General features: G+C 73.3%; 40 protein-coding genes. 25 read left to right on the forward strand and 15 right to left on the reverse strand.

Going from position 1 to position 49,117, the window contains the following annotated elements:
- Positions 1-1,047, forward strand: a 1,047-nt coding sequence (locus ACFOWE_RS32950) for a PH domain-containing protein (protein WP_377294838.1), incomplete at its 5' end; no start/stop codon positions are given.
- Positions 1,048-1,166: 119 nt separating this feature from the next.
- On the opposite strand, the gene sepH is transcribed toward ACFOWE_RS32950, so the two are convergent.
- From sepH to ACFOWE_RS32965, 3 genes are all read right to left on the reverse strand, one after another.
- A complete protein-coding gene (gene sepH, locus ACFOWE_RS32955) occupies positions 1,167-2,816 on the reverse strand; it encodes a septation protein SepH (protein WP_377294839.1) in 1,650 nt (549 codons plus the stop codon).
- 705 nt (positions 2,817-3,521) lie between these two features.
- Positions 3,522-4,823: a D-arabinono-1,4-lactone oxidase gene (locus ACFOWE_RS32960; protein WP_377294841.1), complete on the reverse strand. Its 1,302-nt coding sequence runs from the start codon at positions 4,821-4,823 to the stop codon at positions 3,522-3,524.
- A gap of 15 nt (positions 4,824-4,838) precedes the next feature.
- A complete protein-coding gene (locus ACFOWE_RS32965; protein ID WP_377294843.1) occupies positions 4,839-6,035 on the reverse strand; it encodes an MFS transporter in 1,197 nt (398 codons plus the stop codon).
- A 153-nt stretch (positions 6,036-6,188) separates the two neighbouring features.
- Between ACFOWE_RS32965 and ACFOWE_RS32970 the strand changes: the two genes are divergently transcribed.
- A complete protein-coding gene (locus tag ACFOWE_RS32970) occupies positions 6,189-7,466 on the forward strand; it encodes a lytic transglycosylase domain-containing protein (protein WP_377294845.1) in 1,278 nt (425 codons plus the stop codon).
- 198 nt (positions 7,467-7,664) lie between these two features.
- Here ACFOWE_RS32970 and ACFOWE_RS32975 read toward each other — a convergent pair whose 3' ends face one another.
- Positions 7,665-8,642: a ferrochelatase gene (locus tag ACFOWE_RS32975; RefSeq protein ID WP_377294847.1), complete on the reverse strand. Its 978-nt coding sequence runs from the start codon at positions 8,640-8,642 to the stop codon at positions 7,665-7,667.
- Between the two features lie 204 nt (positions 8,643-8,846).
- Here ACFOWE_RS32975 and ACFOWE_RS32980 point away from each other — a divergent pair, with 204 nt between their 5' ends.
- The gene (locus ACFOWE_RS32980) at positions 8,847-10,808 is read left to right on the forward strand and encodes a S9 family peptidase (RefSeq protein WP_377294849.1); all 1,962 of its coding nucleotides are present in this window, start codon (positions 8,847-8,849) and stop codon (positions 10,806-10,808) included.
- 173 nt (positions 10,809-10,981) lie between these two features.
- Entirely contained in the window at positions 10,982-11,782 is an 801-nt protein-coding gene (locus ACFOWE_RS32985) for an inositol monophosphatase family protein (RefSeq protein ID WP_377294851.1), read from the forward strand.
- 197 nt (positions 11,783-11,979) lie between these two features.
- Here ACFOWE_RS32985 and ACFOWE_RS32990 read toward each other — a convergent pair whose 3' ends face one another.
- Positions 11,980-12,144, reverse strand: coding sequence for a hypothetical protein (locus ACFOWE_RS32990; protein WP_377294853.1), 165 nt, complete (start codon positions 12,142-12,144; stop codon positions 11,980-11,982).
- A gap of 255 nt (positions 12,145-12,399) precedes the next feature.
- Between ACFOWE_RS32990 and ACFOWE_RS32995 the strand changes: the two genes are divergently transcribed.
- The 5 genes from ACFOWE_RS32995 (at position 12,400) to ACFOWE_RS33015 (ending at position 17,323) form a co-directional block, all read left to right on the forward strand.
- On the forward strand, positions 12,400-13,053 hold the full coding sequence (locus tag ACFOWE_RS32995) for a response regulator transcription factor (RefSeq protein ID WP_377294854.1): 654 nt from the start codon (positions 12,400-12,402) through the stop codon (positions 13,051-13,053).
- A gap of 71 nt (positions 13,054-13,124) precedes the next feature.
- Positions 13,125-14,429 carry a sensor histidine kinase gene (locus ACFOWE_RS33000; protein WP_377295140.1) on the forward strand — a complete coding sequence of 435 codons (1,305 nt, stop codon included), beginning with the start codon at positions 13,125-13,127 and terminating at the stop codon, positions 14,427-14,429.
- Positions 14,430-14,698: 269 nt separating this feature from the next.
- The gene (locus ACFOWE_RS33005) at positions 14,699-14,998 is read left to right on the forward strand and encodes a DUF4193 domain-containing protein (RefSeq protein WP_030914836.1); all 300 of its coding nucleotides are present in this window, start codon (positions 14,699-14,701) and stop codon (positions 14,996-14,998) included.
- Positions 14,999-15,087: 89 nt separating this feature from the next.
- Positions 15,088-15,894 carry a hypothetical protein gene (locus ACFOWE_RS33010; RefSeq protein WP_377294856.1) on the forward strand — a complete coding sequence of 269 codons (807 nt, stop codon included), beginning with the start codon at positions 15,088-15,090 and terminating at the stop codon, positions 15,892-15,894.
- Between the two features lie 52 nt (positions 15,895-15,946).
- The gene (locus tag ACFOWE_RS33015; protein ID WP_377294858.1) at positions 15,947-17,323 is read left to right on the forward strand and encodes an alpha,alpha-trehalose-phosphate synthase (UDP-forming); all 1,377 of its coding nucleotides are present in this window, start codon (positions 15,947-15,949) and stop codon (positions 17,321-17,323) included.
- A 59-nt stretch (positions 17,324-17,382) separates the two neighbouring features.
- Here ACFOWE_RS33015 and ACFOWE_RS33020 read toward each other — a convergent pair whose 3' ends face one another.
- Positions 17,383-17,679, reverse strand: a complete 297-nt coding sequence (locus tag ACFOWE_RS33020; protein WP_377294860.1) for a DUF4235 domain-containing protein — start codon at positions 17,677-17,679, stop codon at positions 17,383-17,385.
- 110 nt (positions 17,680-17,789) lie between these two features.
- On the opposite strand from ACFOWE_RS33020, the gene valS reads away from it, so the two are divergent.
- The 7 genes from valS (at position 17,790) to ACFOWE_RS33055 (ending at position 25,039) form a co-directional block, all read left to right on the forward strand.
- The gene (valS, locus tag ACFOWE_RS33025) at positions 17,790-20,327 is read left to right on the forward strand and encodes a valine--tRNA ligase (RefSeq protein WP_377294862.1); all 2,538 of its coding nucleotides are present in this window, start codon (positions 17,790-17,792) and stop codon (positions 20,325-20,327) included.
- Positions 20,328-20,711: 384 nt separating this feature from the next.
- Positions 20,712-22,037 carry an AI-2E family transporter gene (locus tag ACFOWE_RS33030; RefSeq protein WP_377294864.1) on the forward strand — a complete coding sequence of 442 codons (1,326 nt, stop codon included), beginning with the start codon at positions 20,712-20,714 and terminating at the stop codon, positions 22,035-22,037.
- Positions 22,038-22,073: 36 nt separating this feature from the next.
- Entirely contained in the window at positions 22,074-22,628 is a 555-nt protein-coding gene (locus tag ACFOWE_RS33035) for a PaaI family thioesterase (protein WP_377294866.1), read from the forward strand.
- Between the two features lie 106 nt (positions 22,629-22,734).
- Positions 22,735-23,178 (forward strand): dUTP diphosphatase, encoded by a 444-nt coding sequence (gene dut / locus ACFOWE_RS33040; RefSeq protein WP_377294868.1) that lies wholly within the window; start codon positions 22,735-22,737, stop codon positions 23,176-23,178.
- Between the two features lie 39 nt (positions 23,179-23,217).
- Entirely contained in the window at positions 23,218-23,883 is a 666-nt protein-coding gene (locus ACFOWE_RS33045; RefSeq protein WP_377294870.1) for a DUF3710 domain-containing protein, read from the forward strand.
- A 51-nt stretch (positions 23,884-23,934) separates the two neighbouring features.
- Positions 23,935-24,330 carry an OB-fold nucleic acid binding domain-containing protein gene (locus ACFOWE_RS33050; RefSeq protein WP_377294872.1) on the forward strand — a complete coding sequence of 132 codons (396 nt, stop codon included), beginning with the start codon at positions 23,935-23,937 and terminating at the stop codon, positions 24,328-24,330.
- Between the two features lie 49 nt (positions 24,331-24,379).
- On the forward strand, positions 24,380-25,039 hold the full coding sequence (locus ACFOWE_RS33055) for a DUF3159 domain-containing protein (RefSeq protein WP_377295142.1): 660 nt from the start codon (positions 24,380-24,382) through the stop codon (positions 25,037-25,039).
- Positions 25,040-25,087: 48 nt separating this feature from the next.
- On the opposite strand, the gene ACFOWE_RS33060 is transcribed toward ACFOWE_RS33055, so the two are convergent.
- The gene (locus ACFOWE_RS33060; RefSeq protein ID WP_377294874.1) at positions 25,088-25,771 is read right to left on the reverse strand and encodes a potassium channel family protein; all 684 of its coding nucleotides are present in this window, start codon (positions 25,769-25,771) and stop codon (positions 25,088-25,090) included.
- Positions 25,744-26,409, reverse strand: a complete 666-nt coding sequence (locus tag ACFOWE_RS33065; RefSeq protein ID WP_377294876.1) for a potassium channel family protein — start codon at positions 26,407-26,409, stop codon at positions 25,744-25,746. Before ACFOWE_RS33065 ends, ACFOWE_RS33060 begins: the two co-directional genes overlap by 28 nt.
- A gap of 118 nt (positions 26,410-26,527) precedes the next feature.
- On the opposite strand from ACFOWE_RS33065, the gene ACFOWE_RS33070 reads away from it, so the two are divergent.
- A complete protein-coding gene (locus ACFOWE_RS33070) occupies positions 26,528-28,570 on the forward strand; it encodes an APC family permease (protein ID WP_377294878.1) in 2,043 nt (680 codons plus the stop codon).
- A gap of 53 nt (positions 28,571-28,623) precedes the next feature.
- Positions 28,624-29,880 (forward strand): class I SAM-dependent RNA methyltransferase, encoded by a 1,257-nt coding sequence (locus ACFOWE_RS33075; protein ID WP_377294880.1) that lies wholly within the window; start codon positions 28,624-28,626, stop codon positions 29,878-29,880.
- Positions 29,881-29,899: 19 nt separating this feature from the next.
- Here the strand turns inward: ACFOWE_RS33075 and ACFOWE_RS33080 are convergent, their stop codons facing one another.
- Positions 29,900-30,976: a hypothetical protein gene (locus ACFOWE_RS33080; RefSeq protein WP_377294882.1), complete on the reverse strand. Its 1,077-nt coding sequence runs from the start codon at positions 30,974-30,976 to the stop codon at positions 29,900-29,902.
- Positions 30,977-31,124: 148 nt separating this feature from the next.
- Between ACFOWE_RS33080 and ACFOWE_RS33085 the strand changes: the two genes are divergently transcribed.
- From ACFOWE_RS33085 to ACFOWE_RS33095, 3 genes are all read left to right on the forward strand, one after another.
- Positions 31,125-32,048, forward strand: coding sequence for an LLM class F420-dependent oxidoreductase (locus tag ACFOWE_RS33085; protein ID WP_377294883.1), 924 nt, complete (start codon positions 31,125-31,127; stop codon positions 32,046-32,048).
- A gap of 127 nt (positions 32,049-32,175) precedes the next feature.
- Positions 32,176-33,720 carry a 3' terminal RNA ribose 2'-O-methyltransferase Hen1 gene (locus tag ACFOWE_RS33090; RefSeq protein WP_377294884.1) on the forward strand — a complete coding sequence of 515 codons (1,545 nt, stop codon included), beginning with the start codon at positions 32,176-32,178 and terminating at the stop codon, positions 33,718-33,720.
- The gene (locus ACFOWE_RS33095) at positions 33,717-36,422 is read left to right on the forward strand and encodes a polynucleotide kinase-phosphatase (protein WP_377294886.1); all 2,706 of its coding nucleotides are present in this window, start codon (positions 33,717-33,719) and stop codon (positions 36,420-36,422) included. The genes ACFOWE_RS33090 and ACFOWE_RS33095 overlap by 4 nt, the downstream gene beginning before the upstream one ends.
- 58 nt (positions 36,423-36,480) lie before the next feature.
- Here the strand turns inward: ACFOWE_RS33095 and ACFOWE_RS33100 are convergent, their stop codons facing one another.
- The 5 genes from ACFOWE_RS33100 to ACFOWE_RS33120 form a co-directional block, all read right to left on the reverse strand.
- Positions 36,481-36,888 (reverse strand): hypothetical protein, encoded by a 408-nt coding sequence (locus tag ACFOWE_RS33100; protein ID WP_377294888.1) that lies wholly within the window; start codon positions 36,886-36,888, stop codon positions 36,481-36,483.
- Complete coding sequence (locus tag ACFOWE_RS33105; protein ID WP_377294890.1) at positions 36,885-38,246, reverse strand: hypothetical protein; 1,362 nt, start codon at positions 38,244-38,246, stop codon at positions 36,885-36,887. The genes ACFOWE_RS33100 and ACFOWE_RS33105 overlap by 4 nt, the downstream gene beginning before the upstream one ends.
- Positions 38,246-39,304, reverse strand: a complete 1,059-nt coding sequence (locus ACFOWE_RS33110) for a hypothetical protein (protein WP_377294892.1) — start codon at positions 39,302-39,304, stop codon at positions 38,246-38,248. Before ACFOWE_RS33110 ends, ACFOWE_RS33105 begins: the two co-directional genes overlap by 1 nt.
- A gap of 93 nt (positions 39,305-39,397) precedes the next feature.
- Positions 39,398-40,045 (reverse strand): response regulator transcription factor, encoded by a 648-nt coding sequence (locus ACFOWE_RS33115; RefSeq protein WP_377294894.1) that lies wholly within the window; start codon positions 40,043-40,045, stop codon positions 39,398-39,400.
- Entirely contained in the window at positions 40,036-41,724 is a 1,689-nt protein-coding gene (locus ACFOWE_RS33120; protein ID WP_377294896.1) for a sensor histidine kinase, read from the reverse strand. The genes ACFOWE_RS33115 and ACFOWE_RS33120 overlap by 10 nt, the downstream gene beginning before the upstream one ends.
- Before the next feature lie 167 nt (positions 41,725-41,891).
- Between ACFOWE_RS33120 and ACFOWE_RS33125 the strand changes: the two genes are divergently transcribed.
- Positions 41,892-43,310 (forward strand): sugar porter family MFS transporter, encoded by a 1,419-nt coding sequence (locus tag ACFOWE_RS33125; RefSeq protein WP_377294898.1) that lies wholly within the window; start codon positions 41,892-41,894, stop codon positions 43,308-43,310.
- Positions 43,311-43,423: 113 nt separating this feature from the next.
- Positions 43,424-43,975: a G/U mismatch-specific DNA glycosylase gene (gene mug, locus ACFOWE_RS33130; RefSeq protein ID WP_377294900.1), complete on the forward strand. Its 552-nt coding sequence runs from the start codon at positions 43,424-43,426 to the stop codon at positions 43,973-43,975.
- 129 nt (positions 43,976-44,104) lie between these two features.
- On the opposite strand, the gene ACFOWE_RS33135 is transcribed toward mug, so the two are convergent.
- The gene (locus ACFOWE_RS33135) at positions 44,105-44,947 is read right to left on the reverse strand and encodes a PadR family transcriptional regulator (protein ID WP_377294902.1); all 843 of its coding nucleotides are present in this window, start codon (positions 44,945-44,947) and stop codon (positions 44,105-44,107) included.
- A gap of 426 nt (positions 44,948-45,373) precedes the next feature.
- Here ACFOWE_RS33135 and ACFOWE_RS33140 point away from each other — a divergent pair, with 426 nt between their 5' ends.
- Together ACFOWE_RS33140 and acnA are read left to right on the forward strand one after the other, a co-directional pair.
- On the forward strand, positions 45,374-46,102 hold the full coding sequence (locus ACFOWE_RS33140; RefSeq protein WP_377294904.1) for a metal-dependent hydrolase: 729 nt from the start codon (positions 45,374-45,376) through the stop codon (positions 46,100-46,102).
- Between the two features lie 193 nt (positions 46,103-46,295).
- Complete coding sequence (acnA, locus tag ACFOWE_RS33145; RefSeq protein WP_377294906.1) at positions 46,296-49,037, forward strand: aconitate hydratase AcnA; 2,742 nt, start codon at positions 46,296-46,298, stop codon at positions 49,035-49,037.
- The last annotated feature ends 80 nt before the right edge of the window (positions 49,038-49,117 follow it).

The raw sequence follows: 49,117 nt of genomic DNA on the forward strand, positions 1-49,117 counted from the left end.
GACGGCGCGGCCCCCGCCCCGGCCGGCCATGAGCCGGCCCGCCACGAGGTCGGCGAGGATACCCCCGAGCAGGTCTTCCTCGCGTTGCCGCGCAGGTGGCTCGTCTACGGTCCCCTGTCGGGGGCGTACCTGCTCAGTCCCTTCGCACTGCTGGCGGCCGGGGTGGGTGCCGCCTTCCAGTGGGGTGAGCAGCTCGGCATCGAACAGCGGGTCCTCTGGAACGCCGCGGAGTGGTTGTGGCAGCACTGGGGAGTGCTGATCGCGGCCCTCGTCCTGCTGCTGCTGATCACCCCGCCCGTCGACATGGCGGTGTACGCGCTGTTCAACTGGGACTTCACCCTGAAGGCCAGGGAGGGCTACCTGGTCGCGGAGCGCGGACTGCTCACCCGCAGGAGCGTGTCGCTGGAACGGCGCAGGGTGCGCGGGTTCGAACTGGTCGAGAGCCTGCTGGAACGGCAGGCGGGCATGGCCAGGGCCTGGGCGATCGTGACCGGCCTGGGCGACTCGCAGACCCGCGGCCAGCTTCTGCCCGTGGTGCCGCGCGGGGTCGCGCTCGACGTGACGGGGGAGGCGGTCGGGCCGATCACGGCGGAGCTGCGGGCGCATCCTCCGGCGGCGCGCAGGCGCAGGCTGTTCCGCGCCGTCTTCCCGTGGCTGCTGGCCGCCGCGTGCGCCCTGCCGCCCGCGGTGGCCTGGTCCGGCCCGTGGTGGGGGGTCGTGGCCGCCGCGCTGCTCCTCGCGCTGCTCGGCGTCCCGCTCGGCCTCGACCGCTACCGCTCGCTCGGGCACGCCTACGACGGGTCCCGCCTGTCGGTGCGCTCGGGGTCGCTGCGACGCTCCCAGGCCGTGGTGGAGCGGCGTGCCGTCGTCGGCTGGACGCTCGGCCAGACCTGGTTCCAGCGCAGGGCCGGGCTGCTGAGCGTGGTGGCCGGCGTGGGGGCGGGCAGCGGGGGCTACACGGCCCTGGACGTCGGTGAGGCGGAGGGTGTCGCCTTCGTCTCCGAGGTGACCCCCGACTGGTTCGCGCCGTTCGTCGTCTCCGACTGACAACCCTGGCCCCTCCCCGCACGGGGCGGCCTCCGGAACCCTCCGCGACCGCCCGGAGGCCCCGTTCCGCCGGACCCCGCAAGGGGCGGCACGGGAACGGGTCCTCCGCGGCCGTGCGGTCAGTCCGGGCGGCGGGCGCCGAACATGATCTCGTCCCAGGTCGGGACGGACGCGCGGCGTCCCCGGCCCCTCTTCGCCGGGCGGGCCGGCGCGGGAGCCGGGGCGGGCTTCGGCGGGTCGGCCGGCTTGTCGGCGGGCTTGTCGGCCGGGCCCTTGTCGGCGGGCTTGTCAGGGACGCTCCGCTGCACCGGCTCGGGATCCTTCCGTCCCGTCTCCCTGACCGGTTCGGCGGGGGTCCTGCCGGGCCGGTCGGCGCTGAGGCGCGCCGCGGGCACGGCGATCGGGGCCTCCGCCCCGTCCTCCTGCGCGGCGCCGGGAGCCGTCTCCCGGGGCTTCTCCCCGCCGTCCCGCTGCCCGGCAGGGCTCTCCGGAGCCCCGGCCTCCTCGGCCTCCTCGGCGGCGGTGTGCTCCCGCGCGCCCGTTCCGGCGGCCGCGGCGGGTCCGATGGCCGCGGCGGGTCCGGTGGGTGAGGAGCCGCCGGGTCCGGTCTTGCGGTCCTCGGAGGTCTCCTCCCGCGGAGCCCGCGCGGCGGGCCCGGACGGCACGGCGGGCCGGATCGGCTCGGGGACGGGCGATCCGGGGGCGCGCAGCGGCGGCACCGCGGGCACGGGCGGTGCCTCGAAGCCCTCCGGGAGCGGGGGCATCGGCGGGCGCACGTAGGCGTCGCCGGACGGCTCGGCCGGAGCCTGCGCGGCGGGGGAGGCCGGGAGGACCGGAGACACCGGGGGCGCCGGAAGCACCGGGGGCGCCGAGGACTCAGCCGGGAGCACCGGTGCCGCCGGAGGCCCGGCCGGGGACGAAGGGGACGACGACAGGGACGCCGGGAACCCGGCCGGGACCGGTCCGGCCTCGGGAGCCTCGGGAGCCTCGGGAACGGAGTCGCCGGCGGGGAGCGCCCCGGCCTCCGGCCGGAGGACCGAGGGGAACGGCACGGGCGGGCGCTCCGCCGGCTGGGGGGCCGACCGGGGGGCCGACTCGAAGGCCGGCTCCGGGGCCGGCGGGGGCACCGGGGCGAGCTTCGTCACCACGCGGGGCACGAACGGCGTGACCGTGGTGTCCTCGGCGGGCTCGACGTACTCGCTCGCCGACAGGCGCCTGGCCTCGTCGTCGTGCGGGGTGATGTGGCGCCGCCGGGGGTCGAAGAGCCACTCGGCGCGCCGCGTGTGGCCGTTCCACACGAATCCGAGCCTGATCCGCCAGAGGTTGTCCTCGCGCTTGGCGGAGTCCCAGTCGATCTCGTCGGCGGGCACGCCGCGGCGGGTCAGCCGCTCGGTGACCAGCTCACCGAGGGTGGGCCCGGGCGCGGTGGCGTCGGGCAGGCGGACGGCGCAGCGCTGCGCCTGCTGGGCCATGTACTCGCGCTCCTGGAGCACGGGGCCTTCGAACCAGCGCACCCGCTCGACCGGGATGCCCGCGGTGGCGGCGATCTCCTCAGCGGTCTCACCGGCGCGGATCCTGGCCTGGATCTCCTTGGGGCGCAACGGGCTCTCCACTTCGATCTCGTACTGGCCGAGACGGGAGAAGTTGCCGCGGACGGCTGCGCGGAGCCGGTCGTCGACGGGGAGGGTGAACCGGGTCCCCCGGCCGGCCGTCGCCAGCACGAGGTAGGTCCCGTCCTCACTCACCGCGACGAGTCGGAGCTCCTGCATGCGAGTCCCTTCGTCGTCGTGCTCAATCTTCCCCCGGACCCTTGAGTGTCTCGCGTGTGCCGGTTGCCTGCCAGCACCGTACCCGGCATGTCCGAACATAGCCTTGCCGGAAGGGGCTCGCATCGATGTGACGCCAGTCACATTATGGGCGTTCGTCCATATAAAGGACATCCGGGTGGAGCAGCAGGTTCGGGTCCTCGACGGATTCTTCCGAATAACCTCCGGTGCCGCCGGGGACTTGGCGGAAGAGCCCGGAACCTCCGGCGCGCCCTCCCCGCCCGGGACGCCTTCCCCGCCCGGGACGCCTTCCCCGCCCGGGACGCCTTCCCCGCCCGGGACGCCCTTCCCGGCCGGCGGGGAGCCGGTCTCCGGAAGGGCCGGTGCGGCGGACGCGTCTGCGCGCTGGGCCGGAGCGGGGCGGCGGAGGAAGGACATCGGCGGCGGGCTCCCTCGGGGTCGGTGCGGCTCGGGCACTGCGCAGTGTGCCGCGCCGGGGATGACACGACGCGCGGCCACGCCGTTCCTTGGCGACGGCTTGGCACGGCCTTGCGCCGGCGGCCCGCCCGCGCGGGAAGCCGGGGGTGGAAGGCCTGCGGTGCATCAGCGCCCGTCCCGGCGGTCCGCCCGCGCGGGGAGCCGGGGTTCCCGGGCACGCCGAAGAGCCCGCCCGCGCGTGGCGTCGAGGCGGTGCCGGGACGGTGCCGTTCAGGGACCCAGGACGGTGTCCAGATAGTCGTTGGCGAACAGCCGCCGGGGGTCCAGGCGGTCCCGTAGCGCCAGGAAGTCGGCGAAGCGCGGGTAGACGGTGGCGAGGTAGGCCGCGTCGCGGGTGTGCAGCTTCCCCCAGTGGGGCCGTCCGCCGAGCCGGGTCATGATCTCCTCGACGCCCTCGAAGTAGGCGGGGTTCGGGGTGGGCCGGTAGACGTGGCAGGCGACGTAGGCCGTGTCCCTGCCGTAGGCGGTCGACAACCACGCGCCGGAGGCCGGGGTGACCCGCACCTCGACCGGGAAGCTGATCTTCCAGCCCTCCGCCGCCACGAGGTCGCGGGTCTCGCGCAACGCCCGGCCGAGGTGCTCGCGCGGGACGGCGTACTCCATCTCCAGGAAGCGCACGCTCCGCACGCTCGTGAAGACCCTGTAGGAGGCGTCGGTGCAGGCGGAGGCCGACAGCGCCGCCGCGGAGAGCGCGTTGAGCCGGGGGATGACGCCGGGCAGGCGGGCGCCGATCCCGCAGAGCGCGCCGAACAGGGTGTTCTCCATGAACACGGCGTCCAGCCAGTGCCGGAGGGCGCCCGGCGGGTCCGCCGGGCCCGGGTTGCGGTTGTTCCGCTTGGTCAGGCAGGTGTCGGTGTGCGGGAGCCAGAAGAAGTCCAGGTGCTCGTTGGCGGCGGTGAGCGCGTCGAGCGAGTCGAGGATCGCGCTCAGCGCCATCGGCTCCCGGACGCTGTGCAGCAGGAACGACGGCTCAACCCGGAAGGTCACGGCGGTCAGCACGCCGAGCGCGCCCAGCCCCACCCGGGCGGCGTCGAACAGGTCCCGCTCGGCCTCCTCGGCGGCGTCCGCGCGGACCGTGACGACCTCGCCGTCGGCGAGCACCATCTCCAGTGCGAGGACCTGGTCGGCCAGGCCACCGACGTCGCGGCCGGTGCCGTGGGTGCCGGTCTGGATCGCCCCGGCCAGCGTCTGGTCGGTGATGTCGCCCATGTTCGCCAGGGCCAGGCCCCGGCGGTGGAGCTCCTCGTTGAGCACCCGCAGGGGGGTGCCCGCCGCCGCCGTCACCCAGCCCTCGCCGGTCTCGCGGATCCCGGTCAGCGCGTCCGGCCGGAGCAGCAGGCCGTCGGTCAGCGCGACGCCGGTGAACGAGTGGCCGGTGCCGGTCATGCGCACCCGCCGCCCGGAGGCCGCGCCGTCCCGTACGGCCCGCACCACCTCCTCCACCGAGGAGGGGGTGCGGATCTCGGCGGGCACGGCGGACTGGTTGCCCGCCCAGTTACGGAACGCGCGCATGAACGTGAACGATACTCATGGTTTCTGCTGAGCGACAGTGGTACGCAGCCATGCCGAGCCCGCGACGCCGACGGCCGCCGCCAGCAGGGCGCAGAGCAGGGAGAAGCCGTAGGCGTTGGAGGCGCCGAACGCGTCGGTGAGCCGTCCCGCGGCCCACGCGCCGAGCGCCACGCCGAACCCGATCGCGGTGGAGAGCCAGGACATGCCCTCGGTCAGCAGGTGGGCCGGGACCAGCCGCTCGATCAGCGCGTAGCCGGTGATGATCGTGGGGGAGATGGACAGGCCCGCGACGAACAGCGCCACGGCCATCACCCGCAGGTCGCCGACCAGGGCCACGGGGGCGAACCCGGCGGCGAACGCGGCCAGCGCGCGGACGAACCGGCCGCGCAGGGAGAGCTTCCAGCGCCGCGCGCCGTACCAGAGGCCGGAGATCAGGCTCCCGGCGGCGACGGCGGACAGCAGCAGCCCGCCGGCGGCCGGCACGCCCCGCTCCTCGGCGAACGCCACGGTGATCAGGTCCATCGAGCCGAAGACCGCGCCCATGCCCAGGAAGACGCACGACAGCAGGGCGACGCCGGGGATCGTGATGGGGGTGCCGGAGTGCGCCTCGCCCCGGCGGGCCGGCGGCTCCGAGCCGCGCTGCAGGGAGAAGGCGAGGGTGCCCACCACCGTGCAGACCAGGACCACGATCAGGCCGACGTAGGGGTTGACCATGGTGGCCAGGGAGGTGGCGAGCGCCGGGCCGGCGACGAAGATCATCTCGTCGGCGACCGACTCGAACGAGAAGGCCGTGTGCAGCCGGTCCGACCCCGCCAGCACGTGGGCCCAGCGGGCGCGCACCAGCGCGCCGAGGGAGACCGCCGACGTGCCCGTCACCAGGGCCGTGGCGAACAGCGTCCAGCGGGGCGCGCCGAACTCCGCGCAGAGCATCAGGGCGCCCAGCGCGCTCCCGTGCACGAGGGTCAGCGGGACGATTACCCTTGCCTGACCGAACTTGTCCACCAGGCGCCCGGAGAAGGGTGCGGCGACGGCATAGGAGACGCTGACGGTGGCTGCGACCGCGCCCGCCATGCCGTACGACCCGGTCAGGGTCTCGATGAGCACGATGATGCCGAGTCCCAGCATCGACATCGGCATCCGCCCGACGAAGCCCGAGATCACGAAACCCTTGACTCCGGGCGTGCTGAACAGCTCCCGGTACGGCCCGACCACCGATGTTCCCCTTCCGCACGCCGCCCCGGGCGTGGATCGCGTCGACGATGTCGCACCGGACGGCAGCCGGGCAAGTGGTTTTCCCCGAGGTGGCATGCTGTACGGCCCGCAGGGGGCAACGTGAACGATCGCCCGCCTCTTCCCGGATCGCGGGTGTTCGTTGTGATTCTGGTGGGACTGGTCGCCCTCATCGCGGCGGCGGGCGCCGTGGTGGTGGCCGTCCGCCCCGCAGGCCTCACCACGGCCGCCGGACAGGAGCCGGGCGGCCCTCCCGGCGCGGCGCCCGGTCCCGGCCTCGCCGACCTGCGGGAGCTCTCCCCGCAGGCCGCGACCGGTCCCACGCACCCGTCCGGGACCGCTTCCACGCACCCCCCCGCGACCGGCCCCGCGCACCCTTCCTCGACCGCTCCCGCGACCGCCGCGCCCTCGCGGCCGGACCGAGCCTCCGGCGGGTCCGGCCTCGCCCTGACCCCGCCCCGGCTGATGGTGGTCTCCCTCTCCACCCTGCCCGAGCGGACCAGGCAGGACATCGCCGGGCTCGAGCACGTCCGGAAGGCCGAGGCGTTCGACGGCGGGGCCGTGCGGATCTCCGGGGTCGCCGTCAACCTCCTCGCGGTCGATCCGGAGCGCTTCCGCTCCTGGGCGCCGGGGGCGGTGGCGCGGGAGCAGGGCGTGTGGGACGCGCTGGCCCGCGGAGAGCTGGTCGCGGACGGCTCGGCGGTCCGGCGCTTCGGGCTGGTCCTCGGCTCGCACTACCAGGTGGACGGCGGCCCCCGGCTCCGGCTCGCGGCCTCGGCCCGCTTCGGCCTGACCGGGGTGGACGGCCTGGTCAGCCGGGAGACCGGGCGGCGGATGGGCCTGCTCCCCGGGGTGGCGCTGCTGGTGCACGGCCCGGCGGAGGCGACGACCGGGCTCGCGACCGGCGCCCGCAAGCTGCTGGGCGAGGGCGCCCAGGTCGTCACGGTGGGCACGGCGGGCGGGCCGGGGGACTCGGGAGCACGGGAGGAGAACCGGACCGGGGCGCGGGCGGCGCGCCGGGCGACGGTCGGGCGGCCCGGCGACTACCTGGAGCTGTACCGCAGGGCGGCCGAGATCTGCCCGGGCCTGTCGTGGACCGTGCTGGCCGCGATCGGCCAGGTGGAGAGCTCGCACGGGCGAAACAACGGCCCGTCGTCGGCGGGTGCGCAGGGGCCGATGCAGTTCATGCCCGCCACCTGGAAGGCCTACGGCGTGGACGGGGACGGCGACGGCGTCGCGGACATCTGGAGCCCCTACGACGCCGTCCCCTCGGCCGCCAACTACCTGTGCGCCAACGGCGCCGGCCAGGGCGGCAAGAAGCTGGAGAAGGCCGTCTGGTTCTACAACCACTCGTGGTCGTACGTCAGGAAGGTCCTGGGCCTCGCCGATGCCTACGCCCGCGCCTACCCGTGAGACGGCGCCGCCGCAGGCCCGCCGGGACGGTGCGGTGACCTACGCCCGCGCCTACCCGTGAGACGGCGCCGCCGCAGGCCCGCCGGGACGGTGCGGTGACCTACGCCCGCGCCTATCCGTGAGACGGCGCCGCCGCCGGAGACCGGACCTCCCGCCCGTTACCGGCCGCCGGTCCGCCCGGCCGGACCGGCGGGACGGTCACGCGTGCGGGCGCCGGCGCGGCGGGGCCGGGCAGCAGTTCGCCGGGCAGGCCGGCGGCTCGGGCTCGGCCAGCATCTCGCCGACCACCGCGACGAAGCTCGGGTGGGTGCCCACGGTGGCGGCCCTGGACAGCGGGAGCCCCATCTCGCGGGCGAGGTCCGCGGCCTCCACGTCGAGGTCGTAGACGACCTCCATGTGGTCGGAGACGAAGCCGATCGGCACCAGCACCACCGCGGGGGCGTCGATCCCGCGCAGGTGGTCGCAGACGTCGGGCTCCAGCCACGGGACGTGCGGCGGGCCGCTCCGGCTCTGCCAGACCAGGTCCCACTCCCGGTCGCCGCCCAGCGCCTGCACGACCAGCCGCGCGGCCTCGCGCAGCTGGGCCTCGTAGGCCCCGCCGGACGGCCCGGACGTCGCGGCCATCGAGAGCGGGACGCTGTGCGCGGTGAAGACCAGGCGCGCGCCGTCGCGGCAGGCGGCGGGCAGCCGCTCCAGCGCCTCGCGGGTGTGGTCCGCCATGGCCGCGACGAAACCGGGGCGGTCGTAGTAGTGCGGGAGCTTGACGACCTCCGGGGCGCCCTCCACGGCCGCGCGGGCCAGCGCGATGTCGTCGAGGTACTGCCGGCAGGCGGAGTAGGAGCTGTAGGCCGAGGTGACGAAGGCCGCGGCCCGCTTGATCCCGTCGGCGGCCATCTGCCGGAGCGTGTCCTCCAGGTAGGGGTGCCAGTTGCGGTTGCCCCAGTAGACCGGCACGTCGACGGTCGGCTCGACGGCCGCGATCAGGTCGCGGCACTGCTGGTTGATCGGGCTGACCCCGCCGAAGCGCTGGTAGTGCGCCTCGACCTCCAGCAGGCGCTCACGCGGGATGTCCCGCCCCCGCACCACGTTCTCCAGGAAAGGCATCACGTCGTCCGGCTTCTCCGGACCACCGAACGAGACGACGAGCAGTGCGTCGTAACTCCCCACAGTCCCCATGGCACTCATCAAACCCCATCACGGGCAGTCCTCCGGCACGGCGGCGCCGGAACCGGGCCGTGGCGGACGGCGCCGTCCGGCGCCGGGTGACGGGACGGCACCGGGCGGTGAGGCGGTGCAGGGGCGGGGCAGGGGCGGGGCGGAGGACAGGTGAACGGTCCGCGTGGTGGAGGTAGGTTCGGTGACGTGACCCCTTTTTCTGACATGCGTGACTATGTCGGCGTGCCGCGGGTGCTGTCCCTGCGGCTCTCCCCGGACGGGACCCGTCTGGTGAGCGTGGTGCAGGCCCTCAACCCGGACGGCAGGTCCTACGGGACCGCCCTGTGGGAGATCCCCCTCGACGGGCGCTCGCCGTACCGGCTGACCCGATCCGTCAAGGGCGAGGCCGGAGCGGAGTTCACCGCGGACGGCGACGTGCTGTTCGGCTCGCGCCGCCCCGACCCCACGGTCAAGGACCCCGACGAGGAGGCGCCCGCGCTCTGGCTGCTGCCCATGGGCGGCGGCGAGGCCCGGCAGATCGCCTCCCGGCCGGGCGGGATCGGCGGCTTCGCCACCGGCGGGTCCGTCGTCGTCTTCGGCTCCGACGTCCTGCCCGGGGACGAGGCCACCGAGGCCGAGCGGCGCAAGGCCCGCAAGGAGGCCGGGATCAGCGCGATCCTGCACGAGAGCTACCCGGTGCGCTACTGGGACCACGACCTGGGGCCCGGCGAGCCCCGCCTGTTCGCCGGCGTCCTCGGCGACGACCGGCTGAGCGGGGTGCGGGACCTCACCCCCTCGCCCGGCAAGGCGCTGACGAACGCCTCCTACGAGGTGGTCCCGGACGGGAGCGCGGTCGTCGCCACCTGGTCGGTCCCGCTGCCGGCCGGGGAGCTCCGCTCCGAGCTGGTCCTGATCGACACCGCCGACGGCGGCGCCCGCCGCGTCCTGGCGAGCCAGGACGGCCACGACTTCGAGGGGCCGCTCGCCGTCTCGCCCGACGGCCGCCGGGCCGCCTGCGTGCGCAGCAGGCACGCCTCCACGACCGAGATCCCCGAGGTCACGATCTGGATCGTGGACCTGGCCACCGGCGAGGGGCACGCCGCGGGCGGCGGGCTGTGGCCCTCGGACATGGTGTGGGCGCCCGACTCGGCCTCGCTGTACGTGGCCGCCGACCACCGGGGCCGCCGCCCGGTCTTCCGCGTCCCGGCCGACGGCTCCGAGCCGGTACGGCTCACGCCCGACGACGCGGCCTACTCTTCGCTCAACGCCGCGCCCGACGGCGCCGTCTACGCGCTGCGCAGCGGCGTGGACCGGCCGGCGGGCCCGGTGCGGATCACCGCGGAGGGGGCGGTCGAGGAGCTGCCGTCCCCGGCCCCGGCGCTGGAGCTGCCCGGCACGCTCCGGGAGGTCACCGCGACCGCCGACGACGGCGCGGAGATCCGGGCCTGGCTGGTGCTCCCGGAGGGCGCCTCGGCCGAGAGCCCGGCGCCGTTCCTGCTCTGGATCCACGGCGGCCCGCTGTCCAGCTGGAACGACTGGTCGTGGCGGTGGAACCCGTGGATCATGGCCGAGCAGGGCTACGCCGTCCTGCTGCCCGACCCGTGCCTGTCCACCGGCTACGGGCCCGAGATGATCCGGCGCGGCTGGGCGGACTGGGGACCGCGCACCCACGCCGACCTGATGGCGATCACCGACGCGGCGCTGGAGCTGCCCGAGGTCGACGCCGGGCGCACCGCCGCGATGGGCGGCTCCTTCGGCGGGTACATGGCCAACTGGGTGGCCGGGCACACCGACCGGTTCCGGGCGATCGTCACCCACGCCTCGCTCTGGCACCTGGACCAGTTCGCCGGGACCACCGACGCGTCCATGTACTGGCAGCGCGAGTTCGGCAGGCCGGGCACCGAGCTGTACGCCGAGCTCTCCCCGCACCTGTCGCTGGAGAAGATCGCCACGCCGATGCTGGTGATCCACGGAGACAAGGACTACCGGGTGCCGATCGGCGAGGGCCTGCGCCTCTGGTGGGACCTGCAGCGCTCCGGTGTGGAGTCGAAGTTCCTGTACTACCCCGACGAGAACCACTGGGTGCTCAAGCCGGGCAACGCCGTCGTCTGGTACGAGACGGTCCTGGCCTTCCTCGCCCAGCACGTCCTCGGCCAGGAGTGGAAGCGGCCGGAGTCGCTCTCCTGACCCGCGCCCGCGGCGATGGCCCCGGCCGTGCCCGGGGCCGCACCGGGGCCGCACCGGGGCCGCACCGGGGCCACGGTCGCGGCCTCGGCCGGGGGAGTCGCGGAACCCGCCGCGGCACGCCGTACGGCCGCGGGGGACGATGGGGGCGTGCACCGGTTGAGGAGTGGTGAGCGATGACGAGTTGGAGCGCCGTGGACTTTCTGGAGCTGGCCGAGCGGATCGCCCGCGAGGCCGGGGAGATGCTCCTGGCCAAGCGGCCGGCCCGGCCCGAGGTGCTGGCGACCAAGTCCAGCCCCACCGACGTGGTGACGGCACTGGACCGGGCCTCGGAGGAGCTGATCCGCGCCAGGATCAAGGAGTCCCGGCCGGACGACGCGATCCTCGGCGAGGAGGGCGGCGCCACCGGCGAAGGCCGGGTCCGCTGGATCGTCGACCCGATCGACGGGACGGTCAACTTCCTGTACGGCGTGCCCGAGTGGGCGGTGAGCATCGCGGTCGAGGCCGACGGCGAGGTCGTCGCGGGCGTGGTGAACATCGTGCCCCGCGGCGAGGTGTTCACCGCGGCCAGGGGCGAGGGCGCCTGGCTGGGCGGTGAGCGGCTGCGCTGCAACAGCGGGGTGCCGCTGGAGCGCGCCCTGATCGCCACCGGCTTCGGCTACGAGCCGGGCCGGCGCGCGGTCCAGGCGGAGGTGCTGGCGCACGTGCTGCCGCGCGTGCGCGACATCCGCCGGGGCGGCTCGGCCGCCTCCGACCTGTGCGCGCTCGCCGCCGGGCGGGTGGACGGCTACTACGAGCGCGGACCGCAGTACTGGGACTGGGCGGCCGGCGGGCTCGTCGCCACCGAGGCGGGAGCCAGGATCGGCGGCCTGAACGGCAGGCCGTGCAGCCCGGAGCTGACGATCTGCGCGGCGCCGGGACTGTTCGAGGAGCTCCACGACCTGCTGGTCCCGCTCGATCCCGAGCGGGACGCCTGAGAGCGCGCCGGCGGGGCTCCGGGACGAGCCCGTGCGATCACGGTCCGGAGAGGCCGAGGTCACGGTGATGCCCGGGTCACGGTGACCCTGCTCGAGGTCCCGGCCGGGTCTTGGAGCGGGAAACGCCGGAGGGCGCCTCCCCCGCCCCGCGGGGGAGGCGCCCTCCGGCGTTCTTCCGTCAGGTTCTGGGGCTTCCGTCAGTGCTGGAGGCAGACGCCGTTGTCCGTGGCCAGCCGGCGCAGGTCCTCGATCTCTGCGGTGAGCGTGTCGGCGAGGTAGTCGTCGCCGGTGGACCGGGCCTCCTGCAGGTGCTTGTAGGCCTGGTCGAGGCGGTGCTCGATCGTGGTGGTGAACTCGCCCATCTCACCTTCTTTCTTACGGGCTCCGAAAAGCATTCGGCGGAAAAGGGGTGCCTACGCCTGTACCCACTGCTTCGCGAGTCCTAAACATGGGTGTGCGGTACATCACCGTCCGGGTGTCTCTCCTGGCGGGGGCCTTACCGCAGGCTTACGGGCGGCGGGGCGACAATGGGGCGATGGCGGGAAACCGTCCCGGCGGTCGTGCGCGCGGGTTTCCCGGACTGTTCCCGGTTTTTCTCAGCGGAGGTGTCAGGGGTCGTGCGGGTGCTTGTGGTGGAGGACGAGCGGGTGCTCGCCGACGCGATCGCGACCGGGCTCCGGCGCGAGGCGATGGCCGTGGACGTGGCCTACGACGGGGCCGCCGCGCTGGAGAAGACGAGCTACATCGACTACGACGTGATCGTGCTCGACCGGGACCTGCCCAAGGTCCACGGGGACGAGGTCTGCCGCAGCCTGGTGGCCGGCCGGACCGCCTCCCGCATCCTCATGCTGACCGCCTCCGGCGACGTCGACGACAAGGTGGAGGGCCTGGGGCTGGGGGCCGACGACTACCTGGCCAAGCCCTTCGTCTTCGTCGAGCTGGTCGCGCGCGTGCGCGCGCTGGGCCGCCGCTCGGCCCCGGCGCTCCCGCCGGTGCTGGAGCGCTCCGGGATCCGGCTGGACCCGGGCAAGCGCCTGGTGACCAGGGACGGGCAGGAGATCAATCTCACCAAGAAGGAGTTCGCGGTCCTGGAGGAGCTGATGCGCGCCGAGGGCGCCGTGGTCAGCCAGGAGGACCTGCTGGACAAGGCCTGGGACGAGAACATCGACCCGTTCACCAACGTGGTACGGGTGACCATGATGACCCTGCGGAAGAAGCTGGGCGAGCCGCAGGTGATCGAGACGGTGCCCGGGGTCGGGTACCGGCTGTGAGCGGCGCTCCGGAGGAACGGCCGGCGTTCGGCCCGGCGGAGGAGGCGGGGAACGCCGTGCCGACGCACCCGATGATCAGCCCGCACTCCGAGCGTGGGGAGCGCCGGGGGCCGCAGGCGGCGCCGGCCGGTCGCCCGGCGGGCCCTCAGCCACCGCCGCCGAGCGGACCCCCCGCCTGGGACGGCCCGCCCCCGGTGGGCGCCGCGCCGATGCAGGTGCCCCTCCTGGAGCGGGCGAAGGCGGTCACGAACAGGATCAGCATCCGGTGGCGGCTCACCCTCACCTACGGCGCGCTGTTCTTCGTCGCGGGCGCGGTGCTGCTGTTCGTCATGTACGTGATGGTGGCCTGGTCCATCGACGTGGCGTGGCCTCCGGCCCGGGACTTCGTCGACTACCCGGAAGAAGACGCCCTGAAGTTCCAGCGGTGGTGGGACACGCACCGCTACGCGGCGATCATCGCCGCCCGCGAGCACATGCTGTCCCGATCCCTGCTCGCTCTGGTCGGCGTCGGCATCTTCGCGCTGATCATCGGTTACGTCGTCGCCGACCGGGCGCTGCGGCCGATCCAGAAGATGACCGCGACCGCCCGCACGCTCTCCGACTCCACCCTCGCCCACGAGCGCATCGACCTGCAGGGCCCCAACGACGAGCTGAAGGAGCTGGCCGACACCTTCGACGCCATGCTGACCCGGCTCAACGTCGCCTTCGACACGCAGCGCAGGTTCGTGGCGAACGCCTCGCACGAGCTGCGCACCCCGCTGACGATCAACAGGACGGTCCTGGAGATCGCCCTGGGCGATCCTGAGGCGTCGGCGGACCTCAAGGCGCTGGGCCGTACCCTCCTGGAGGTCAACGCCCGCAACGAGCGCCTGATCGAGGGCCTGCTGCTGCTGGCCCGCAGCGAGCGCGAGCTGAGCGTGCGCAAGCCGGTGGACGTCGAGGACGTGGCCGAGACCGCGGTGGAGCAGCTCGCGCCGCGCGCCGAGGAGGCCGGGGTCGAGGTCGTCACCGAGCTGCGCGGCGCCACGACCGTGGGTGACCCGGTGCTGCTGGAGCGGTGCGTGGCCAACCTGGTGGAGAACGCCATCAAGTACAACATTCCCGAATCCGGAAAAGTCTGGGTGCGAACGGGAATGGTGGAGGGCGCTCTGCTTGTTCAGGTGGCCAACACGGGGCCGCATGTGCCCGCGTACGAGGTGGGCAACCTGTTCGAACCGTTCCGGAGGCTCAGCGCCGACCGCGTCGACTCGGCCAAGGGAGCGGGTCTCGGGCTCTCCATCGTGCGCGCGGTCGTGCGGGCTCACGGGGGCAACGTGACCGCCGTCCCCAGGGACGGAGGCGGTCTCGTGGTCACCGTGAGACTCCAGTCGCGTTGATCCGGCGGGGGGCGTCTCGCTCACGCCGCACATGTGGTTGGATGTGCCGTCGAACACGGTGGTGCATGCCGCTAATGCTGTGGTTCCGGCCATATTTGGCTAACCATGCCCATTGGTGGCGGGTCCCTCGCGTGTGAGGAGGTTCAGCGCTTGTTCAGGCGGGGTACCGAAGCAGGAATCTCTCCGCCGGTTCGGGCACAAGAAGGACCTCTCGGACGTTACAAGGCGCGAGCGGGCGCAGACAGATAGATGAGGGGGAGAGCAGACCGATGGCTACCGACTACGACAGTCCACGCAAGACCGACGACGACCTCAGCGAGGACAGCCTGCAGGAGCTGCAGGCGCGCCGCACCGACAAGTCCTCGGGCAGCATCGACATCGACGAGACCGACCTCGCCGAGTCGCTGGAGCTGCCCGGCGCGGACCTGTCGAACGAGGAGCTCTCGCTCCGGGTGATTCCTCGCCAGGCCGACGAGTTCACCTGTGCGCGGTGCTTCCTGGTGCACCACCGCAGCCAGCTCGCCGTGGAGAAGAACGGCCAGCAGATCTGCCGGGAGTGCGCGGCCTGACGACCGTTCCGACGGCCTGTCCTAAGGTGTGTCCCTTCACCCAGGGGTAGGGGCCGCGACCGAGGACACGCCCTGAGGAGGTTCCGCACATGACGTCGGACAACGACCGGACCGGTGCCGAGCGGGCCGGTTCCACGGCAGGGGAGCCGGCCGGCTCGGCGGAGCGGGAGGTCGCCGAGATCGTCGGCCGGCTCGCCGAGAGCGGTGACATGGACAGGGCCGAGCGGCGCCGGCTGCTCGGCCGTCTGACGGAGGCCCTCTCCGAGGGCGCGAAGAAGGCGAGGCGGACCGGGATCGGCCGGGGCCGCTGGCTCGCCGACGTCTTCATGGCCGTCGCCCCCCGCATCCCGATCCGCGACCTGGCCACCCTCTCCGAGCACCACCACGGGCTGACCGCCGAGCCGCTCGCCGACGACCTCGTGCGCACCGCGGCCAAGGCCACCATGGCGGTCGGCGCGATCGGCGGGGCCCTCGCGGCCGCCGAGTTCGCCGCCCCGCCCCTGCTGCTCTCCGCCCCCGCCCAGCTCGTCGCCGAGACCCTGGTGGTCGCGGCGATCGAGGTCAAGCTCATCGCCGAGCTGCACGAGGTGTACGGCGTGCAGGTCCCCGGCACCGGCGGCCAGCGGGCCGTCGCCTTCGTGACCGCCTGGTCCAAGCAGCGCGGCGTGGACCCCCTCTCGCCCGCCTCCGTCACCCTCGCCCTCGGCACCGCGGCCAAGACCGCCCTGCGCAACCGGCTCATGCGTACGCTCGGCCGGCACCTGACCACGCTCGGCCCGTTCCTGACCGGGGCGGTGGCGGGAGGCGCGCTCAACCGGGCGGCGACGAGGAGGCTCGCGGACACGGTCCGTGACGACCTGCGTCGTAACCGTGCTCTACCGTCCGGAAAGTCATAAAATCGCCGAAATGGGGTAGTTGACGGGGTAAGTCGACTACCTGGAGGATTTTGTGACGAGCACCAGCTCGTTCCTGATCGTCGCCAACCGTCTCCCCGTCGACCGGGTGGGAGACGACATGTGGCGGCGCAGCCCCGGCGGACTGGTCACCGCCATCGCCCCCGTACTGCAGCGCCGGGAAGGCGCCTGGATCGGCTGGCACGGGGCCCCGGACGAGCACCTCGACCCCTTCGACCACGACGGGATGCACCTCATCCCCGTCCCGCTCTCCCGGCAGGAGGTGGAGCTCTACTACGAGGGCTTCTCCAACGCCACCCTCTGGCCGCTCTACCACGACGTGGTGGCCACCCCGGTCTACTCCCGCGTCCTGTGGGACGCCTACCGCACCGTCAACGAGCGCTTCGCCCAGGCCGCCGCCGAGGCCGCCGAGCCGGGCGCCGTGGTGTGGATCCAGGACTACCAGCTCCAGCTGGTCCCGGCGATGCTCCGCAAGCTCCGCCCCGACCTGCGCATCGGGTTCTTCCTGCACATCCCGTTCCCGCCGGGCGAGCTCTTCCAGCAGCTCCCGTGGCGGCGGGAGATCCTGGAGGGACTGCTCGGCGCCGACCTGGTCGGCTTCCAGCGTCCTGGCGGGGCGTCCAACTTCGTCCGGCTCTGCCGGCGCATGCTCGGCCTCAACCACCAGAAGCACGAGATCTACACCGAGGACGGCCGGGTGGTGCGGGCGGGCTCGTTCCCCATCTCGGTGGACTTCGGCGAGCTCGACACCCTGGTCCGCGAGCCGCACATCGTCGCCCGGGCCAGGGAGATCCGCGCGGAGCTGGGCGAACCCGAGTACGTCCTGCTCGGCGTGGACCGCCTCGACTACACCAAGGGCATCGGCCAGCGGCTGAAGGCCTTCGGCGAGCTGCTCGCCGACCGCTCCATCAAGCCGGGCGAGGCGGTCTTCGTGCAGATCGCCACGCCCAGCCGGGAGCGGGTCCAGGCCTACGTGCGGCTGCGCGACTCGATCGAGCTCCAGGTCGGCCGGATCAACGGCGAGCAGGGGGAGATCGGCCAGCAGCCCGTGCAGTACCTGCACCAGTCCTACGGCCGGGACGAACTGGCCGCGCTCTACCTCGCGGCGGACGTGATGGTGGTCACGCCCCTGCGCGACGGGATGAACCTGGTGGCCAAGGAGTACATCGCCTGCCGGCACGACCTGCGCGGAGCCCTGGTGCTCAGCGAGTTCGCCGGGGCCGCCGACGAGCTGCGGCAGGCGTTCATGGTCAACCCCTACGACGTGGACGGCCTCAAGCGGACGATGCTCGCGGCGATGCGGGCCACCCCGCACGACCTGTCCCGGCGGATGCGCTCGCTCCGCCGGCGGGTGGCCACCTACGACGTGGACCACTGGGCGAGGGAGTTCCTGACGGCGCTGGAGTCCTGACGCGTCACCGGCGTCACCGCGGCGACCCGCACCGCCAGGAAGAGACCGGACCTCTTCTCTCAGTCGACGACGTCCTTGGCGGCCTCCTTCAGGGCCTTCCAGGCGTCGTAGCGCTTCCTGGCGGTACGGGCCATCACGATCTGCGCCACCTGCATGCCCACGCCCATCACCACGGCGTACCCGATCGCCTCGGCGAGGCTGACGTCGAGGGAGTCGTGGTCCGCCGGAGGCTTCTTCCCGGTCGTCTTCTCCCAGGCGAAACCGAGGGCCTTCTTGACCGCCCACGCCGTGGCGAACCCCACGAGGCCGCCGACGGCCTTCCAGGCGAGGTCCTGCTTCTCCTTCTCGTCGGGCACGGTGCGTCTCCTCCCCGGGCGGCGCCGCCGCCCTGCGCATGATTCCCCTCAGGTAACGAACACTAGTCTCCCCCGGCGGCGGATCATGTGAAGCCATACCATTGGGAAGCATGACGAATCAGCGACCACGCCATGCGCCCATGCCCGAGAAACCGACTCTCGCCGGCCTGGAGTCCGTATGGGTAGGCCGCTGGGAGGCCGAGGGCACCTACCGCTTCGACCGCTCGCGCACGCGGGAGGAGATCTACTCGATCGACACCCCGCCGCCGACGGTCTCCGGATCCCTCCACGTCGGCCACGTCTTCTCCTACACCCACACCGACACGATCGCCCGCTTCCAGCGCATGCGCGGCCGTGAGGTCTTCTACCCGATGGGCTGGGACGACAACGGCCTGCCCACCGAGCGGCGCGTGCAGAACCACTTCGGCGTGCGCTGCGACCCGTCCGTCCCCTACGACCCGGACTTCCGGCCCCCGGCCGAGCCCGGCAGGCAGCAGATTCCGATCAGCCGCCGCAACTTCATCGAGCTGTGCGAGAAGCTCACCATCGAGGACGAGAAGGCCTTCGAGGAGCTGTGGCGGCGGCTGGGCCTGTCGGTCGACTGGTCGCTGACCTACGCCACCATCGACGGCCGCGCGCGGGCCGCCTCCCAGCGGGCGTTCCTGCGCAACCTCGCCCGCGGCGAGGCGTACGTGGCCGAGGCGCCCACACTCTGGGACGTCACCTTCCGCACGGCCGTCGCCCAGGCCGAGCTGGAGGACCGCGAGCACCCCGGCGCCTTCCACCGGATCGCCTTCACCGCCCCGTCGGGGGAGCGGATCTGGATCGAGACGACCCGGCCCGAGCTGATCCCGGCCTGCGTCGCCCTGGTCGCCCACCCGGACGACGAGCGCTACCGGCCGCTGTTCGGCACCACGGTCCGCACCCCGCTGTTCGGCGTCGAGGTGCCGGTGCTCGCCCACCGCCTCGCCGAGCCCGACAAGGGCTCCGGCATAGCGATGATCTGCACCTTCGGCGACGTCACCGACGTCGTCTGGTGGCGGGAGCTGGACCTGCCCACCCGGGCGGTGATCGGCTGGGACGGCCGGCTGCTCCCCGAGCCGCCGCAGGGCGTGCCCGCCGAGCCGTACGGCGAGCTGGCCGGCAAGACCGTGCACTCCGCCCGTGAGCGGATCGCGCAGCTGCTGCGCGCCTCCGGCGAGATGGAGGGCGAGCCGAGGCCGGTGAAGCGCCCGGTGAAGTTCTACGAGAAGGGCGACAAGCCCCTGGAGATCGTCACCACCCGCCAGTGGTACATCCGCAACGGCGGGCGCGAGCGCGAGCTGCGCGAGGCGCTGCTGGCCCGGGGCGCGGAGCTGTCCTGGCACCCGCCGCACATGAGGGTCCGCTACGACAACTGGGTCGAGGGCCTGGCGGGCGACTGGCTGATCTCCCGGCAGCGCTTCTTCGGCGTGCCGATCCCGGTCTGGTACCCGCTGGACTCGGACGGGGAGCCCGACCGCTCCTCGCCGATCGTCCCGGACGAGTCCATGCTCCCGATCGACCCCTCCAGCGACGTGCCCCCCGGCTACACCGAGGAGCAGCGCGGCAAGCCGGACGGCTTCGCCGGCGAGGAGGACGTCATGGACACCTGGGCCACCTCGTCGCTGACCCCGCAGATCGCCGGCGGCTGGGAGCGGGACGACGACCTGTTCCGGCGGGTCTTCCCGATGGACCTGCGCCCGCAGGCCCACGAGATCATCCGAACCTGGCTGTTCTCGACCGTGGTCCGCTCCCACCTGGAGCACGCCACGCTGCCCTGGCGCAACGCGGCCATCTCCGGGTGGATCCTCGACCCGGACCGCAAGAAGATGTCCAAGTCCAAGGGGAACGTCGTCACGCCGATGGGCCTGCTGGAGGAGCACGGCTCCGACGCGGTCCGCTACTGGGCGGCCAGCGGCCGTCCCGGCACCGACACGGCCTTCGACACCGGCCAGATCAAGATCGGCCGCCGGCTGGCGATCAAGATCCTGAACGCGTCGAGGTTCGTGCTCGGCTTCGGCGGCCCGGACGGCGGTCCCGACGGCGAGATCACCGAGCCGCTCGACCTGTCGATGCTGGCCCGGCTGGACGGGGTGGTCCGCGAGGCCACCGAGGCGTTCGAGGCCTACGACTACACCCGGGCGCTGGAGCGGACCGAGCGGTTCTTCTGGGAGTTCTGCGACGACTACCTGGAGCTGGTCAAGGCCAGGGCCTACGGCGACGGCTCCGGCGGTGGCGCGGCGGCCCGCTCGGCCCGCGCCGCGCTGCGCCGGGCGCTGGACGTCATGCTCCGGCTCTTCGCGCCGTTCCTGCCGTTCGTCACCGAGGAGGTCTGGTCCTGGTGGCGGGAGGGCTCGGTCCACCGGGCCTCCTGGCCCGTGCCGGACGGCTCCGGCGGCGACCCGGACCTGCTCCCCGCCGTGGCGGGCGTGCTCGGCCGGGTCCGCCGGGCCAAGTCCGACGCCAAGCTCTCCATGCGGGCCGAGGTCCGCCGGCTGACCGTCACCGGCGCCCGGGCGGACCTGGTCCGGGCGGCCCAGGACGACCTGTGCTCCGCCGGCGCGGTCGAGGAGTTCGTCCTGGAGACCGGCGAGGGTGACCTGGAGGTGGAGGTCGTCCTGACCTGACGGGTCCCGCGACTGTGTCCTCCCCGCGTCCTCTCCGCCGGCCGGGCCTGCCGTACGGTCGAAGGCACGTGACAGGTGAGGGAGGGCAGAGATGGCGGAGACGACGCCGGGATGCGGAAACTGCAGCTGCTACCTCGAGGACCGGGTGATCACCCGGCCGCCAGAGGAGGGCTGAGCATCCCGAGGTGAGCGAGGGCCGGGCCCTCCGCCCGCACCGGCGGGCGGCCCGGTCCGGCGCTTCGCCCGCGAGGGGCGCCCGCCCCCGGGCCGTTCCAGCGGCCCACCGGAGAGGACGGGCGGGGCCGGGAGCGGCCGGACGGGCGGGGCCGGGCCGGAGCGGATAACCGCGCGCGTTCCCGGGCCGGACATGCCAGTCTGGAACGCGTGATCTCCGACCGGGAACGTCTGACGCAACTGGTGCCGCGCACATTGCTCCGGCTGGCCGCCTGGAGCCTGTGCCTGATCGTCATCGGCTGGGCCGTCTTCTACGCCGCGTCGTTCGTGGCCACCCTGCACATCGTCATGCTGCCGGTGGCCATCGCACTGCTGCTCACCGCGCTGCTCTTCCCGATCACCCGCCGGCTCCGGCGCATCGGCCTGCGGCCGATCTACGCCACATGGGTCACGATGCTGATCGCCCTCGCGGTGCTGGGCGGCACCGGCTGGATCATCGGGGCCCGGGCCAACGAGGAGTTCCCCCGGCTGATCACCCAGGTCCAGATGACCGCCAAGGAGGTCCAGGGCTGGCTCCAGACGGGACCGCTCCATCTGCAGCCGACCCAGATCGACGAATGGATCGACCAGCTCGCCAGGCAGCTCACCGAGCAGCGGGAGCAGATCACCTCGACGGTCCTCACCGGCGCGACCGTGGCGCTGGAGGTGCTGGCCTCGATCGTCCTGCTGCTGTTCGTCACGTTCTTCCTGCTCAAGGACGGCGACCGGATCTGGGCCTGGTTCCTCAAGGCGTTCGGCGGGGCCGCGCCCCGGGTGGACCGGGCCGGCCGGACCGCCTGGGTGACGCTCTCGCACTACGTGCAGGGCACCGTGGCGGTCGCCGCGGTGCACGGCGTCATCATGGGCATCGTGCTGGCCGGGATGGGCGTGCCGCTCTGGGCCCCGCTCGCCGTGCTGATCTTCTTCGCGAGCTTCATCCCGATCGTCGGCATCTTCTTCGCCGGGGCGGTCGCCACCCTGGTCACCCTCGGTGCCCAGGGCCCGATCTACGCGCTGATCTTCATCGGCATCCTGGTGGTGGAGCAGCAGCTGGAGAACCACGTGCTCCAGCCCCTGATCGTCGGCCGGGCACTGCACTTCCACCCGCTCGCCATCATCCTGGTCCTGGCCGTCGGCGGCATCATCGCCGGCATCGGGGGCGCGGTGGTGGCGGTGCCGATCGCCGCGGTCGCCTACCGGGCCCTGCCCGAGCTCATGCGGGACGCGCCCGCCGCACTGCCTCCGCCGCCCGCCCCCGCCGGGGCGTCCGCCCCTCGCGTCGCCGGCCCCGGCTCTCCGCCGCCGGATCCCGCCGCCGCCCGGCCGGCCACGGAAGCCCCGCCGGAGGAGCCGGGCCCCCGTACGGAGGAGCCGGGCCCCCGCGGTGGCGAGCCGGAATCCCTCCCGGAGGAGCCGGGCCCCCGTACGGAGGAATCGGACCTCCGCAGCGGTGGGCCGGACCGCCCCGCGGAGGGCGGCGGACCCGCCGGGGGATGAGCGGTCTCCGCAGTCCAGCCGGTAACGTTCTCCCACGTGACCCGTTCCGCCCTCACCACCCCGCCGCCCGGGGCCGCGCCGCCGGAGCCGCTTCCCGGCGGGCCCGCCCCGGGGAGCCCGCTCGGCCCGCACTACAGCCACTGCTTCGGCTGCGGCCCCAAGCAGCCGACCGGCCTGAACCTCACCGCCTCCACTCCCGACGGGGTCACCGTGACCGCCGAGTTCGTCGTGGGAGGGGTGCACCAGGGAGCCCCGGGCCTCGCGCACGGCGGCGTGCTGGCCACGGCGATGGACGAGGTCATCGGCATGTCCATCTGGCTGCTCCGGCGGCCCTACGTCACCGGCCGGCTCGAGACCGACTACCTGCGGCCGGTCTCGGTGGGCACCACGCTCCACCTGCGCGCCTGGTGCACCGGCGTGTCCGGCCGGAAGGCATATCTTGAAGCGGAGGGGCGGATCGGCGCCCCGGACGGCCCGGTCGCCGTACGGGCCGCCGCCCTCTTCATCGAGGTCGGCATGGAGCACTTCGCCGAGCACGGAGACGCCGATGCCTTCCTCGCCGAGCACCATGACTACGAGGTGAACCCGTGAGCGAGCGAGCCGATGGGCACAGCAGCGTCGCGAACGCGGCCGGCGGAGGAGTCCGCGTGAGTGAGCGGAGCATGAGCACGGCGGCCCGGTTCACGCGGGAGACCGCGTGAACCGCCCGGTCGAGGTGCTGATCCATCGGCTCGACGCCGAGCTGCCGCCGCCCTCCTACGCGCACCCGGGCGACGCCGGAGCGGATCTGCGCACCGTGCAGGACGTCGAGCTGCTCCCCGGGGAGCGGGTGACGGTGGGCACCGGGGTGGCGATCGCCCTGCCCGACGGGTACGCCGCGTTCGTCCACCCGCGCTCCGGCCTGGCCGCTGAGCACGGCGTGACGATCGTGAACGCGCCCGGCACCGTCGACGCGGGCTACCGGGGCGAGATCAGGGTGACCCTGCTGAACACCGACGCCAAGGGCACGGTACGGCTCCGCCGGGGAGACCGGATCGCGCAGCTCGTCGTCCAGAAGGTCGAGCGGGCCGCGTTCTACGAGGTGGAGCGGTTGCCCGGGTCGGCGCGCGGGGACGGCGGGTTCGGGTCCACCGGCCGTTGACGGTTCAGCGGCCCTACATTCGCAAGGAGCGTGAGGAAGATGTTCGGACGTCGCCGTCGCCGTGACGAGGAGACCCCCGCGGTGGCCGAGGAGACCGCCCGGATGCCGGAGCGGGAGTCCGGTCCGTGGGACGCCGAGGAGCCGCACCCCGAACGGGAGCGGGTCGACCTCGGCGGGCTCCGCCTCCCGGTCGGCCCCGGGTTCGAGATCCAGCTCAACCTGAGCGGCGACCGCATCGTGGGCGCGGTCGTGCTGGTGGACGGGAGCGCGCTGCAGGTGCACGCCTTCGCGGCGCCCAAGAGGAGCGGCATCTGGGACGAGGTCCGCGCCGAGCTCGTCGCGGCGGTGAAGAAGGCCGGCGGGGCCGCGGAGGAGGCCCAGGGCCCCTTCGGCACGGAGCTGCTCGCGAGGGTCCCCGCGGAGGAGGGCCCGCAGCCGGTCCGCTACCTGGGGATCGACGGGCCGCGCTGGTTCCTCCGGGCGGTGCTCAGCGGGCGTGCCGCGCAGGACGCGGAGGCCGCCGCGGTCCTGGAGGACGTCGTGCGCGACATCGTGGTGGTCCGCGGTGACGAGCCGATGCCGCCGCACGAGCCGATCGAGCTGAGGCTGCCTCCGGAGGCCAGGCAGGCAGCGGAGGGGCAGGGCCCCGGCAGGCCCGGCCTCGACCCGTTCGAGCGCGGTCCGGAGATCGCCGAGATCCGCTGAGGCGGCGCGGATCGCGTACGCTGAGGCGACACGCGGGTGAAGGAGAAGTACGTGAGTTCGCAGGAGTCGCAGAGACAGCGCGGCCTGCGGGGCTTCTTCCAGCGGCTGGCGGCGGGCAAGGCCGAGCTGGAGGCGGACGAACTGCGGCAGGAACTCGACCGGCAGGAGGACGCCACGCCCATCGTCGCGTGTGCGGGCCGTCGCCGGTTCCTGGTGACGGGTACACTGCGGACGGTGACCCTGCGGCCGCGGGGCGGTGCGCCCGCGCTCGAGGCGGAGCTCTACGACGGTTCGGACGTGATCGACCTGATCTGGCTGGGGCGACGGAAGATCGCGGGCATCGAGCCCGGCCGGATGCTGACGGCCGAGGGACTGGTCAGCGTGCAGGACGGCCGCAAAGTGATGTTCAATCCGCGTTACGAGCTGCGCCCGGCGAGCGGGACGTGATCGATCGATGAGCTCGGAACCGGCGAGCGGGAAAACGGTGAGCGAGAAGATGACCACCACCGAGCAGGCTGCGCACGACACCGTGGAGGCCGCGATCCGGGCCCAGCTGGCCAAGGCGTTCGGCGGGATCCGGGGCGTGATCGAGGCGGCCGTGCCCACGGCGGTCTTCACCGTCATGTGGATCGCCACCTCGAAGCTGCAGCTCTCACTGATCGTCAGCGCCTCGACGGCGCTGGTCCTGCTGGCGGTCCGCCTGGTGCAGCGCTCCACCCCGCAGTATGTGATCAACAGCTTGATCGGCATCGGCATCGGCTGGTTCTTCGCCTCCCGCACCGGCGAGGCCAAGGACGTCTACCTGCCCGGCATCCTCTACAACGCGGGCTACTCCGTGGCGATGCTGCTGTCGATCGTCACCCGCTGGCCGGTGGTCGGCTTCCTGATCGGCTCGGTCACCGGTGACCCGACGGCCTGGCGGCAGGACCCGGCCGTCGTGAGGCTCTGCTCCAAGCTCACCTGGCTGCTGATGATCCCGTGCGTGATCCGGGTGGCCGTGCAGGCGCCGGTCTACCTCATCGGCGGGAACGACGCCGTGGCCGAGCTGGGCATCCTCAAGATCGTCATGGGCTGGCCGCTGCAGATCGCCGCCCTCGGCGCCATGGTGTGGGTGCTGGCCCGGGGCCGCACCCCGGTCCGGCCCGCCGCCTCCTGACGGCCCCTCCCGCCGGGGAGGGGGCCGCCGGAGCGGGTCCCGCCCGTCCTACCGGGACAGGAGCCGGCTGAGCTCCTCCTCGACCTCCTGGTTGGCCACGAACATCAGCTCGTCGCCGGCCTCCAGCGGGTCGTCGGCGCTGGGGACCAGCACCCGGCCCTCGCGCAGGATCGCGACCAGGGCGGTGTCGGCCGGCCACGGCACCGAGCCGGCGCGCTGGCCGACCACCGGCGCGTCCTCGGCGAGGGTGAGCTCGACGAGGTTGGCCTGCCCCTGCCGGAAGGTCATCAGGCGGACCAGGTCGCCGACGCTGACCGCCTCCTCGACCAGCGCGCTGAGCAGGCGGGGGGTGGAGACGGCGACGTCCACGCCCCACGACTCGTTGAACAGCCACTCGTTCTTCGGGTGGTTGATCCGGGCGACCACGCGCGGCACGCCGTACTCGGTCTTGGCCAGCAGCGAGACGACGAGGTTGACCTTGTCGTCGCCGCTGGCGGCGATGACCACGTGGCAGTCGGCCAGGCCCGCCTCGTCCAGCGAGGAGATCTCGCAGGCGTCGGCGAGCAGCCACTCCGCCTGCGGCACAGAGTCGATCTTGATGGCCTTGGGGTCGACGTCGATGAGCAGGACCTGGTGGCCGTTCTCCAGGAGCTCGGCGGCGATGGACCGGCCGACGGCTCCCGCGCCCGCGATGGTGACACGCCTCAGTCCTCCTCCTCCGGCGGCGCGCACAGCACGCCGTTGATGCGCTCCATGTCCTTGCCGGCCGCCATGACGTGCAGGATGTCGCCCTCCTGGACCATGGTGTCGCGCCGGGGCAGCAGGGTCTCGCCCATCCGGTTGACGAACGCCAGGCGCACCCCGGCCGCCTCCTCCAGGTCCCTGGTCCGGGTGCCGATCCAGGCGGGATGGTAGGCGACCTCGGCCAGCACGACCGTCCCGGTCGGGTCGCGCCAGAGCGGCTCGGCCCCCTCGGGGAGCACCCGCCGCAGGATCTGGTCGGCGGTCCAGCGGACGGTCGCGACGGTGGGGATGCCCAGGCGCTGGTAGACCTCGGCGCGCCGGGGGTCGTAGATGCGGGCGACCACGTTGTCGACGCCGAAGGTCTCCCGGGCGACCCGGGCGGAGATGACGTTGGAGTTGTCCCCGCTGCTCACCGCCACGTAGGCGCCGGCGGAGCCGATCCCGGCCTCCTCCAGCACGTCGCGGTCGAAGCCGATCCCGGTCACCCGGCGCCCGCGGAAGCCCGCCCGCAGCTTCCGGAACGCCTGCGGATCCCGGTCGATGATCGCGACCGAGTGGCCGCCGTCCTCGAGGATGTGCGCCAGGGTGGAGCCCACCCGGCCGCACCCCATGATCACAATATGCATGCTCCCCCGCCGGTGGTGTCGAGGCGGATCTTGCTCTCGGATGTACCCCGCCAGTATGGCCCGCTTTCGGGGGCGTCGCGTGAAGGGAGCACATCGGGAGCGACTAGCATCGACAGACGTGCCGAAAACGACGGACCTCGCCAAACGCCTGTTCATCGGGCGGGCACTGCGCAGCACGCAGCTGCACGAGCAACTGCTGCCCAAGCGTATCGCGCTGCCGGTGTTCGCGAGCGACGCGCTCTCCTCCGTGGCCTACGCCCCGCAGGAGATCCTCGTCATCCTCTCCCTGGCGGGCCTGTCGTTCTACAACTTCAGCCCCTGGGTGGCGGGCGGCGTCGTGGTGGTGATGCTGACGGTCGTCGCGTCCTACCGGCAGAACGTGCACGCCTACCCCCGCGGCGGCGGCGACTACGAGGTGGCCACCGTCAACCTCGGCCGGAACGCGGGCCTGACCGTCGCCAGCGCGCTCCTGGTCGACTACGTGCTCACCGTCGCCGTCTCGGTGGCCAACGGCGTCGACTACGTCGGCGCGACCATCCCGTACGTCGCGACGCACAAACCACTGGTCGCGATCATCGTCGTGATCGTGCTCACGCTCCTCAACCTCAGGGGCGTGCGCGAGTCCGGGATGGCCTTCGCCATCCCCACCTACGCCTTCCTGGCCGCGGTCCTCGGCATGATCGTCCACGGGTTCTTCCGGCTGTACGTCCTCGGCGACGAGCTGCGCGCGCCCACCGCCGAGTACGAGATCGTCGCCGAGCAGACCAACCTCACCTCCTTCGCCGCGGCCTTCCTGATCCTGCGCGCCTTCTCCTCCGGCTGCGCCGCGCTGACCGGCGTCGAGGCGATCAGCAACGGCGTGCCCGCCTTCCGCAAGCCCAAGAGCCGGAACGCGGCCAGGACGCTGCTGATGATGGGCCTGATCTCGGTGACGATGTTCACCGGCATCATCACGCTGGGCCTGGCCTCCGGCGTCCGGGTCGCCGACCCCGCCTCCGCCCACCGCGACGTGTTCATCGACGGCCACCCCGCCGGATACGACTACCACCAGCAGCCGATCATCGCGCAGGTGGCCGAGGCGGTCTTCGGCGACGGCTCGCTGCTGTTCTTCGTCATCTCCGGCATCACCGCGCTGATCCTGTTCCTGGCGGCGAACACCGCCTTCAACGGCTTCCCGGTGCTCGGCTCGATCCTCGCGCAGGACCGCTTCCTCCCCCGCCAGCTGCACACCCGCGGCGACCGGCTGGCCTTCTCCAACGGCATCCTCATCCTGGCGGCGGCGGCCTGCCTGCTGCTGTGGGGCTTCCAGGCCGACGTCAGCCGCCTGCTGAACCTCTACATCGTCGGCGTCTTCGTCTCCTTCACGCTGAGCCAGATCGGCATGGTCCGGCACTGGACCCGGCACATGAAGGGCGAGATCGACGCCAGGGCCCGGCTGCACATGCAGCGCTCGCGGGCCATCAACTTCTTCGGCGGCGTCATGACCGGCCTGGTGCTGGTGGTCGTGCTGCTGACCAAGTTCACCCACGGCGCCTGGATCGTCTGCGTGGCCATGCCGGTGCTGTTCGCGATGATGAAGGGCATCCACGGCCACTACGAGAAGATCTCCCGCGAGCTCGCCGTCGACGAGGAGACACAGGTCGACGAGTCGATGCTGCCCGCGCGCAACCACGCCGTCGTCCTCGTCTCGAAGATCCACAAGCCGACCCTGCGCGCCCTCGCCTACGCCCGCGCCACCCGCCCCTCCACCCTGGAGGCGGTCACCGTGGGCGTGGAGGGCGCCGAGGCCCGCAGGCTGGCCGAGGAGTGGGAGCGGCGGGGCATCCCGGTCCCGCTCAAGATCCTCGACTCGCCCTACCGGGAGATCACCCGGCCGATCCTGGAGTACGTCCGGTCGCTGCGCCGCCGCTCCCCCCGCGACGTGGTCAGCGTCTACATCCCCGAGTACGTCGTCGGCCACTGGTGGGAGCACATCCTGCACAACCAGAGCGCGCTGCGGCTGAAGGGCCGGCTGCTCTTCCAGCCCGGCGTGATGGTCATCAGCGTGCCGTGGCAGCTGGAGTCCTCAGAACGGCTCAAGGGCCGCCCCGAGCCCTTCGCCGCCGGTGCGGTCCGCCGCCCGCAGCGCAAGGTGGCACGGGGGCACGACGGCAAGGCATAACCTTGCACGGACGGCTCTGCGAGGCAGGGGAGGCACGGAGAAGGACGGGACACGTGGAGACGACGGCGATCGAGCTGACGGTGGGACCGGTCGCGCACGGCGGATGGTGCGTCGCCCGCCACGAGGGCCGGGTGGTCTTCGTACGGCACGCGCTCCCCGGTGAGCGCGTCATCGCCGAGGTCACCGAGGAGACCACCCGTTTCCTGCGCGCCGACGCCGTGAAGGTCCTCCAGGCGTCCCCGGACCGCGTCGTGGCGCCCTGTCCCTTCGCAGGCCCCGGCCTCTGCGGCGGCTGCGACTGGCAGCACGCCACCCTGCCCGCCCAGCGCCGGCTGAAGACCGACGTGGTGGCCGAGCAGCTGCGGCGCCTGGCCGGCATCGAGTGGACCGGGCAGGTCGAGGAGGTGCCCGGCGCCACCGACGGCCTGGGCTGGCGCACCCGCGTGCAGTTCGCCGTCGACCGCGACGGCGCGGCCGGCCTGCGCCGCCACCGCTCCCACGACATCCAGCCGGTGGACGCCTGCCTGATCGCGCACCCCGGGGTGGAGGACGTCGGCGCCGAGGTCATGAACTGGCGCGGCGCCTCCTCGGTCGAGGTCATCACCTCCTCGACGGGGGACCGGGCGGTCGTGGTGGCGCCCAAGCCCCGCCGTACGGTGGCCGTGCCCGACGTCGACGACGGCGTGGCCGTCATGGTGAACGAGGGCCGGGGCCGCACCCGGACGGTCCACGGCCGCCACCACGTCGTCGAGCGGGTCGGCGGGCGCGACTTCCAGGTCACCGGGAGCGGCTTCTGGCAGATCCACCCCGGAGCCGCCGAGACACTGCTGCGGGCGGTCATGGAGTTCGCCGACCCCAGACCGGGGGAGTGGGCCCTCGACCTCTACTGCGGCGTCGGCCTGTTCGCCGCGGGACTCGCCGAGGCGGTCGGCCCCGACGGCGCCGTCTTCGGCGTGGAGTCCGACACCGTCGCCGTCCGCGACGCCGAGCGCAACCTCCGCGACCTGCCGCAGGCCCGCTTCGCCCGCGGATACGTGGAGAGCGCCCTGGACCGGCACGGCATCGAGCGCGCCGACCTGGTCGTCGTCGACCCGCCCCGGACGGGGCTCGGCCGCGAGGTCACCGACCGCGTCGCCGCCCTGGAGGCGTCCCGGATCGTCTACGTCTCCTGCGACCCGGCCACGCTGGCCCGGGACCTGGCCCGGTTCGGCGAGCGCGGCTACCGCCTGTCCGGACTGCGCGCCTTCGACGCCTTCCCGATGACCCACCACGTGGAGTCCGTGGCGCTGCTGGTCAGGGACGCGGCCTAGGAGACCGCGGCCGGCGCACCTAGCGGGCGGGACCGGCCAGCAGGCGGACGACCTCCGGGACCGGGGTGGCGCCCCGGGTGGAGAGCCAGGCCAGGTCGTGGCGGGAGGCGAAGCCGGCGAGCTTGCGGGCGTCGGCGGAGGACAGGTCCGTGGGCCCGGCCAGGACGGGGGTGAGGGCGATCCGCTCCCAGGCCGAGGGCTCGCCCAGGGCGCGGGCGATCTGGGGCTGGGCGGTGCGCACCGCCGAGGCGACGGGCCGCAGGCGGCCCCGGGCCGTCTGCGCGGCCCGCAGCGGCACCAGGAGGTTGACCGCGGTGATCCGCACCCCCGTCTCGCGGGTGGTCCGGAGCATCACCTGGTCCTGCGGGGACAGGCCCCTGCCGGTCAGCGGAAGGGTGAAGCTCACCGCGAGGGGGCGGCCGGTCCCGGCCTTCTCCCGCTGGATCGTCGCGAGCGCGGTGGCGCGGCGCCGTACGGCGTCCAGATCGGCCGGGTCCCGGATCTCGAAGTCGACGTGGGCGGCGTCGAAGGCGCCCACGGCCTGGCGGTAGGCGGCGGTCAGGAGGCCGGGCACGAGGCAGGCCGAGGCGAGCTCCCGCCCGGCGGAGCCGCCGAAGGAGAGCCCGGCGTCGCCACCGGCCGTGCGGAGCCGGCCCAGGTGGTTGGCGACCGGGTTGTCGCCCAGCGCCTGACGCCCGCCCCACTTGGGCGTGCAGCCGCCCTGCCCGGCGGTGAGATGGCCGAGGGTGAACCAGCGCACGCCGCTCTGCTGGGCGGCCCGGGGCAGGCTGGCGCGGGGGTCGTGGACGGCGTCGACGAACGTCACGAACCCCGACGGGGCGCCGGTGGCGCGGACGGGCGCGGACGGTGCGGCGGCCAGGCCGGAGGAGGCGGCCCGGGTGGCCGGCAGGGAGGCCGAGGTCTGGGCGCGGGCCTGGGCGGGCCGCATCCAGTCGTCGGTCTCGGACGGCAGGAGCCAGAGGGCCGCGCCGGTGGCGACGGTCAGCGCCACCGAGGCGAGCACGATGACGGAACGGGGCGGGGTGCCCGGCTCGCGAGCGTGGCGAGCGGCGGAGGGGTCTGCCACCACGGACATGTGATCCACCTTCTCGACGGCGGCGAGTCATCGCTCAGAGTGCCCGTTCGCACACCCTTCGCATCCGGAGACTCGAACGTTAGCAAGGGGGCGTGCCACGAGGCGAGCTTTCCGCGGATGCCGGGCGGGGCGCCCGGATAATAGGGCCATGAAGTTGAGGATCTTCACTGAGCCGCAGCAGGGCGCCACCTACGACGAGCTGCTGGCGGTCGCGCGGACCTCGGAGCGGCTGGGGTTCGACGCCTTCTTCCGTTCCGACCACTACGTGCGGATCGGGCCGGGCGACCCCGGCCCCGGCTCCACCGACGCGTGGGTGACCTTGGCGGGCCTGGCCAGGGAGACCTCCACGATCAGGCTGGGCACGCTGGTCACCCCGGCGACCTTCCGGCTGCCCGGGCCGCTGGCGATCAGCGTGGCCCAGGTGGACCGGATGAGCGGCGGCCGGGTGGAGCTGGGGCTGGGCACCGGGTGGTTCGACGCCGAGCACGCCGCCTACGGCATCCCGTTCCCGCCGATCGGTGAGCGCTTCGCCCGGTTCGAGGAACAACTGGAGATCCTCACCGGGCTCTGGACCACGCCCGTCGGCAAGACGTTCTCCTTCGAGGGCGCCCACTACCGGCTCGCGGACTCGCCCGCCCTGCCCAAGCCCGCGCAGAGCCCCAGACCGCCGATCATCATCGGCGGGTTCGGCGCCAGGCGCACCCCGCGGCTGGCCGCGCGCTTCGCCGACGAGTACAACCTGCCGTTCCGCACCCTGGAGGACACCGCCCTGGGCTTCGCCCGGGTGCGGAAGGCCTGCGAGGAGGAGGACCGCCCGCAGATCACGCTCTCGGTCGCGCAGGTGGTCTGCGTCGGCGCCGACGAGGCCGAGATCGCCCGCCGGGCGGCGGCCATCGGGCGGGAGCCCGCCGAGCTGCGCGAGAACGGGCTGGCGGGCACGCCGGCCGAGGTGCTGGAGAAGATCGGCCGGTTCGCCGAGCTGGGCGCCGAGCGGATCTACCTGCAGGTGCTCGACCTGGGCGACCTGGAGCACCTGGAGCTCATCGCGGCCGAGGTGCTGCCCCGGGTGTAGTCCCCGCGCAGGGACCCGCGCAGGGATCCCGCGGTTCCGGGACCCGTCCGGCCGGGCGGGCCCCACCGGTTCGCCGGGCCTGTTAATCGATGGCCCGGCGAATCGGACATACGGCAGAATATCCCGGGTGTTACTGACGATCTCCACGACCCTGCGGCCCGCCACCGACCTCGGCTTCCTGCTGCACAAGCACCCGGACCGGGTCCAGGAGTTCGGCCGGTCGTACGGCACGGCCCGCGTCTTCTACCCGGAGGCGGGCGAGGAACGCTGCACGGCGGCGCTGCTGCTCGACGTCGACCCGGTCCGCCTGGCGCGCTCGCGCGGCCGCTCCACGCCCGACCACACCCTGGCGCAGTACGTCAACGACCGGCCGTACGCGGCCTCGTCGCTGCTGGCCGGGGCACTGGCCGACGTCTTCCGCACCGCCCGCGCCGGGCGCTGCGCGAGCCGGCCCGAGCTCGCCGCCGGGCCCATCCCCCTGGAGATCACGCTGCCCGCCCTGCCCTGCCGGGGCGGCCCCGACCTGGCGCACCGGCTCTTCGCGCCGCTGGGCTGGGAGGTCGAGGCGCACGCCGTACCGCTGGACGAGGGCTTCCCGGAGTGGGGCGACTCCCGCTACGTGCGGCTGACGCTGCGCGGCGAGGTGCGGCTGGCCGACGCGCTGAACCAGCTCTACGTGCTGCTGCCCGTCCTGGACGACGCCAAGCACTACTGGATCGCCCCCGACGAGGTCGACAAGCTCGTCCGCGCGGGCGAGGCCTGGCTGGTCGCCCACCCGGAGAAGGGCCTGATCACCCGCCGCTACCTGGGCCGCCGCTGGTCCCTGGCCCGCGCCGCCTTCGCCCGCCTGGCGGAGCTCGGCGACGACGTGGAGGAGGCGCTGGAGCCGCCCGCCGAGGAGGAGACGGGCACGCTCGCGGGGGAGGAGCCGCCCGCCGAGGAGGAGACGGACAGGCTCGCGGGGGAGGAGCCGCCCGCAGCCGGGGACGGCGGGACCGCCGCGGACCCGGAACAGGACGGGCCCGGCACGGCAGGCCGGCAGACGGCCACGCCGCTGAACGTGCGGCGCCGCGAAGCCGTGCTCGCCGTCCTGCGCGAACTGGGCGCGCACACCGTCATCGACCTGGGCTGCGGGACCGGGCAGCTGGTCGGCGCCCTGCTGGCCGACCCGTCCTTCACGAAGGTCGCCGGGACGGACGTCTCGGCGCGGACGCTCGCCGTCGCCGCCCGCAGGCTCCGGCTCGACCGCATGCCCGACCGCCTCAGGGAGCGGCTGGAGCTGTTCCAGGGCGCGCTGACCTACACCGACGAACGGTTCGCCGGCTACGACGCCGCCGTGCTCATGGAGGTGGTCGAGCACGTCGACCCGCCGCGCCTCGACGCCCTCGAGCAGGTCGTCTTCGGCGCCGCGCGCCCCGGCCACGTCATCGTGACCACGCCCAACGCCGAGTACAACGTCCGCTACCCGTTCCTGACCGGCATGCGCCACCCCGACCACCGCTTCGAGTGGACCCGGGCCGAGTTCGCCGCCTGGGCGGAGAAGGTCTGCGCCCGGTACGGCTACACCGCCGCCTTCCGGCCGGTCGGGGACGACGACCCCGAGGTGGGCCCGCCCACGCAGCTGGCCGCCTTCACCCTTGCAGGAACCGAGACCCCCGGAGGGACCGGATGACCGAGACCGCCGTTCCGGACGGCGCCACCGACGAGCGGGCGCCGGGCGGGACATCCGAGATCACCGTGCCGGAGATGTCGCTGGTCGTGCTCGTCGGCGTCTCCGGGAGCGGGAAGTCCACCTTCGCCCGGCGGCACTTCCGGCCGACCCAGGTGGTCTCCTCCGACTTCTGCCGCGGCCTGGTGGCCGACGACGAGAACGACCAGGCGGCCACGCCGGACGCCTTCGACGTGCTCCACTACATCGTCCGCACCCGGCTGCGCCGCGGCCTGCTGACCGTCGTGGACGCCACCAGCGTGCAGTACGAGGCCCGCAGGCAGCTCATCGAGCTCGCCAAGGCCGAGAACGTGCTGGCCGACGCGATCGTCCTCGACGTGCCCGAGGACGTCGCGATCGAGCGCAACGCCGCCCGGCCCGACCGCGACTTCGGACCGGGCGTGGTACGGCGCCAGCGCAAGGACCTGCGCCGCTCCCTGGGCAGGATCACCAGGGAGGGCTTCCGCCGGGTCCACGTGCTGCGCGGCGCCGAGGAGATCGAGGCGGCCACGGTCGCCACCGAGCGGGCGTGGACCGACCGGCGCGAGCTGACCGGGCCGTTCGACATCATCGGCGACGTGCACGGCTGCCGCGCCGAGCTGGAGGCGCTCCTGCGCGAGCTCGGCTGGGAGGTCACCCCCACCGGCGCGACCCACCCCGAGGGCCGCACCGCGGTGTTCGTCGGCGACCTGGTGGACCGCGGTCCCGACACGCCGGGAGTGCTCCGGCTCGTCATGGGCATGGTCGCCGCCGGGACCGCGCTGTGCGTGTCCGGCAACCACGAGCAGAAGCTCGCCCGCGCGCTGAACGGGCGCAAGGTGCGCGTCGCGCACGGGCTGCAGGAGTCGCTCGACCAGCTCGCCGCCGAGCCGGAGGAGTTCCGCCGGGCCGCCCTGGAGTTCATGGACGGCCTGATCAGCCACTACCAGCTCGACGGCGGCCGGCTCGTCGTCGCGCACGCCGGACTCAAGGAGGCCTACCACGGCCGCGCCTCCGGCCGGGTGCGCTCCTTCGCGCTGTACGGCGACACCACCGGCGAGACCGACGAGTACGGCCTGCCGGTCCGCTACCCGTGGGCCCGCGAGTACCGGGGCCGGGCCATGGTCGTCTACGGCCACACGCCGGTCCTGGAGCCCGAGTGGGTCAACAACACCATCTGCCTGGACACCGGCGTGGTCTTCGGCGGGAAGCTGACCGCGCTGCGCTACCCGAGCCGGGAGATCGTCTCCGTCCCCGCGGAGAAGGTCTGGTACGAGCCGGCCCGGCCGCTGGCCCCGGTGGACGGCGGCACGGGACGCCGGGACCCGGGACTGCTCTCCATCGACGACGTGCGGGGCACCCGGCACGTCGAGGTGCGCCACGGCGGCGGCCGGATCAAGATCCGCGAGGAGAACGCCGCCGCCGCGTTGGAGGTCATGAGCCGGTTCGCGGTGGACCCGCGCTGGCTGGTCTACCTGCCGCCGACGATGGCCCCGCCGGAGACGTCCCGGCTGGACGGCTTCCTGGAGCACCCGGCCGAGGCGTTCGCGGAGTTCGCGGCCGCCGGGGTGACCCGCGTGGTGTGCGAGGAGAAGCACATGGGCTCGCGGGCGGTGGCCGTACTGGCCAGGACGCCCGAGGCCGCCGCGGCGCGGTTCGGGGTCGCGGACGGGAGCTCGGGCGCGGTGTACACCCGCACCGGGCGGCCGTTCTTCGCCGACCCCGCGGTGGCCGGCGAGCTGGTGGACCGGCTCCGGCGGGCATGCGCGCCGCTCATGGACGAGCTGGCCTCGGACTGGCTGGTCCTCGACTGCGAGCTGCTGCCGTGGTCGGCCAAGGCCGAGGGGCTGATCCGCGAGCAGTACGCGTCGGTGGGGGCGGCGGCCCGCACCGCACTGCCCGAGGCGGTCGCGGCGCTGGAGGCGGCGGCCCGGCGCGGGCTCGACGTGGGGGACCTGCTGGCGGACACCCGGCGCCGGCTGGGCAACGCCACCCGGTTCCGGGACGCCTACGCGCGCTACTGCCGGCCCGTCTCCGGACTGGACGGCATCAGCCTGGCCCCCTTTGCGATCCTCGCCTGCGAAGGCCGGGCGACGGCCGTGACCGAACCGCACCCCTGGCACCTGGAACTGCTCTCCCGGCTGGACGACCCGCTGATCACGCCCACCCGGCACGTCTATGCGGACCTGGACTCGGCGGAGTCGGTGCGGGCGGCGACCGAGTGGTGGTCGGAGCTGACCGGCGAGGGCGGCGAGGGCATGGTGGTCAAACCGGTGCTCGGCCCTGCGGCGCCCGCTGCGCCCGCTGCGCCCGACGCGTCCCCGGGGTCCCCGGGGCCCACGAGGTCCCCGGGGCCCACGAGGTCCCCGGCGGACCCCGGGCCGTCCGGGGAGGGGCCGGAGACGGGCGGGCGCGCCGCGAGGACGGAGGCCGCCCGGATCCAGCCGGGGATCAAGGTGCGCGGGCGCGAGTACCTGCGGATCATCTACGGTCCCGACTACACCGAGAGCCTGCCGGTACTGCGCGAGCGCTTCCTGGGCCGCAAGCGCTCACTGGCCCTGCGCGAGCACGCACTCGGCCTGGAGGCGCTGTCGAGGCTGGCCGAGGGCGAGCCGCTCTGGCGGGTGCACGAGGCGGTCTTCGCCGTGCTCGCACTGGAGTCGGAGCCGGTGGACCCCAGGCTCTGAGACGCGTTCCCGGCCCGGAGCCCGGGCAGGGCCGGGGGCCTGGGATCCGCAGCGGATCTCAGGCCTCCGGCTCCGCGGCCGATCCGGTGATCAGCGCCTTGACCGTGAGCACCTCCTCGCCCGGGGGCCCGGTCAGGCGGATAGCGAGCTCCCAGACCCCGGCCATGGAGAAGAGCTCGCCTTCGGCCAGGAAGCGGCCGGGCTCCGGCTCCCGCGCGACGACCTCCGGAGTGGCGTGCCCCATCTCGGGCATCACGGCCGACAGCACGACGGTGTCCGCGTCACCGGAGTCCAGCACCACCTCGACCGCGCCCTTCCCGGCCGCGGGTTCGCCGATCAGCACGGTCACGGCGTAGTGCGTTCCCGCGACGGTCAGCCGGAGGGGCTCGCCGCGGCCCCGGCCGAGGACGAAGAACGCCGCGGCGGCCACCACCAGGCAGACGGCGGCGACGAGGGCGCGTCTCATCGGGCCGTCTCCGGTGCCGCGACGTCGACGGTGAACGGCACGGTGACGATCCGGTCGCCGGTGGCGTACTGCGCCCAGGCGAGATAGCGCCCCGCGGCGGGGAAGCCGAAGGTGAAGCGGAGCCTGCCGCTCCCGGCCGACCCCATCTCGTGCACGTGGCCCAGGAAGGCCCCGTCATGGCTCCGTACGATCAGGTGGCCCGCCATGCCCAGCCAGGGGCGTACGGCGCCCGAGGTCTCGAGTTCGATCGTCGCGGGGCGCCCGGCGACGGGAACGGCCGGCTGCAGCCTCGGTGAGCCCTGCCGTCCGGCGGGTCCGGCGGCGGGTCCGGCGGCGGGCTCGGCGGTGGGCTCGGCAGGGGAGGGCCCGGCGGGGGAGGGTTCGCCGCCGACGGTGAACTCCCCGGTGACGAGCTGCCCGCCGGAGTCCTGCCGCTCCAGCTCGGCGTAGGCCAGATGGCGGCCCGGCCGCTCGGCGCGCATCCTGACCTCCAGCCGCCCGGGAGCCGTCCGCAGCGGATGCAGGTGGTGGAAGGCGCGCCCGTCCTCGCTGGTGACGACCAGGTGGGCCAGCGCCTCGTGATGCACCGCGAGGTCGTCCAGCGGCAGGCCGGTGGACCCGTCGACGAGGTCGATCCGCAGGGTGAACTCCCCGCCCGCCGCCGGGCGGGCGGGCACCGTCATCACCCGTCCCTGCGCGAACGGGCGCCCCACCGTCCCTGTCTCGGCCGTGGGGGCGGCGCCGTCCGGCGGGCTCGGCGGCAGCCACGGTTCGATCACGACGACCGCGAAGGCGATCGTCACCCCCGCCGCGGCACCGCCGGCCAGCAGCATCGCCGGTCTCGGCCGGGACAGCGCCCCGGTGAGCAGACCGCCCACCATCAGCAGCCCCGCCACGAACAGGCCACCGTAGATCAGCGGCTCCCAGACCGACGCGCGCTCCACCAGGACGCGGAACGGCACCACGGCGACCTCGTCCCCGGCGCGCAGCCGGAGCTCGTGGGGGCCGGTGCGCTCCACCCGCAGCGGCGTGTAGCGGGGCTCCCGCCCCGCGTGCGCCGTGCCGGTCACCGTACGGCCGTCGGCGACCGAACGGAGCTCCAGGCCGACGGGCACGCCGGCGACCGGCTGGTAGGAGACGACACCGATCCGCAGCGAGCCCGGCACCCGCTCCACTCCCTTGACCACCACGGTGAGCTCGGTGCCGGCGATCGTCTGGGCGACCCGCAGGTCCGCTCCGGCCGCCACGACGTGCGCCTCGGCCGGAGCGGGGAACACCGTCACGAGGACGGCGGCCAGGCAGGCGATCCACACCGGGAGCAGACGTACCGGGCGGGCCCGCGCCGGGTCCCGCCGCATCACGCGCGGCGTGCTTCGGGCAGGAACAGCACCCCGAGCGCCACGCCGATCAGCCCGGCCACGATCGGCGCACCGGTCCACAGCTCGGGTACGGCGGGCAGCCCGCCGCCCGCCACCGACGCGACCGCGATGTACAGCGACCAGGTCGCGAGGGCCGACAGCCCGGCGAACGCCCAGTAGGCGGCCCGCCGCTCCGCCGACGGGCGCAGCCACCGGATCAGCAGGTCGCTCGTGACCCCGGCGACGACGAAGGAGAGCAGGATCGGCAGGTTCTCGAACGCCGTCTGCGCTCCCGGCATCAGGACGCCCACCAGGTACAGCACGGTCACGCTGCCGAAGGGCAGCCGCCACCTGCGGGCCAGCAGCAGCACGGGGGCGAGCAGCACGACGTTGGTGATGACGATCGAGGCCGCCAGGTCGCCCGCGCCTCCGCCGTCCGTGGCGGAGAACGCCCTGACGACGGCGCCCGCGCGGTACTGCATGGCGTTGCCGTACGACACGAACAGCGAGACCAGGGTGGTCGCGAACGCCAGGCCGAGCAGCGCGGGGAGCAGCCGGCCCAGCGAGGGGCGGTCGCCCACGTCGGGGGCGCGCCAGGCGGAGCGCAGCGGCGTGGTGATGATGAGCGACATCGTCGCGATCAGCCCCAGATGGGAAGGGCTGAACAGGATGTCGATGTCCGTCTCGATGCCGAGGAACGTGTGCCACATCATGTCGGCGAAGCCGAAGGCGGCGAACGCGGGCACCGCGACGAGGCCCGCCAGGTAGCCCATCGGCACGGCCGCCAGCCCCTGCCGGCCCGTCCGGGTGCCGCGCAGCACCTGCCAGATGATCCAGCCGGAGACCGCGGCGAACCCCGAGTAGAACACCGCGTGCCAGGGGGTGAAGAACGTCTCGAGCTCCGCCAGGTTGCTGTGCGCCCAGGCGTCGATCATCAGGCCGATGCCGAACCAGACGCCCAGCAACGCCGTGACCATGTCCGTCCGGGGGGCCACCCATTCCCGCGGCTCCCCCGAGTCCGCCAACAACCGCCGTACGTCCGCACCAACCACAGCCACCGTCGGGCTCCTTCCGCCGGCTGGCATTCTGCCCTCCCGGGCGGGCCCTGGGAAGCCGGGCAGCACCCCTCCCGCCGGTGCGGCTAGCCGCACCTAGGCGTTCAGGTAGCGGAGCACGGCCAGCACCCGGCGGTGGTCGTGCGGGCCGGCCTCCAGGCCGAGCTTGCCGAAGATGTTCGTGCAGTGCTTCTCCACCGTGCGCTCCGCGATGGCCAGCCGCTCGGAGATGGCGAGGTTCGTCCGGCCCTCCGCCATCAGCCGGAGCACGTCCCGCTCGCGCCCGGTGAGCTGGATCAGCGGGTCGTCGGGCTGCCGGTGCCGGCTCACCAGCTGCTCGACCACCACGGGGTCCAGCGCCGAGCCGCCGGAACCCACCCGGCGGATCGCCGCGGCGAACTCGGCGAGGTCCGACACCCGGTCCTTGAGCAGGTAGCCGACGCCCTCGACGCCGCCGCCGAGCAGCTCGACCGCGTAGCTCACCCGCACGTACTGGGAGAGCACGAGCACGCCGATCTCCGGGTGGCGCCGCCGCAGGGTGCGTGCCGCCCGCAGTCCCTCGTCGGTGTGCGCGGGCGGCAGGCGGATGTCGAGGACGGCGACATCGGGCGGGTCCCCGCCGGCCAGGGCCAGCAGCTTCTCCGCGTCGTCCACGGCCGCCGCCACCTGGAAACCCGCCTCGGACAGCAGCCGGACCATGCCCTCCCGGAAGAGGGCGGAGTCCTCACAGATCGCTACTCGCACGGCATCGTCACCCGGAGCACCGTTCCCCCGTCCTTCCGGCTGTCGAGCCGGAGCCGGCCGCCGTTGGCCTCGGCGCGGTGGGCGAGTCCCCGGAGCCCGGAGCCGCGCGCCGGATCGGCGCCTCCGCGGCCGTCGTCGCCGATCTCCACCACGAGGTGGCCCTCGCTCCGCGCCAGCCGTACCCACGCCCGGTTCGCCCGCGCGTGCTTCGTCACGTTGGCCAGCGCCTCGTTGACGATGTAGTAGGCCGCGCTCTCGACCGCCGCGGGAAGCGGCTCCACCATACCGATCACGCACTCGACGGGGACGGCCGTGACGGCGGCGAGCTCCTTCACCGCTCCCGGCAGCCCGCGTTCGGTGAGCACCGGCGGGTGGATCCCGTGGCTGACGGCGCGCAGGTCGTCGAGCGCCGCCAGCACCGAGGTCTTCGCCTCGCCGATCAACGCGTTCCTCCTGTCCGGGCGGGAGGTGGCCTCGGCGAGCCCGAGCGTCATCGCCACCGACAGCAGCCTCTGCTGCACGCCGTCGTGCAGATCGCGCTCGATCCTGCGGCGTTCCGCCTCGCCCCACCGCAGCATCCGGGCCCGCGACGCCGCGAGCTGCCGCAGCCGGGCCTTCAGCTCGGCGGTGAGCCGTTCGTTCTCCAATGCGAGCGAGGCGGCCGCGCACGCCGCCTCGACGAGCAGCGGCTGCTCCAGCAGCGCGGCGTCGTGCAGGAGCACGGCGAGCCGCGCGCCGCCCTGGTCCACCCGGGTCATCACCCTGCCGCTCTCCGCCGGCGGGAGTTCGACGGGACGGCCCTCGGCGTCGACGTACCGGTCCTGGTCGGCCGTCCAGTAACCGACGCGCAGCGTGGGATCGTGGAGCACCGCCGCCAGCGCGCGCTCCAGGCCGTCGGGCTGCTTCCTTCCCCTCAGCCTCACCACGAGATCCGCCACCCGGCCGCGGTCGATCCTGCGCCGGATCAGGCTGCCGAGGTAGGCGAACGGAACCGCGATGAACGCCCCGAACATGGCGTGGACGAACAGCGGCTGCGGCCCCCAGCCCCACCCGGCCACCACGTGATCGGCCACGAACGCGACCGTCGCGACCAGTGAGGCGGCCACCACCGGCGTCACCGCGTGCCGCTGGGCGGCGCTTCCCGTGCGCCACCGCGCCACGGACAGGCCCACCACCAGGACGCCCGTGACCACGACCGCCTGCCAGCGGATCCCGTCGACGAAGTGCGGAACCGACCTGAGCGGCTCCGGGAGGTCGGCGCGGTCGACCGCCGTCGCCCCCGGGAGGATCACCGACTCGGCGTAGGCGGCACCGACGACGACCCTCGACGGCAGGCCGTCGAGCCGGCCGGTGGGATACGCGAGGAACAGGTGGCAGGCCAGGCCCGCCCACAGCCCGCAGGCGCCCAGCCAGATCACGACCGGCGACGGCGCCCCGTCGCCGATCAGGAACTGCTGGGGGATCCACGCGATCCCGATGGCGACCATGAGCGGGCCGACCCGGTTGAGCGGATGGAGCCGCCAGGCCACGATCCCCGTGCCGAGGAACGACGCCCCCACCACGGCCCCGAGCGCCCACAGCGGCCCGCGGCGCGCCTCGGGCAGCGCCACCAGGAGCAGCCAGGCCGCCACCGCCGAAGCGGCGATCACGGCGGTGCTGATCCACGGTCGGCCGGTCATCCCTCACCCCTGGGGGATTCTACGATCGATCACCCGGATCCGGGCGGGCCCGCCGGCCGTGAGGGCCGGGCCGGCGCCCCGGCCCCCGGATCCGTCCCGACCGGGCCGCGATCGGCGCGATAAAACGGATATATATACTTAAAGTTCGCACGAGGGAAGAGACCGTCATGGTCGATACCACGTCCTCCGGACCTACGGGCACGCGCGGGGAACACCTCGGACATGTCGTCTTCATCACCGCGGCGGCGGCGATCGGCGGCTTCCTCTTCGGCTACGACAGTGCCGTGATCAACGGCGCCGTCACCGGCATCCAGCGCCACTTCGCGGTCGGGCCGGTCACGACCGGCTTCGTGGTGGCGATCGCACTGCTCGGCTCGGCGCTCGGCGCCTGGATCGCCGGAGGGCTGGCCGACCGCTGGGGGCGGACCCGGACGATGCAGGTGGCCGCGCTCCTGTTCGCGGTCAGCTCCGTCGGCCAAGCGCTGCCGTTCGGCGTCTGGGACCTGGCCGGCTGGCGGGTGCTGGCCGGCGTCGGGATCGGCATGGCCTCGGTCCTCGGCCCGGCCTACATCGCCGAGGTCTCGCCGCCCGCCTACCGGGGCCGCCTGGGCTCCTTCCAGCAGCTCGCGATCGTGCTGGGCATCGCGGTCTCCCAGCTGGTGAACTACGCGATCGCACAGGTCGCCGGGGGCGACGTCAACAACGAGCTGCTGGGGATCCAGGCATGGCAGTGGATGCTCGGCGCCTGCCTGGTCCCGGCCCTGCTGTACCTGCTGTTCGCCTCGGTCATCCCCGAGTCGCCGCGCTTCCTCGTCGCCGCGGGCCATGACGAACGGGCCCGGAGGGTGCTGGCCGAGGTAGAGGGCGGCGGCGCCGACCTGGACGCCCGGCTGGCGGACATCCAGCGCTCGCTCCGCCTGGAGCATCGGCCCCGATTGCGCGACCTGCGGGGCTCGGCGTTCGGGTTGCTGCCGATCGTCTGGATCGGCATCACGCTCTCGGTCTTCCAGCAGTTCGTCGGGATCAATGTCATCTTCTACTACTCGGCGTCGCTCTGGCAGTCGGTCGGCGTCAACCAGAGCGACTCGCTGCTGATCAGCTTCTCCACCTCGATCATCAACATCGTCGGCACGTTCATCGCGATCGCGCTGGTCGACCGGATCGGCCGCCGCCCGCTGCTGGTGATCGGCTCGGCGGGCATGGCGGCCGCGCTCGCCACGGCGGCCTGGGCGTTCAGCGCGGGCGTGCCGAGCGGGGAGACCGTGACGCTGCCGGAGCTGCAGGGCTCCGTCGCCCTGGTCGCCGCGCACGTGTTCGTGCTGTTCTTCGCCCTGTCGTGGGGTGTGGTCGTCTGGGTGCTGCTGGGCGAGATGTTCCCCAACCGGATCCGGGCCGCCGCGCTCTCGGTGGCCGCGGCCGCGCAGTGGCTGGCCAACTGGCTGATCACGGTCTCGTTCCCGTCCCTGTCGGAGTGGAACCTGGCCGGCGCCTACGTCGGTTACGCGGTCTTCGCGGCGCTCTCCCTGGTGTTCGTGCTGGTGAAGGTGAGGGAGACCAAGGGACGCAGGCTCGAGGAGATGGGCTGAGGCGCAGGGTCGGTCCTCCCGCCCGCCGACGGGGAGCGGGGTCCGCCGGGCCGTCCGCCGCGCGGGACCGCCGGACGGGTTAGCCCGCGCCCGGAGCGGTCAGATATCCGATCATGCCTCCCACGAGAGCCGAACTCGAGGCGGCGCGGGACCGGGTGATCGACGACGTGCTCGGATCCTCGCTGGACATCCTGTTCTGCGGCATCAACCCGGGTCTCTACTCCGCCGCGACCGGCCACCATTTCGCCCGGCCGGGCAACCGTTTCTGGCCCGCGCTGCACCGCTCCGGCCTCACCCCCCAGCTGCTGGCGCCCGCGGAGCAGGGCCTGCTGCCCTCCTTCGGGCTGGGGATCACCAATGTGGTGGCCCGCGCCACCGCGCAGGCGGCGGAGTTGTCGGCCGAGGAGTTCCGCGCGGGCGGCCTGCGCCTGGCGCGCCTCGTCACCGAGGTCCGGCCGCGGGTGCTGGCGGTGGCGGGGGTGACCGCCTACCGGACGGCGTTCGGGCGGGCGAAGGCGGTGGTCGGACCGCAGGAGGAGCAGGTGGGCGGCACGGCGGTGTGGGTGCTGCCCAACCCCAGCGGCCTGAACGCGCACTGGACGCTGGAGCGGATCGCCGGGCAGATGCGGCTGCTGCGCGAGTCCATCGGCCGGCCGCCGCTGTGAGCCCGCCGGGTCAGGTCGCCGCTCGCCGGGGGCGGCGGGGTCGCCGGGGGGCGGCGGACCCGCCCACTCCGCTGTGGCTTCCCCGGGCCCGCTCACTCCGCTGCGACTTCCCCCGGGCCCCCGCCCCGCTCATTCCTCGCCGGGGTCGCCGTCGGCGAGGATCTGGTAGAGCCTGCGCCGCGTCTCGACCAGCTGCTGCCGGGCCTGCCGGATCTGTGCCTCGCTCCCGGTCTGCAGGATCTGCATCATGGCGAACCCGGCCTGCCGGGCCAGGTCGACCAGCTCCCAGGTGCTCTCGTCGACGTCGGGCGTCATCTCCTCCCAGGGAGCGCGCGTCTCGTCCGCGTGCTCGGCGACGTAGGCGCGGCCGGCCTCGGTGAGCCGGAAGGTCTTGCGCCCGTCGCTCTCCTCCGCCAGGACCAGGCCCTCGTCGGTGAGCTGCTGCAGGGCCGGATAGACCGCTCCCGGGCTGGGCTTCCAGCCGCCCTGGCTGCGCTGGGCGATCTCCTGGATGATCTGGTAGCCGTTGCGGGGCTCCTCGGCGAGGAGCGCGAGGATCGCGGCGCGCACGTCGCCCCGCTTGGCCTTGCGTCCCCGGCCGAAGGGCGGGCGCCCCCCGAAGGGCCCGCCCCGGCCGCCCCACGGGCCCTGGCCCCAGTCCAGGGGGAAACCGCCGCCGAAGGGCCCGCCGCCCCGCCGGCCGCGCGACCCGCCCCGGTGCGGCCGGGGCGGGGTGGGGGCGCCGGGCGGGGTGGGCGGGAGGTGCGGCCCGGGCGGCCCGTAATCGCCGCCGCGCCCGCCGCGCCGCCCGTGCTCGGGGCCGGGCTCGGGGCCGGGCTCGGGGCCGGGCTCGGGCCCGGTCGGCCCCTCGGCCATCGCGCGCCAGGCGCGCCGGGCGGCGCGCCTCATCTGGCGGCGGAGCTCACGCGGGTCGGCGCTCTGCCAGCCGCCCATCGCGTCCGCGTACGTCATGGTCCTTCTCCTTCTCAAGGTCTGCGATCGTTTTTCGATCACTCTCGACTATTCAAAGATATATCGAGAACATTCTGAAGACAAGACTGTCTCCGGACCCGGAAGCATGATCACCCGGTGTGACCGAACGGTGACCCAGTGGAAAAGTGAGATAGATCACGAGATTCTCGCCGGATTTCGGAACAAGCACTGAGACCTAGGCGTTACAAATGACATAGACGGGATTCGTTCCGTGCCGGAAGGGCTGGGGGGTGCTTTCGGCGCGGAACGGTCCCGTCTGTCGTTTTCCGGCCCCGTGTCACCCGGCGGCCCTCTTTCGGCGGCTTCCCCTGCGGTGATCACCCCGGGGACAATGGATCGGTCCGCCGCTCCGGGCGGTCATGCCGTACGCTCACCAAGTGTGATCTTGATGGTGGTGGTCGACCGATGATGGGGCACACGCACGCGCTGACGGGGGCGATCGCCTGGCTGGGCGTGGCGCCGAGCCTGGCCGCGCTCCCGCTGCTCACCGAGTCCTCCCGGTACATCGAGACCGGGGTCATGGTGAACGCGCTGACCCCGGCCGAGTTCATCGCGGGAGCCCTGGTCTGCGCCGGGGCCGCGATGCTGCCGGACCTGGACCACCCCAGCGCCACGATCGCGCAGACCTTCGGGCCGGTCACCTGGGTGCTCAGCAAGGGCGTCAACTGGCTGGCCGGCGGTCACCGCAACGCCACCCACTCGCTGCTGTTCGCGATCGCCGCCGGGTTCGGCGCCCACTACCTGGCCGCCGCCCAGCCGCTCGGCCGCGACATCATGGTGGTGCTGCTGATCGGCCTTGCCCTGAGGGCGATCGGGATCGGGGTGCCGGGCAAGAAGTTCGCCTCGGCGATGGTGAACGTCGCCCTGACGGCCGGGCTGTTCCTGGTGTTCCGCTCCGACGGGGTGGGCTACGCCTGGCTGGGGGTGGCGGTGGCGATGGGCTGCCTGGTGCACGTCGTGGGGGACTGCTGCACGGAGAAGGGCTGCCCGGTGCTGTGGCCGATGAAGCAGCGCTGGCTGCTGCCGTGGAAGATCGGCATCAAGACGGGCCGGGCCTTCGAGCAGAAGTTTCTCGCCCCGGTACTTTCCGTCGTCGTTCTCGGGCTGGTCTACTGGCGCATCCTCCCCGTGTGACCATACTGGTCGGTAACTTGATGTCGAGATATCTCTGGCGATATCTTGATGTCGAGACATCCGCTGCAACCCAGCCGGTGACGTGCCGGTTAGGCAGACCTAACCGACATGGCCACTCCCGCGGTGCGGCAGGATTTCAGTTGCGCCCGGATCTGCGGCGCACAAGACGACATGGTGATGAGGGAGGCGAATCGTGTCCGCGAACAGCTTCGGCAGCCGTGACACGCTCCGCGTCGGTGACGCGGCATACGAGATCTACAGGCTGGACGCCGTCGAGGGGTCGGCGCGCCTCCCGTACAGCCTGAAGATCCTGCTGGAGAACCTGCTCCGCACCGAGGACGGCGCCAACATCACGGCCGACCACATCCGCGCGCTGGGCCAGTGGGACCCGGCCGCCGCGCCGAGCGTGGAGATCCAGTTCACGCCGGCCCGCGTGATCATGCAGGACTTCACCGGCGTGCCCTGCGTGGTGGACCTGGCCACCATGCGCGAGGCCGTCCGCGACCTCGGCGGCGACCCCGCCAGGATCAACCCGCTCGCCCCGGCGGAGATGGTCATCGACCACTCCGTCATCGTCGACTTCTTCGGCGGGCCGGACTCGTTCCAGCGCAACGTCGACCGGGAGTACGAGCGCAACCGCGAGCGCTACCAGTTCCTGCGCTGGGGCCAGACCGCCTTCGACGAGTTCAAGGTCGTCCCGCCGGGCACCGGCATCGTGCACCAGGTCAACATCGAGCACCTGGCCCGCGTCGTCATGACGCGTGACGGGAAGGCCTATCCGGACACCTGCGTGGGCACCGACTCCCACACCACCATGGAGAACGGCATCGGCGTGCTCGGCTGGGGCGTCGGCGGCATCGAGGCCGAGGCCGCGATGCTCGGCCAGCCGATCTCCATGCTGATCCCGCGCGTGGTCGGCTTCAAGCTGACCGGCAAGCTCCCCGCCGGGGCCACCGCCACCGACCTGGTGCTCACCATCACCGAGATGCTGCGCAAGCACGGCGTCGTCGGCAAGTTCGTCGAGTTCTACGGCGAGGGCGTCTCCAGCGTGCCGCTGGCCAACCGTGCCACCATCGGCAACATGAGCCCCGAGTTCGGCTCCACCTGCGCGATCTTCCCGATCGACGGCGAGACGATCAACTACCTGCGCCTCACCGGCCGCTCCGACGAGCAGGTCGCCCTGGCCGAGGCCTACGCCAAGGAGCAGGGCCTCTGGCTCGACCCGTCGGCGCCCGAGCCGGTCTTCTCCGAGTACATCGAGCTGGACCTGTCCACCGTCGTGCCGTCGATCGCCGGCCCGAAGCGCCCGCAGGACCGCATCGCGCTCTCGACGGCCAAGGAGACCTGGCGGCGCGACGTGCGCAACTACGTCACCGACTTCGAGGACGACGGCGTGGACGAGGCGAGCAAGGAGAGCTTCCCGGCCTCCGACGCCCCCGCCTCCAACGCCAGCGCGAACGGCGTGCGCCCGCACAAGCCGGTCCCGGTCACCCTCGCCGACGGCACGAGCTTCGAGATCGACCACGGCGTGGTGACGATCGCGGCCATCACCAGCTGCACGAACACCTCGAACCCGTACGTCATGCTCGGCGCCGCGCTGCTGGCCAAGAAGGCGGTCGAGAAGGGCCTGACCCGCAAGCCGTGGGTCAAGACCTCCCTCGCCCCCGGCTCGCAGGTCGTCACCGGCTACTTCGAGCGCTCCGGGCTGCAGCCGTACCTCGACAAGATCGGCTTCAACCTGGTCGGCTACGGCTGCACCACCTGCATCGGCAACTCCGGCCCGCTGCCGGAGGAGATCTCCGCCGCGATCCAGGAGAACGACCTGGCGGTCACCGCGGTGCTGTCCGGCAACCGCAACTTCGAGGGCCGGATCAACCCCGACGTCAAGATGAACTACCTGGCCTCGCCGCCGCTGGTCGTCGCCTACGCCCTCGCGGGCACCATGGACATCGACCTGAACAACGAGCCGCTCGGCGAGGGCGCGGACGGCCCGGTCTACCTGAAGGACATCTGGCCCTCGCCGGAGGAGGTCGCGGAGGTCGTCAACTCCTCCATCGACCAGGAGATGTTCCTGCGCGACTACGCCGACGTGTTCAAGGGCGACGAGATCTGGCAGTCGCTGCCGATCCCGACCGGCGACACCTTCGAGTGGGACCCGGCCTCGACCTACGTGCGCAAGGCCCCCTACTTCGACGGCATGCCCGCGCAGCCGGAGCCGGTCAAGGACATCGCCGGCGCCCGGGTGCTCGCCAAGCTCGGCGACTCGGTCACCACCGACCACATCTCGCCGGCCGGCTCCATCAAGGTCGGCACCCCCGCCGCGGAGTACCTGCGGGCCAACGGCGTGGAGGTCAAGGACTTCAACTCCTACGGCTCCCGCCGCGGCAACCACGAGGTGATGATCCGCGGCACCTTCGCCAACATCCGGCTGAAGAACCTGCTGCTCGACGGCGTGGAGGGCGGCTACACCCGCGACTTCACCCAGGACGGCGGCCCGCAGAGCTTCATCTACGACGCCTCGGTCAACTACCAGGCCGCCGGCGTTCCGCTGGTCGTCCTGGCCGGCAAGGAGTACGGCTCCGGCTCCTCGCGCGACTGGGCTGCCAAGGGCACGGCGCTGCTGGGCGTGCGCGCGGTCATCGCCGAGTCCTACGAGCGCATCCACCGCTCCAACCTGATCGGCATGGGCGTGCTGCCGCTGCAGTTCCCCGAGGGCGAGACGGCCGACTCCCTCGGCCTGACCGGTGAGGAGACCTTCGACATCACCGGTGTCGAGGAGCTCAACTCCGGCGGCATCCCGCGGACCGTGACGGTGAAGGCCGGGGACAAGGAGTTCCAGGCGGTCGTGCGCATCGACACGCCCGGCGAGGCGGACTACTACCGCCACGGCGGCATCATGCAGTACGTGCTGCGCTCCCTGCTGGCCAAGAGCTGAGACAGGGGGGCGGGGGCCCGCACGGCAGGCCCCCGCCCGCACCCGGGGCGATCCCCCGCGACCGGAGCCGCCCGGCGGGA

The organism is Planomonospora corallina (assembly GCF_042650625.1).
Taxonomy (GTDB): Bacteria; Actinomycetota; Actinomycetes; order Streptosporangiales; family Streptosporangiaceae; genus Planomonospora_B; species Planomonospora_B corallina.

Bases quoted from the DNA above. Each gene is read 5' to 3' on its own strand.
- sepH (WP_377294839.1), bottom strand. From the start codon at position 2,816: ATGCAGGAGCTCCGACTCGTCGCGGTGAGTGAGGACGGGACCTACCTC.
- ACFOWE_RS32960 (WP_377294841.1), bottom strand. From the start codon at position 4,823: ATGCGCGCGTTCCGTAACTGGGCGGGCAACCAGTCCGCCGTGCCCGCC.
- ACFOWE_RS32975 (WP_377294847.1), bottom strand. From the start codon at position 8,642: ATGGGGACTGTGGGGAGTTACGACGCACTGCTCGTCGTCTCGTTCGGT.
- ACFOWE_RS32980 (WP_377294849.1), top strand. From the start codon at position 8,847: ATGCGTGACTATGTCGGCGTGCCGCGGGTGCTGTCCCTGCGGCTCTCC.
- ACFOWE_RS32985 (WP_377294851.1), top strand. From the start codon at position 10,982: ATGACGAGTTGGAGCGCCGTGGACTTTCTGGAGCTGGCCGAGCGGATC.
- ACFOWE_RS32990 (WP_377294853.1), bottom strand. From the start codon at position 12,144: ATGGGCGAGTTCACCACCACGATCGAGCACCGCCTCGACCAGGCCTAC.
- ACFOWE_RS33000 (WP_377295140.1), top strand. From the start codon at position 13,125: ATGATCAGCCCGCACTCCGAGCGTGGGGAGCGCCGGGGGCCGCAGGCG.
- ACFOWE_RS33005 (WP_030914836.1), top strand. From the start codon at position 14,699: ATGGCTACCGACTACGACAGTCCACGCAAGACCGACGACGACCTCAGC.
- ACFOWE_RS33010 (WP_377294856.1), top strand. From the start codon at position 15,088: ATGACGTCGGACAACGACCGGACCGGTGCCGAGCGGGCCGGTTCCACG.
- valS (WP_377294862.1), top strand. From the start codon at position 17,790: ATGACGAATCAGCGACCACGCCATGCGCCCATGCCCGAGAAACCGACT.
- ACFOWE_RS33045 (WP_377294870.1), top strand. From the start codon at position 23,218: ATGTTCGGACGTCGCCGTCGCCGTGACGAGGAGACCCCCGCGGTGGCC.
- ACFOWE_RS33055 (WP_377295142.1), top strand. From the start codon at position 24,380: ATGACCACCACCGAGCAGGCTGCGCACGACACCGTGGAGGCCGCGATC.
- ACFOWE_RS33065 (WP_377294876.1), bottom strand. From the start codon at position 26,409: ATGCATATTGTGATCATGGGGTGCGGCCGGGTGGGCTCCACCCTGGCG.
- ACFOWE_RS33080 (WP_377294882.1), bottom strand. From the start codon at position 30,976: ATGTCCGTGGTGGCAGACCCCTCCGCCGCTCGCCACGCTCGCGAGCCG.
- ACFOWE_RS33085 (WP_377294883.1), top strand. From the start codon at position 31,125: ATGAAGTTGAGGATCTTCACTGAGCCGCAGCAGGGCGCCACCTACGAC.
- ACFOWE_RS33095 (WP_377294886.1), top strand. From the start codon at position 33,717: ATGACCGAGACCGCCGTTCCGGACGGCGCCACCGACGAGCGGGCGCCG.
- ACFOWE_RS33100 (WP_377294888.1), bottom strand. From the start codon at position 36,888: ATGAGACGCGCCCTCGTCGCCGCCGTCTGCCTGGTGGTGGCCGCCGCG.
- ACFOWE_RS33105 (WP_377294890.1), bottom strand. From the start codon at position 38,246: ATGCGGCGGGACCCGGCGCGGGCCCGCCCGGTACGTCTGCTCCCGGTG.
- ACFOWE_RS33120 (WP_377294896.1), bottom strand. From the start codon at position 41,724: ATGACCGGCCGACCGTGGATCAGCACCGCCGTGATCGCCGCTTCGGCG.
- ACFOWE_RS33125 (WP_377294898.1), top strand. From the start codon at position 41,892: ATGGTCGATACCACGTCCTCCGGACCTACGGGCACGCGCGGGGAACAC.
- mug (WP_377294900.1), top strand. From the start codon at position 43,424: ATGCCTCCCACGAGAGCCGAACTCGAGGCGGCGCGGGACCGGGTGATC.
- ACFOWE_RS33135 (WP_377294902.1), bottom strand. From the start codon at position 44,947: ATGACGTACGCGGACGCGATGGGCGGCTGGCAGAGCGCCGACCCGCGT.
- ACFOWE_RS33140 (WP_377294904.1), top strand. From the start codon at position 45,374: ATGATGGGGCACACGCACGCGCTGACGGGGGCGATCGCCTGGCTGGGC.